Genomic DNA, 57,671 nt, shown 5'->3' on the forward strand with positions numbered 1-57,671 from the left:
TCCGCGCCCCGGACCCCTCGTGCAACCCGTACCTCGCGTTCGCCGCGCAGCTGATGGCCGGGCTGGACGGGATCCGCAACCGCATCGAGCCGGCGGACCCCATCGACAAGGACCTCTACGAGCTGCCCCCGGAGGAGGCCAAGGACATCAAGAAGGCCCCGGGCACCCTGTCGGAGGCGCTCGAGGCCCTCGAGGCGGACCACGAGTTCCTGCTCGCCGGTGACGTGTTCACCGAGGACCTGATCGAGACCTGGATCGAGTACAAGCGTGAGGTCGAGCTCAAGCCGCTCTCTGTGGTCCCCCACCCGCTGGAGTTCCAGATGTACTTCGGCGTCTGATTCCCCACTCCACACCAACGCGGCCCCGCTCCTCGTGAGCGGGGCCGCGTTCGCGTCACAGCACGGGCGACGTCGCCCGCTCGCCACGTGGGGGCCGCGCCACACGCCGGGTGGCCGGGTCCAGTAGCCACAGGTAGATGCCGTACGTCAGGGCCACGAGCGCGGCGATGACCCGCGCCGCGAAGAGGTTCAGGTCCAGGTAGGGGAACACGTCCAGCTGGTCCGCCACGGCGTAGACCATGAAGAACGCGGTCACGAAGAACAGCACGTCCACCTGCCAGTCGTCGCGGATCCCGGAGATCGCGAACAACGGGATGAGCCACACCACGTACCATGCCTGGATGATGGGGGCCAGCAGCACGAACGCGGCGAGCGCCCACGCGAGCCGGCGGAACAGTTTGGCATCCCGCCCCACGAACATCAGCACGACCACCACCGCGGCGGAGAGCACCGTCCCGGTCGTGTGCACGGCGTCCATCCACGCGGAGCCGTTGAACCCCCACGAGCTGCCCACGAGCTGCGCGAACAACCCCAGCAGTCCGATCGGCGCGTACCAGATGTACACGGTGCCCGGTGTAGAGACCGCGGAGACCCACCCGAAACCGAAGCCGTTGACGAATCCCATGAGCGCCAACAAGGCCACGGAGTAGGCCAGCGTGAGGGCCCAGATCGCGAACCGGCGCGGCCATGACGCACCGCGCCCGGCCCAGAGCAGGCCCACGAACGGCAGGAAGATCAGTGTGATGGGCTTGATCGCCACAGACAGGGTCACAAGGGTCGTGCCCGCGATCCCACCCTTCCAGTTGCGGTGCATTGCCGCCACGTAGGTCCCGATCAGGGCCAGGGCCAGCATGATCGCGTCGTTGTGGGCGGCCACCACGAAGTTCGTGAGGAACAGCGGATTGGCCACCGATAGCCACATGGCCCGCCGCGGATTGACGCCGTGCAGCCGGGCCAGGCGCGGGATGACCCACATGCACGCGATCACGGACACCACGCACAAGGCCCGAAACAGCAGCACGGAGGCGTCCGGGTCCGCACCGGTCACGAGGACCACGAGCTGTTCGAGCCACAGGAACACCGGGCCGTACGGGGGCGGGGATTCCGCCCATAACTGGTCCGCGCCCAGTTGGAAGAAGTTGTCGATCGTGGAGACCCCGGACTCGTACGGGTTCAACCCGTTCGCCATCACGCGGCCCTGCCCGATGTACGAGTACACATCCCGACTGAACAACGGGATGCTCACGAGCATGGGCGCCGCCCACGCCGCGATCGAGATCAGCACCCAGCGGGCGCTCTCCGGTCCCCACGGTCTGAGTTTCTGGCCCAGGCGCAGCCACTGCCGCACCAGGAGCATGGCTCCGAGGGCGAGCATCACGACCGAGACCACCACGCCCACGGTCTCGAAGCGCATCCACATGATCAGCGGGATGCGCCGCAGCGAGGACACGCTCGCGAGCCATCCCACGCCCAGGGAGCCGAACAGCAACATGAGCGAGCCCAGCGAGCCCATCACCACGGTGCGGGTCAATGACGCCGAGGCCGTCGCGTCCCGTCCCGGGGCTGCGTCCCGTCCGGTTCCGGGGAGCGTCGGGTGACGTTCCGTCCTGGACGTGATGCGCACTACGGTCCTCCCGGTGCTTCCGCGGTGGCCGCAGATGAGGGGTCTGGGAATCGTCCGCCGCGGCGCGCGGTGCGCGGGGGCGGCGTCGGGGTGATCCTACCGTGCGACGTCGTAAGCCAACCGGATGCCCGGGGCGAGGCGGCGTCGCGGGGGTGCCCGCACGACGCGATAGATTGGAGGGCGTGACGACTGCAAACCGGAGAATAGTGTGGATCGACTGCGAGATGACGGGGCTGTCCCTGTCCGATGACGCGTTGATCGAGGTGGCCGCGCTCGTGACCGACGACGAGCTCAACGTGCTGGGCAGTGGCGTGGACGTGGTCATCAAACCCCCGCAGGCCGCGCTGGATCAGATGTCTTCTTTCGTGCGGAACATGCACGAGACATCCGGGCTGCTGCCGGAGCTCGAGAACGGAATGGACATGGCGCAGGCGCAGGACGCGGTGCTGGACTACATCCGCAAATGGGTCCCCGAACCGGGCAAGGCGCCGCTGGGTGGTAACTCCGTGGGGACGGACAAGACGTTCCTCACGCGGGACATGCCGCAACTCGTGGATCACCTGCACTACCGGGTCATCGACGTCTCCACGATCAAGGAGCTCGCGCGGCGCTGGTACCCGCGCGCGTACTTCCAGGCGCCCGAGAAGACGGGCAATCACCGTGCGCTCGGCGACATCGAGGACTCGATCGACGAGCTGCGATACTACCGCCACATCCTCTTCCCCGGCGATCCCGGTCCCACCTCCGACGACGCCCGCAAGATCGCCGCGCTCATCAAGGCCTCCCCGACCCGCTCGGGTTCCTGACCGGGACCTGACGCGTTCAGGCGCTCGATGCGGAAATCCGCCCGGGCGTGCGCTATAGTGGTCGTCGTTGCCCGGAGGGATCGAACGGTTCTTCCACGGGTTCAATGGTGGGCGTAGCTCAGTCGGCAGAGCGCCTGGTTGTGGTCCAGGAGGTCGCGGGTTCAACCCCCGTCGCTCACCCCATGCACGAGGTGCGAACATCGATCGGTGTACCGGTCGGGGTTCGCACCTCGTTCTCGTTGCCGGGCCAGTCCTGCATGACCTCGACCGCCCGCTTCCCAGCGGCCCGTCCGGCCTGACCACTCCCACCGCTGCGGCCATCCCCGCCACCCCGACCGCCCGCGCCCGTCGTCCAAATGCACAGTGAAGGAAAAGCAGCCTGGCGCGCGAATATCTGTTCTAACTCAGTAAAAGCACAGCCGGGGGTGCTCCTATGTTCTGAGTCAAACCGCGAGGGTGGTTGGTTCGGGGCTGGGGGTAGGTGCCATTGCGGAGCATCACGTAGATGACGTTGCAGCGACGGCGGGCGAGGCAGATGACGGCGGCGTGGTGTCGGTTTCTCTCGGCGCGCTTCCGGTCGTAGTAGGCCTTGGAGATCGGATCTGAGTCCGAGGCGACCCACGCGGAGTGGAACAGCGCGTTCTTCAGGCGTTTGTTGCCGGCTCACGCGGGGAACTCGCTCCTGATCGAGGTCCCTGATCTTCGCGTGACCGGCGCGACGCCGGCGCAGGCTGCGAGATGGCCTGCGTCTCGAATGCGGAGCCATTGCCGATGGCCAGGAGGATCTGGGCGGCGGTCTTGATGCCGATCCCCGGCATGCTCATCAAGACCCCGGCGAGAGAGAAGTCCTCCAGCATAGCCTCGACCTCTCCGGCTACGGTCGCGCGTTGTTCCTTCAGCTCCTTGACCGGCCCGACCACCCTCGGGATCACCAACTCCACGGCCGCGGTCGCTGGAACGACCACGGTCTGCTCGCTGAGCGCCGTGAAGATCCGATCGACCAGCACCTCCGGGTCAGCGGGATGGATCTGTGTGAGCAGAGACCGGATCCGGTTCAGTGCCCGGGTGGTCTCGTGGGCGAGGTCCGCGGCCTTTCGCATCGTCAACCCGGGTAGGTAGGCCACCGCGCAGCCGACGTCGCGAGCGACTGCGATGGGCAGGGCTCCGATGGTGTTGGGCTGATCGACGACCATCAGCACGTCGCCGTGCTCCTGCAGGTGTGTGAAGAGGTCGCGCAGCTGGGCCTCGTCCTGCGGGAGGGGCTTGTCGAAGAGCCTGTTCCCCGTCGGGGTCCAGCGCGCAGGCATGATGCCCGGTCTTCCCCACGTCCAGGCCGATCACGGCCGCGAATCCGGCGTTCATGATGTCGTCCTCATTGAACGCATCACTGCTGGTCGCAGTCTTGAGACCCGATGCCGGCACCCACGTTACGAAGAGACCTCAGAGAAGCTGGGCCGTGTCCCTATGAGCGGTCAATGCGTGTCTCTCGACCGGGCGGCAACACCCCCGGACCATGGATGGCTGGGCAGACAAGCCATACCCCGTCGAGCACCAAACCCCCGGCGATCGGGGGTACTCACAACGTAACTGGCGGGCACCACGAAGCCCCTCCTACCTCCGAGCGCACCGCGAGGTGGGAGGGGCTTCCTCCATCTTTCTTAGAACCGGAACGGAATGGGGATGGGCCCGCAGCAGCAGACTCCGCTCACATCGCCGCGGCCCGCGGGGCCGAGCATGAGGGCCGCCCGGTAGCAGGCCACGAAACGGAGCATCGTGGGGATGATCCCTCGGATCACGCCGTACTGCGCAATGATGCCGCGCACCGCCGCGGAGCAGGACTGCCCGCCCCGTGCCACGAGGTGGGCGCACGTGAATCCTTTACGCGGTGAGAGGTGGCGCTGGTATCCGCGGATGAGACGATCGACCCCACGGCGGGGTGCACTGGCTACTCGAAGCAGTACGTCAGACAAGGGCGACCGGCTCCTCCTCCCATGAGCATGGCCGTGGTGTGCACAGGGTCATGGCTTGAGGACCACCTTGATGCAGCCGTCCTTCTTCTCCTGGAAGATCTTGTACATCTCCGGCGCGTCCTCCAAGGACACGTGGTGGGTGGCCAGTGACTCGAGGCCGAGGACGTCGTCCGGGCGGCTCGCGATCTCCAGCAGCTCATCGGTCCAGTGGCGCACGTGGCACTGGCCCATGCGCATGCTGATGCCCTTGTCGAACATCTCCATCATGGGCATGGGATCCGCCATTCCGCCGTACACGCCGGACACCGAGACTGTGCCCGCGCGGCGCACGCTGTGGATCGCGGTGTGCAACGCATCCAACCGGTCGATACCGGCCGTCTCGATGGCCTTGCGCCCGAGCGGCTTGGGCAGTCGCGCCGCGCCGGCGACGATCTTCTCCGCGATGGGGTTGCCGTGCGCTTCCATGCCCACGGCATCCAGGACGCCGTCGGGGCCGCGCCCGTCCGTCATGTCGACGAGCGTGTCGGAGACCTCGTCCACCTCCCGCATGTCCACGGTCTCGATCCCCCAGCTCTTGGCCAGGGCGAGGCGCTCGTCCACACGGTCTACGGCGATGATTCGCTTGACGCCCTGCAGCTTGGCCGAACGCACCGCGAGCTGGCCCACGGGTCCGAGGCCCAGCACCGCGAGGGTGTCCTCCTCCCCCACGTTCGCGTACTTCACGCCCTGCCACGCGGTGGGCAGGATGTCGCTGAGGTAGAGGAAACGCTCGTCGTCGAAGTCCTTGGGCAGTTTCACGGGGCCGAAGTCCGCGTGCGGGACGCGCACCATTTCCGCCTGGCCTCCGGGGACCGACCCGTAGAGGGAGGAAAAACCGAACAGCGCGGCGCCCGTTCCCATCTCGCGGACCTGGGTGGTCTCGCACGCGGCGTACAGCCCGCGGTCGCACATCCAGCAGTGACCGCACGCGATCACGAACGGGACGACCACGCGGTCACCGGGTGCGAGGTTGCTGACCTCCGGTCCCACTTCTTCCACGATGCCCATGAACTCGTGACCCATCACGTAGTCCTTCTGCAGGTACGGGCCCAGCACGCCGTAGAGGTGCAGGTCCGAACCGCAGATCGCGGTGGACGTGACCCGCACGATGGCGTCGGTGGGGTCCTGCAGAACGGGATCCGGGACGTTTTCGACCCGGACGTCGCCGAGTCCTTGCCATGTGAGTGCTCGCATTCACCCAGTAAAGCACGATCACTCCGCCCGGGCACCACCCCTACAGGGGGGGGTCGAACCTGGGCGGCGCACCGCGTAGCGTGTCCCGTATGACCGCATCGCATCAGGTTGCCCTCGTGGCCGGAGCCTCCCGTGGACTGGGGCTGCTCGTGGCCAAGGAACTTCTCTCGCGTGATTTCGACGTCGCCGTGTGCGCTCGCGACGCCGCCGAGCTGGCCCGCGCGCGCGAGATGCTGTCCCCGTTCGGCACGGTGCGCGACTACGTGTGCGACGTCGCCGAGGCGGACCAGGTCGAGGCCTTGGTGCGGGACGTGGAGCGTGATCTGGGACCGGTGGACGTGCTCATCACGGTCGCCGGGATCATCCAGGTGGGCTCGGTGGAGGGTGTCACGGTGGAGCAGTTTCGGGACGCCGTGACCACCATGACCATGGGTCCCGTGCACACCGCGCTCGCGGTGTTGCCCGGGATGCGCGAGCGTGGCCGTGGCCGGATCGGCACGATCGCGTCCGTGGGCGGACTGGTCTCCGTGCCGCACCTGTTGCCGTACTGCACGGCCAAGTTCGGCGCGGTGGGGTTCAGCGAGGGTCTCGCGGCGTCCCTGTCGGGGACCGGCGTCACCGCCACGAGCATCGACCCCGGCCTCATGCGCACGGGATCGCACGAGCGCGCCTACTTCACGGGCGAGTCGCAGAACGAGTACGCGTGGTTCGCGCCGTCCGCGTCCCTGCCGGTGTTGTCCATGAACGCCGACCGCGCGGCCCGCTCGATCGTGGACGGCGTTCTCGCGGGACGCCCGATCGTGCTGCTGGGGTGGTTGCCCAAGGTCGCCCAGCGGGTCCGGGGTATCGCCCCCGGGCTCACGATTCGCGCGTTGGGCGTGGTGAACCGGGTGCTCCCGTCCGCGTCCCCCCAGCAGACGGATCTCGTGGTGGGGGCCACCGCCAAGCAGCGCCTGGGATCCCGCGTGGTCAACGCCCTGAGCACGCTCGGCAGCAAGGCCGCACAGCGCAACAACGAGCGCTGAACGAACCGCGGTCGTCCGGCTCGCCGGTGCCGCCCCGTGCCGGACGACGGCGCGCGCGGTGGCAGCATGCAGCGGCAGCGCCCGGCGGCGTGGTTCGCGACGGCTGTGCAGCATGGCGTGACGCGCCCTCACCACCCGGGTCAGCGCCGTCGCACCCTCATCCCTCGGTACACGATGCCCAGCGCCAGCACGAGGACGCCGCCCGCCACGGACGCGATCGGGAGCGTGACCACGAGGACCACGCACAGCACCGTGCCCAGGACGGACACCGCGCGCGGGTAGCGGCGATGCGGCCCGGTCTGCGTGAGCGCACTGAGGTTGGCCACGAGGTAGTACAGCAGCACCCCGAACGACGAGAAGCCCACCACCCCGCGCACGTCCATGGTGAACACCGCGATCACGACCACCGCTGCCACCACGATTTCGATGCGGCGCGGGACGCCGTGGCGCTCGTCGAGCACGGCGAGGGGCGCGGGCAGATCCGCCGTGCGGGCCATGGCCAGGCCGGTCCGACCGATCCCCGCCGTGAGCCCCAGCAGCGCCCCGAGCGTGGCGGCAGCGGCCGCAATCGTGACCACAACCGTGGTCCACGGCCAGTCGGCGACCGCGGCGAGGTCCGCGAGCGGCGTCGTCGTACGGGACAGGGCCTCGGGACCGAGGACGTGCAGCGAGAGCACCGCGAGTACGCCGTAGATCACGAGGACCGCGCTCAGGGAGATGACGATGGCCCGAGGGATGATCCGGGCGGGATCGCGCACTTCCTCCCCCATGGTGGCGATGCGTGCGTACCCGGCGAAAGCGAAGAACAGGAGTCCCCCGGCTTGCAGGACGCCGTACGCCCCGCCCGGCGGTGCCGCACCGAAGGTTGATGCGGCGGGGCCGGACCCGGCGAAGAGCCCGGCCACGAGGACCACGGCCAGGCCCGCGAGCACGATACCCACGAGCACCTTGGTGGCCGAAGCAGTGCGCGTCACGCCGAAGCAGTTGACCGCGACCACACCGAGCACCGCGAGAGCAGCGACGGGCCGTTGCCAGGGCTCGGGGACCACATAGGCGGCGAACGTCATGGCCATGGCCGCGCAGCTCGCGGTCTTACCGGTGAGGAAACACCACCCGGCGAAGAACCCCGGCCAGGGGCCGAGGCGCTCGCGACCGTAGACGTAACTACCGCCGGCCACGGGGTACTGGGCGGCCAGCTGGGCCGAGGACAGTGCGTTGCACAGTGCGACGACCGCGGCCAGCACGAGGGCCAGCGGTAACCAGGCGCCCGCGGAGGCCGCAGCGGGGGCGAACACCACGAAAATGCCGGCGCCGATCATGGAACCGAGCCCGAGGGTCACGGCGTCCGTCAGGCCAAGTCTGCGGTGCATGGCGGAAGGATTCGTCACGAGGCTCCCGGGTTTCACATCACGTACCCGTGACACACCAATGGGCGGGCCGCCTATCGCGTCCCGCCCACGGTGGTGTCATGTGCACTTGTCTGTCGTGGCTCTCGAAGGTGGCCTAGAAGACGGGTTTGCCGCCGGTCACACCGATCACTGTGCCGGAGACGTAGGACGCCTCCGCCGGGCTGGCCAGGAACACGAACGCCCCGGCCATCTCGGAGGGCTGTCCCGCGCGGCCGAGCGGGGTGTCCGACCCGAACTGAGGCATGCTCTCGCCGGCCTTGGTCGCGGGCTGCAACGGGGTCCAGATGGGTCCGGGGGCCACGGCGTTGACGCGGATCCCCTTCTCCCCCAGCTCGCTGGCCAGGTTGACCGTGAAGTTGTTGATCGCAGCCTTGGTGGAGGCGTAGTCGATCAAGTTCTCGGACGGGTCGTAGGCCTGGATGGAGCTCACGTTGATGATCGAGGAACCACTCTCAAGGTACTGCAGCGCCTGCTGGGAGACCCAGAACAGGGCGTACAGGTTGGTCTTGAAGACGCGGTCCATCTCCTCGGTCTTCAGACCCTGCAGACCGCCGTCACGGCGGGCCCACTGGAAGCCCGCGTTATTGACGAGGATGTCCAGGCCGCCGAGCTGCTCGGCGGCGTCGTCCACGACCTGACGGGCGGTGGCTTCCTCGCGCAGGTCCGCGGGCAGCAGGACGGCCTTGCGACCGGCCTTCTCGATCCACTGCTTGGTGTCCTGCGCGTCCGATTCCTCGTCCGAGAGGTAGTTGATGGCCACGTCCGCGCCCTCACGGGCGAACGCGATGGCCACCGCGCGGCCGATGCCGGAGTCGCCACCGGTCACGAGGGCCTTGAGACCCTCGAGGCGACCGCGGCCCACCCAGTTCTCCTCACCGTGGTCCGGGAAGGGCTGCATGCCCGTGGACAGGCCGGGCGGGGTCTGTTCCTGCTTGGGGAAACCGCCCTCTTCACCGGCGAGTTCCCGTGCTTTCCTGGCTGCTGCGTACTTGTCTTCGGTCATGTGTCCATTGTGCCCCGCCGTGCCCCGGGCTGTCGCGCACCCGAAAGGATGAAACCGCTGGTCGGTCCCGGATGACGCTGCGGGTCAGACCGCGGTTGTGCGCTGCTGCTGACCCGTGGGATCCATCCCGTGCTGGACGCCCCACAACACGGCCTGACTGCGTCGCTCCACGCCCATTTTGCGGTAGGCGGAACGGATGTAGGACTTCACCGAGTTGATGCTGAGGTAGCAGTGCCGGGCGATTTCGTCATTGGTGAACCCCTGGGTGATCAGCGCGATCACCTCCGCCTCACGCGCGGAGAGCCCCTCGGGCCGGCCGGGCCAGTCCGGCAAGGTGATGTCCTCCCGCACTGGTTCGGGGGCCACCACGCGCTCCCCCTCGTGCACGCGCACGAGGGCGTCCGCGAGTTCGTCCCCGGTGAGCTCCTTGGAGAGATAACCGTGTATGCCCAGATCGAGTGCTTCGTCAACGTGCTCGGCGCTCACGTGCCACGTGTACATCACGACCTTGAGGCAGTGGGGGTCATCCAGTAGGCGCATCACGTCATGGGTGCCACGGTCCTTCGCGGCGAACGCGTCATAGAGCACCAGGTCCGCGTCCGTGTGCGGCAGACACCCGGAATCGAGTTCCACGACCCGCAGGCGCGGATGACCCTGCAGCATACTCGCCACACCCTGGAGGACCACGGGATAGTCGTTGATCAGGGCCAGGGTGATGACAGGGCGTTCGGAACTCACACCCCGAGCATAATCGTATGCTCACGCATCATCGGTCGAACCCTGTTCGAAGACGTGCCAGTCCTCCCCCGCGCGTGTCAAGACCCCCAAGTTGCGGAGTTCCCGCAGCCACCCCTCCATGGGGTCGAACCCCCACGTACGGCGGAAGAGGTTGGCGTTGCGGGCGATCGCCGCGGCGTGCTGGACGGGCGGTGACTGGGTCGGGTGGTACTGGTGGTACGCGGCGGCTCCGCCGAGCCACCACAGGCTCCCCCCGCTCGCGGCCAGGCGCTGACCGAAATCCGTGTCCTCGCCCCCGTAGCCCACGTAGCGCTCGTCGAATCCGGCCGCCGCGTGCCACGTCCGTACCGTGGTCGCCATCGTCAGCGACCACAGCATCCGGGGGTCGCCCTCGACCAGTTCCCCGGGCTCCGGCAGCACGCGGGCGGCGTGATCCCGTCCCGCGCGGGCGACGCCCTCGGGCGTGTAATCGGCCTCGGTCATCCCCTCCGGGAGGTACTGCACGCGCCCGCTCACCACGGCGCGCTGGTCTGCGACCCGCTCGAGGGCGCGCGTGTAATCGGCCATCAGGTCACGGTGGGGAAGGCAGTCCACGTCCAGTAGCACCACGGTGTCCGCGCCCAGCTGCTCCGCGCGTGCCACGCCGGCATTGCGCGCGGCGGCCAACGGCAGTTCGACGGCAGGCGGCAGTTCCACGAGGTCGGTGGGCAGTTCCGGCCGTTGCTCGAGCACTCCGCGGATCCCGGGATCGCCCATGCTCACGACCACATGGGTGATCGGGGGTTCGCTCTGCGCGGCCACCCAGTCCCGTTGCCGCCGCAGGTGGGTGTGCCGTCCGCTCACGATCGTGATCAGGGCAGCGGCCGTCACGACGGGACCCCGTGCAGCAGGTCCTCGAGCGCGCGCGCCGCACGGTATGCGCCGTCGCCATGGCGCCACGCGTCCCAGCGGGAGCCGCCGAGTTGCCGGGCACGTGCGAGCAACCGGGGCCACGCGGCGGCGTCGGGCCAGTGCTGCAGGCCCACGCAGATTCCCGCGCGCTCGAGCGCGGCGGCCGTGGCGGCTTGCTCGTCGTGCGGTCGCGGCTGGGCGACGACGACGGCGCGCGAGTGCGCCGCGGACAGCTCCGCCACGGCGTTGTTGCCCCCGTGGGAGACGACGACGTCCGCCTCGTGCAGTTCGCGCCACAGGTCCGGGGAGGGGTTCTCCGGCGAGCGCACGGTCCACGACCACCCGGGGGTCGCCGCGCGAGCCGCCTCGATCTCGGTGTCCCCCACGTCGGTCCCGCCGCGGCCCCACACCACCAGGACGCGTTGGCCGCCGACGTCGCTCGCGCCGCTCCCGCTCGCACCTCGCGTCGCGGTGCGCGCACCGGGAGCTGGCTCGCCGGAAGAGTACGCGCCCGGAACGTGCTCGGCGGAGGAGCCCGGCACCCGCACGGGGACGTCGAAGCGGGAGATGGCCCCCGTGAACGTGGTCTTACGGGTCCATTCCTCGGGCCAATAGGTCTCCGCGGTCTCCCGGGACCACGGCGCGATCAGAGCGGTCGCGGCGTCGTACGCCGCACGGTGGGTGCGATCGGTGCGATCCCCCCGCATGGCCATGACCACGGTGGGCACACCCATCAGACGCGCGAGCAGAGTGACCTCCGCGGAGGTGTCCGTGACCATGAGTTCCACATCCGAGCGCAGGCGCTGCGCCATAAGACCCATGCGTTCCCGGTACCCGGGATGCTCGAGAGGCGCCCAGTGCAGCACGTCGTTGGCGGTGGGGTCCACGGGGTCCTGGGCGACGTCCGGGGGCAGCTGGACCCACTCGCCGGGCCACGCCTCCGGGCGCTCCAGGGAACTGAACCCCGTCACGGGCACCGTGAGTTCCCGGGCGATCTGGGTGGCCCGGTTGCGGTGGCCCAGACCCTGGTGGTGGATGTAGTACCCAATCACGCGCTCACCAGTTCCCGGTAGAGCGCGGCGTAGGCGTCCACGGTGACGTTGAGGGAACAGTGCTCGAGCGCGTAGTGGCGCACCCTGGTGCGGTCCAGGGCCACGACGCGGGGCAGCTCCGCGACCGCGGACGCCACCGTCTCCACCTCGCTCGCCCCGGGCTGGGACGTGTGCCCACCGGGATCGCGCACGATCTCGCTCAGGCCGCCGCGGGCCACCGCGAGCACGGGCGTGCCGCACGCCATGGCCTCCGCGGCCACGAGGCCGTAGGGCTCCTCCCATGCGGGCGTCACGAGGCTCGCGGCGCTATTGCCCACCAGGGTGCGCAGCTGCTGCGTGTCCAGGTGACCCACGTAGGTGATGTCCTCGTTGAGCAACGGCTTCAGCCGCGCCTCGAAGTAGTGCCGATCCGCGATGGGCCCGGCGATCCGCAGTTTCCACCCGGCCATGCTCGCGATCAGCGCCGCGATGTGCGGGGCCTTCTCCGGGACCACGCGCCCGGACCACACGAGGGCATCCCCGCCGGGTCCCGGTCGCCACTCGTGCGGGTCCACGCCGTTGCGGATCACGCGGGCGGGCGTGACCTTGCTCCACATCTGGGCCACCGAATCGCTCACGGCCACCGTGGGTGCCGTGGGCGTGAGACGCAGCGCGGGTTCGAGCCACGGGGTGGCCGGGGTGTGAAGGGTGGTCAACAGGGGTTGCGGGATGGCCGGGGACATCACGATGGGCAGGAAGTGCAGCGAATTGTTGTGCACCACGTCGATGTCCGGGCGGCGTGCGAAGTCCCGCATGACCTGCAGGTACGAGAAGGTCTCCCGCACCTGCGCCTCCGGTGGCATGGCGACGTCGTTGCGCGCCTCGTCGCTGAGCACGAGCGGTTCCACGTCCAGTTCCTCGACCCCGAGCTCGGGGTCGGAACCCGGCGCAGCGAAGACCACCACCTCCATCCCGCGGCACTTGAGCCCGCGGGCCAGGTGCCATGTGAAGGACTCGAGACCCCCGGAGAACGGCGGGGCGATCGGGAACCGGTCATGCGCGAGCAGTGCCACCTTCATGCGGCGTCCCCTTTCCCGGCCTCCCGGACCACGACGGCGCGGCGGTAGACCTCGGCGTGGGCTGCGGCGATGCGACGTCGTTGTTGGGTGCGTTCCAAGGCGCTCGCCTGCCAGGGCGCGTTCCCGCGCAGACCCGCGAGCGCTTCCCGGATCTGATCGGCGTCCGGCTGACCGTCCCGGTCCCAGTCGAAGCGCAGCACACCCGGATGCTGCTCGTGGTAGAACCCCACGGACGGCGCCAGGACATGGGTGCCCAGGTCGTAGCACAGTTCGAGCCACCCGGAATGGGTGCCGAAGCGGTACGCGAGCACCGAGAGATCGAGCCCGCGCAGGTACTCCCACAACTGCTCGTCGGTGTAGAACTCGTGGACGTTGACCTGAACGTTGAGTGTCCGACGCGCGGTCTCCAGTAGGTGACTCACCACGGGGTCGTGGTGCGGGGCGCCCCGGGTGACCACGTCTGTGTGGACGTCGAGCTGCAACCGGATCTCCCCGCGGGACGCGCATTCGAGCAGCACGCGCGCCACCGGCAGGGGGTTCATGTTCGCCCGCATGCTCTTGAAGTTGAGTCCCACCACGGGTACGGATCCCACGGGCGCGTGATCGCGCCACCGGTCTAGCGGGAGCAGGTGCGGGTGCGGGATGACCGTGGCCCGGCGGCCCCAGCGCCGCTCGATCACGCGTGCGGCGCCGTCGGTCAGGGTAATCAGTTCGTCGGCGGCCGGAATCAGCACGTCCAGGGCGGCGTCCTGGGCGGCGGGGTCCGTCTGGTGGGGGTTGCGCAGATCGTGCACCGTATAGACGAACGGTTTGCCCAGCTCGTGCAGGGTGTCCACGATCCGTCGCAGCTCCGCGGGTGAGGTCTGGTCGAACCCGAAGTGCAGGTGGTAGATGTCGAACTCGTGTGCGTGCCGCCGGATCCAGGCCTCGCTCAGCATCACGAGGGGCCACCACGGAGCTCCGGGGACCGGGTGTGCGGGCGCGGGGTCCGGCAACCGGTGGACGGGCTGCACGGCGCCGGGGTCACTGAGGTGCTCGACGTACACGTGACCGTGGGGTAGGGACGCGACCCTCACTCGATGTGACCTCCTGCGCAGAACTGACGTGAACGGATGGGACGCCCGCTGGCTGTGCGGACCGGGAACGGCGCGGGATCCGGTGCCTGAGCCGATTGTGTGCACGGCCCCCGGCGACGATACACACATTACTGATGGTCAGGGACACGATATATTGTCCTCCGTCCGCCCGCCCTCCGCGCGGCCGCGCGGCGTGGGTCCAGGGACCACGCCCACAGATGACGTCCACCCGTGAATCCCGAGGTGCTCTCCGCATGACCGTCCGTCCCATTGTGATCTCCGGTAACCCCGTGCTGCATCGCCCCGCGGCCCGGGTGACCAACTTCGACGACGCCCTGCGCGAGCTCGTGGCGGACATGCATGAGACCATGGACGCGTCCCACGGCGTGGGTCTGGCGGCGCCGCAGATCGGGGTGGGGCTGCGGATCTTCACCTACATCTTCGAGAACGAGGACGGTGTGCCCCCGCGCGGCACGCTCGTGAACCCCGTCCTGAGCACCGGGCGGATCTCCGAGACCGCCCCGGACCCGGACGACGAGGCCGAGGGATGCCTCTCGGTTCCCGGCCAGTCCTGGCCCCTCAAGCGGGCGGACTGGGTGCGGATCGCCGGGCAGGACGAGAACGGGGACCCCGTGGCGTTCGAGGCCAACGGTTGGTTCGCCCGGGTCATGCAGCACGAGTACGACCACCTGGACGGGAAGCTGTACGTGGACCGGCTCAACCGCAAGTGGTCCAAGAAGGCCCGCAAGGCCATCTCCGCGGAACAGTGGGGCAAGGATTCGACGTGGCTGCCCGGTGTGGACGAGGACCCGTTCGGGCACTGACCCGCTGAGGGGATCCCGCATCACGGACGCGCCGTGGCGGCAGGCCCCGTCTCAGCGCCCTCGTCGGGCGAGTCGGTTGCTGCCCGTGGCTCAGTGCGGCTTGGTTACTGCGGATCCACCACGATCGTGAGCGTGCCCGCCTTGCGGGTCGTGGGTTCGGTCAGTTCCACCGTGAACCTCTCGGCCAGCGCCGCGCTCACCTGCTCCACGGTGTCCAGCGGACGCCCCACTCCCCCGATCTCGCACAGCGCACGGGCCACGAGTCCCCGCGTGTGTTTGGCGTGGTGTGACACCACGGACCGGCTCCCGTCCGGCTTGAGCTGCTCGACCCGTACCGTGACGGTCCGCGCGGCGGGAGGTTTCCACGCCGCGGCGTAGGCCGCCGAGCGACAGTCCACGATCACGCCGTCGGCGGCGAGCGCGTTCAGCACCGGGGTCAATCGCGGTTTCCACCACGCACCGAGCTTGCCGGTGTCCGGTAGCGCGGTCCCCATACTCAGGCGGTAGGCGGGGATGCGGTCGGTGGGTCGCACCGCGCCCCACAGTGCTGAGATCACGAGCAGCGACGCATCGGCGACCTCGCGGGCCTCGGGGGCGAGGGAGCTGACATCCAGCGCCTCGTAGAGCACCCCCGCATAGACGTCGGGGGCGGGCGCGGCAGGTGCAGTCGCGAGTTCACGGTTGCGGGCGACGTCGTCCGCGAGCGACGGCCCCACGCCCAGGATCTCTAGGGCGTCCGGGCGTTCGCTGACCTCGGCGAGGTGCTCTGCCAACATTGCACGATCACGTGAGAGCTCGGGGAAGCTGAGTTCGGCGGGCATGACGGGATTCCCGGTCGCGGGCGCGGTCTTGGACTCGGAGGGAGGCAGCAGAATCAGCACCCCACGAGTGTAGAGGGACAGGTGGGCCTGTGAGCCGGGTTCTGTGCCGCGGGCGGTTACCCGCACCGCGGTGACGACCATCCATCTAGACCGTGCGTTGCCGCACGGCTCGAGCAGCCTACCCGGACGCTCGGGCGAGCAGCCCTCGAACGCGCCCTGCATGGCCTTGCTCCGGACGGGGTTTACCGAGCCGCGCCGGTCACCCGGCGCGCTGGTGGTCTCTTACACCACCTTTTCACCCTGACCCGCTCGCGGCGGGCGGTCTGTTTTCTGTGGCACTGTCCTGCGGGTTACCCCGAGTGGGTGTTACCCACCGTCCTGCTCTGCGGAGCCCGGACTTTCCTCGAGACGCCGTCCTTCACGACGACGCCGCGCGGTCGCCCGGCCCACCTGTCCACCGTCGATCCTACCGCGCCGCCGGGCCACCCGACGCTCAACGCCTGGCACCCCTGGCGCGGGGCACCCGAGTCAATGCGAGCGGCCGATGAGGAGCGGGCCGCGCAGTTCAGGACCGGACGCATGCAAGCCCGGGCTCACACCAGGAGCAGCGCGGAACACTCGGGGCACTGGGGCACGGTCTGCGGCGGAATATTCGTCAGCGCCGCGGCGTCGGCGGGGCTCAACCGGGTGCCGCACGCCCCGCACGTTCCGTTCTCGAAGCGTGCGACGGCGATCCGGCCTCCCCCGCGGGCGGTGCGCAGACCGTCGTAGCGGCTCAGCAGGGCGGGAACAGTGAACTCCGATACACGCGTGGAGCGCTCCGCGGTCAGCCGCGCGTGCTCCTCCTTGAGCCGGGACAGCTCCGCGTCCCGCTCGGCCACCGCCGCGCGGGCCTCAGCGTCCGCGCGGCGCAACAGGGGCAGCTTCCGGTCCCGGTCCGCGGTGACCTCCTCGGCGTGGTTCATGGCCTGCAACTGCGCGTCCTCGGCCCGTCCGCGCTGCGCGGTGAGGGTGTCGATCTCGTGCTGGATGCCCATGAGGTCCTTGGCGGAGCCGCCGTGGTTGAGCCGCTCGGTGTCCTTGTCGATCCGGTCCTGGATCCGGGTGACCTCCCGCTCCGCCTCGGCCACCGCCCGCTCGGCCTCCTGCTGGGCGGTCTCGAGGGCGCGGGCCGCCGCGATCGCCTGCGTCCGCCGGGCCATGAGGGAAGCCACCCGCTCGGAGGTCTGTAACTCCTTGGCCCGGGCCATCACGGTGAGCAACCGGGAATCCACGGACTGGAGTTCCAACAGGGCGGGAAGGGCCGAGCGGGGTGAGGTCATGGCGTTCTCCTGGGGTGCGGCTGGTTGAGTGCGGTGGTGGGTCCGCGTGTGCTTCAGGTCCCGAGCGTGTCGATCCGGAAGTCCCACGGATCGGTGCGCAGCGAGCTGACGGAGGTCTCCACGGCGAATCCCCGCCGCTCGAGTTCGTGCCGCAGGTCCTCGGCGGCCCACGGCAACCACAGGGCCTCGCTCGCGGAGTGGGCGGCGTCGATCAGCGCAGGGGTGCCCGATCCCCCGGGGCCCAGGGCGGCTTCCCGCGCTTCGGAGGCCGGGTGGTGGCGCAGGTCCGCGGTCACGAACACGTCCGCCCCGTGGGCGCGGACCTCGTCGAAGAGGGAGTCCCCGGAGCCCCCGCACACCGCCACGGTGCTCACGGGTCGCTCGGGGTCGCCGGCCACGCGCAGGCCCTGCGCCGTGGGCGGGATCCGCTGCGCGAGTCGGTCCGCGAGTTCGAGCAGCGTCACCGGCGTGGCCAGGGTCCCCACCCGACCCAGCCCCACGCGGGGGTCCGTGTCGTGCGGGACGAGCGGAGCGGCGTGGTCGGGAGAGACACCGCACGCCGCGATCAGGGCGTCCGACACGCCCCGGCGCGCGGAGTCCGCGTTCGTGTGGCAACACAGCAGGGCGCAGCGGTTCTCGATGAGGTCGTGGATCACACGGCCCTTGAAGAGGTGCGCGGCCACCGACGTGACCCCGCGCAGCAACAGCGGGTGGTGGGTCAGCAACAGGTCCGCGCCCCTGGAGACGGCCTCGTCCACCACGGCAGCCACGGGATCCACCGCGAAGAGGATCCGCCGGATCGGCTGCTCCGCCCGCCCCGTGACGAGCCCGGACGCGTCCCAGTCCTCCTGCAACGGGAAGGGCCACAGAGTGTCCGCGGCGGCGAGCACGTCCTTGAGCGTGGGCGGGGCGTCGGACGGGCGTTCGGTGCTCATGGCCTCATCCTAGGAGTTCGCGCTGGGCGAGCGGCGGGAATCTTCTGGCGCGTCACGCGTTGTACTGGGCATGACTTCATCGACACCGCAGACGTTCGTGCTGGCCGGTGGCTGCTTCTGGTGCCTGGACGCCGTCTACCGCAGGGTGCGCGGCGTGCAGGGGGTGCGCAGTGTGTACACGGGAGGGCACACGGACCACCCCGACTACGAGTCCGTGTGCTCGGGCACCACGGGCCACGCCGAGGCCGTGGAGGTCACGTTCGATCCCTCCGTGGTTCCCGCCGACGTGATTCTGGACCTGTTCTTCACGGGCCACGACCCCACCACGCTCAACCGCCAGGGCTACGACGTGGGCACGCAGTACCGCTCCGCCATGTTCCCCGCCGACGACGAGCAACGGCACCTCTTCGAGGCCGCGATCTCCCGGGCGCAGCCCCTGTTCGACGATCCCGTGGTGACCACCATCGAGCCGCTCGGGCCCGTGCACGAGGCAGAGGACTTCCACCAGGACTTCTACGGGAACCAACCATTCAACGGCTACTGCCAAGTGATCATCAACCCCAAGCTCGCGAAGGTGCGCCAACATTACGCCGTGTGGCTGAACGACTGAGCCGCCACCCGGGCCACGGATACGCTGGAGAAGACTCTGTGCGGGGACCGGCACGTGTGCCATGCCCCGCGGACCGACTGAACAGGAGACATGTCATGGGCAAGATCTACAACGACGTCACCGAGGTCGTGGGAGGCACTCCCCTCGTCCGCCTGAACCACCTGGACAAGGACCTCCCCGGCAACGTGGCCGTAAAGCTCGAGTTCTACAACCCCGCCAACTCCGTGAAGGACCGGATCGGCAAGGCCATCGTGGATGCCGCCGAAGCCTCCGGCCAACTCAAGCCCGGTGGGACGATCGTGGAGGGCACCTCCGGTAACACGGGCATCGCCCTGGCCATGGTGGGTGCTGCCCGCGGGTACAAGGTCATCCTGACCATGCCCGAGACCATGTCCACCGAGCGCCGGGTCATGCTGCGCGCCTACGGTGCGGAGATCGTGCTGACCCCGGGTGCCGACGGCATGCGCGGCGCCGTGGACAAGGCCCAGGAGATCGTGGACTCCTCGGACAACGCGATCCTCGCGAGCCAGTTCGCCAACCCCGCCAACCCCCAGGTGCATTACGAGACCACAGGTCCCGAGATCTGGAACGACTCCGACGGCGCCGTGGACGTCTTCGTGGCCGGTATCGGCACGGGCGGGACCATCTCCGGCGCGGGCAAGTACCTGCGCGAGCAGAAGCCGGACATCCGGCTCGTGGCCGTGGAGCCCTCCGACTCCCCGCTGCTGACCGAGGGCAAGGCCGGCCCCCACAAGATCCAGGGTCTCGGCGCGAACTTCGTCCCGGACGTGCTCGACCGTGAGATCTACGACGACGTCTACGACGTCACCGTGGAGAACTCCGTGAAGTACGCCCGCGAGCTCGGCACCCAGGAAGGCATCCTGGGCGGCATCTCCTCGGGCGCCATCGTGTGGGCCGCCCTGCAAGAGGCCGCCAAGGAGGAGAACCGGGACAAGCTCATCGTCGCCGTGGTGTGCGATTTCGGTGAGCGCTACATCTCCACGATCCTGTACGAAGACATCCGGGGCTGATCCACTCGACCCGACCGTGCGGGTGTCCGGGATGCGCACCACAAGTGAGACGCACCCCGGGCACCCGTTCTTCACGGCGGGCGGCCCACCCCGGCACACCACGGAAGAGGAAACACACGTGAGCTTCTGGCGCAGACTCAACGAGGACCTCGACACGGCTCGGACGCACGACCCCGCGGCGCGGTCCAACCTGGAGATCGCTCTGAACTACTCGGGGCTGCACGCCATTTGGGCCCACAGGTTGTCCCACCGGTTGTGGCGTAACCCGGACCGTCGGTTGCTGGCGCGCACCGTGTCCCAGCTCGCCCGCTGGGCCACGGGCGTGGAGATCCACCCGGGCGCCACGATCGGGCGGCGCTTCTTCATCGACCATGGCATGGGTGTGGTGATCGGTGAGACCGCGGAGATCGGTGACGACGTGATGATCTACCACGGCGTGACCCTCGGTGGTCGCTCCTTGGAACCCGTCAAGCGTCACCCCACGATCCAGGACCGCGTGACCATCGGTGCCGGTGCCAAGATCCTGGGTCCCCTGACCGTGGGCCATGATTCCTCCGTGGGCGCCAACGCCGTGGTGGTCAAGGACGTCCCCGAGGACTCGATCGTGACCGGCATCCCCGGCAAGGTGCGCCAGCGCACCCCGGAGAAGCAGGAACCGCTCGTGGACCCCGCAACCTACATCGATCCCGCGATGTGGATCTGAAGCTGACTACCTGACGGGTTCGACGAGAACGGGCCGGGTCCCCACGTGGGGGCCCGGCCCGTTCTCGCTACCACCCCCCTGTCTCGGGAGCGGTCGACGGTTCACGTGCTCAGGACACGACCTCGGAGCGGTCCCCGCTCCACAGCACGTGGAAGCTGGAGTCCGGGTCGTCGATGCGCTTGTACGTGTGGGCACCGAAGTAGTCCCGCAGGCCCTGGGTCAGGGCGGCGTTCAGCCGCGGGCGGCGCAGAGCGTCGTAGTACGCGAGCGCGGAGGAGAACACCGGGGCGGGGATGCCGCGTTCGACGGCGCGTGCCACCACGCGGCGCCACGACGGCAGTGCGTCCTCGATGGACGTGATGAATTCGGGCGCGAACAGCAGGTTCAACGGGGCCTTGTCCCCCTGGTAGGCGGCCATGATCACGTTGAGCAGTTCGGCGCGGATGATGCAGCCGTTGCGCCATAGGCTCGCGATGGTCGCGAGGTCCAGCTGCCAACCGTACTCCCGCCCGGCCATGGTGAGCATGTCCAGGCCCTGCGCGTAGGACACGAGCTTGGACGCGTACAGCGCCTTGCGCACGTCCTCCACGAACCCGGGGTCCTTCACGACGTCCTCGGTGGTGTCCCCGATGCCGGCGGGCAGCACCTCTTGGGCCTCCTTGCGCATCACGGGCTCGGAAGATGACAGGGCGCGGGCGAACACCGACTCGGCGATCGCGGTGACCGGGGAGCCCAGTTCCAGGGCTTCCTGCACGGTCCAGCGGCCGGTGCCCTTCTGACCCGCGGCGTCCGCGACGACGTCGATGAAGGGCTTGCCCGTCCGGGAGTCCACCTGACGCAGCACTTGCGCGGTGATCTCGATGAGGTAGGAGGACAGCTCGGTGGTGTTCCATTCCTCGAACACGTCCGCCTGCTCGGCGGGCTCCAGTCCGGCCACGGAACGCAGCAGCTCGTGCGCCTCACCGATGACCTGCATGTCCGCGTACTCGATGCCGTTGTGCACCATCTTCACGAAGTGACCCGCGCCGTCAGTGCCGATCCACGCGCAGCACGGAGCGCCGTCGTCCGCCCTGGCGGAGATGTCTTCGAGCATGGGGCCCAGGCTCTTGTAGGACTCCTCGGAACCACCCGGCATGATGGACGGGCCGTTGAGGGCGCCCTCCTCACCGCCGGAGACACCCACGCCCACGAAGTGCAGGCCCTTCTCTGCGCACTCGCGCTCACGACGCCGCGTGTCCTGGAAGTAGGAGTTGCCGCCGTCGATGATGATGTCGCCCTCGTCCAGCAGCGGGGTCAGCTGCTCGATCACGGAATCCACGGGCGCGCCCGCCTTGACCATGATCAGCACGCGGCGCGGCTTCTCGAGGGAATCGACGAGCTCCTCCATGGTCTCGGTGGGGATGAAGTTCCCCTCGGAACCGTGCTCCTCCATGAGGGCCGTGGTCTTGCCCTCGGAACGGTTGTGCAGGGCCACGGTGTACCCGTGGTGCGCGAAGTTGCGGGCCAGGTTGGCGCCCATCACGGCCAGGCCGGTGACGCCGATGTGAGCTTTCTTTTCTGCTGCCATGGTCCCTAGCCTACGCATCTGCCCTGCGGGGTTGCAGCGATTGCCGCATGTTCCCCCGGACACGCTCGGACATGCAGAAATCCCCGGGACTTGAGTCCCGGGGATTTCTCGAAGTGGTGGAGACCGACGGAATCGAACCGCCGTATCTGTCACGCCCGAAAGCGATCTAGCGCACCAGCGTCCCCTCAAGCAAGACACGTCACCGAGCGCGTTTGCATCATTAGCTTAACGCATCGTGACCGCGCGGTGTCAAACGCGACGCCGAACGGGGAACCTCTCGTGGTCAACATCACACACGGACTCGTGCATCGTGTTGGGTCCCGCCGTGACCTGCGGGTAGGCTGATCCGCAATCGGGTGCTGGCAGCTGGTCCAGTCGTGCCCACCCGATCCCGGGCCTTTAGCTCAGCTGGTAGAGCGCCACGTTTACACCGTGGATGTCATCGGTTCGATCCCGGTAGGGCCCACCACACGTACGACGAACGGACGTCAAGCCCGTCGCGCCGGGGTCGCGGCATGGCCCCGGCCTATCTCCTAGGTCGAGCGATGCAGGTCTACTGAGACGGCGGGGACTCTCCAAGCGCATCGTGGACGGCGTCGTCGACACGAGTATTAACGGCACGTTCCTGGGCCCCGTGGCCGCATTGATCGCTGGCAGCATCGAACTCGCACAGGTGCGCAAGGCGCATCTCAGGGCGATCTCCGCGGGACCCGGAGGGAACCTTCCGGTCCCTCACGCCACGGGCGGGCGCCACATCCCGATCGCGGGGACCGTCCCGCGGGACGGCACCGGTCCCCGGGAGATGAACCCGAAACGCGAGTAGAAGGGCACGAGGTCCAGCGTGGAGGCCTCCAGGTACGCCCCAGTGTGCTCGCGGTCGATGTGGGCGAGCCGTTCGTTGAGCAGCATGCTCCCCACGCCCGTCCGCTGCAGATCGGGCAGGGTGCCCACGGCCTTGAGGTACCAGTGCGGAGTGGCTGGATGCTGGCGATGGGCCAGGAACTCGGTCGCAAAGGCATCCGGGAGGCGATCACGGAACACCCGCGCGTAGGCCAGCAGACCCGGAAGCATCCGAGGGATCGAGACCTTGCTCCCGGGGGCCTCCCACAGGGCCACACCCAACGGTCGCTCCTCACCCCGCCGCTCGGCGAGATACGCGTGGCCGCCCGCCTGCAGGGTCTCCCGCACGATGCGTTCCCACAGGACGGTCAGGGACCCGATCACGTCACCGGGCGGGAGCAGACCCACCACGTGGGGGTCCACCGAGAATGCCCGGGCCAGGGTCGCGGCGGCGCGCTGTGTGTCCGCGGCGGCCGCGGGGAGGATGTCGATCTGCTGCGCGGCGTCGTGGTCGGCGCCCTGAGTCGTATGCACAACCAGAGAGTAACAGCACGCCCCTAAGAGCGGGCCGGGTGCCGAACCCGTCCATGACGTGCTCGTTCACCCGGCGGGCAAAGGACGTGCGACGCTCAGAGAAGTCGCGGCTGCGTGGGCGTCTCCGCCGGTTTCTTGGCCCGACGACGCCGCGTCGGAGCGGCCTTCTTCGGTGCCGTGTCGTCCTCGGGGGCCTCCGCGGCAGTGTCCTCCGACGCCGCGTCCGTGCCCTGGGCGGGGCGCCGGCCCGAGCGACGTCGTACGCCACCGTTGGTTCCCGGACCCGCAGCGGGAGGAACGAGGGTCTGCTGACCCGCGAGCTCCGCCTGCTGATCGCGCAGCACGTTGATCGCGCGCTCAAAGTCCTCGAGGTCGTCGAACGCCTGGTACACGGACGCGAACCGCAGGTAGGCCACGACGTCCAGGCGGCGCAGGGGCGGGAGGATGGACAGGCCCACGTCGTGCGCCTCGACCTCCGCACTGCCCGAGGCGCGGATGGATTCCTCGACCTCCTGGGCGAGCATCGCGAGGTCGTCCTCGCTGACGGGGCGACCCTGACACGCCTTGCGCACGCCGTTGACGATCTTCTGGCGGTCGAACGGTTCGGTCACCCCCGAGCGCTTGATCACCGAGATGGTCGTGGTCTCGAGCGTGGAGAAGCGTCGGCCGCACTCGGTGCACCGGCGGCGTCGGCGGATGGATGTGCCGTCGTCCGAGGTGCGCGAATCCACCACCTTGGAGTCGTTGTGCCGGCAGAACGGGCAGTGCACGGCTCAGCCTTCCCGGCCCGGTGCGGCGGCCTCGGAGCGGATCGTGACGGCGCGACCGTGCGCGGGCAGGTCCTCGGTGTCCGCGAGCGCCACGATGTCGTCCTCGAGCTGCGCGAGCGCCTTCTTGCTGTACTCGATGACCTGCACGGCCTTCATGAACGACGCCGCCTGCAGTCCCGAGTTGAACACCGCGGTCCCGCCCGTGGGCAGCACGTGGTTGGAACCGGCGGCGTAGTCCCCGAGGGGCACGGGACTGTACGGGCCCACGAAGATCGCACCGGCGTTGCGCACTCGCGCGGCCACCGCGGCGGCGTCCCGCGTGTGGATTTCGAGGTGTTCGGCGGCGTACGCGTCCGCAACCGCCACGGACTGGTCGAGGTCGTTCGTGAGCACGACCCCGGACTGGGGTCCGCCCAGTGCCGTGGCGATCCGCTCACGGTGTTTGGCGGCGGGCACCTGGACCGCGAGCTGTTCCTCGACCGCCCGGGCCAGGTCCTCGGAATCGGTGATCAGCACGGACCCCGCAGCGGGATCGTGTTCGGCCTGCGAGATGAGGTCCGCGGCCACGAACCTCGGATCCGCGGAGTCGTCGGCGAGCACCGCGATCTCGGTGGTGCCGGCCTCGGCGTCCACGCCCACCACGGAGCGCAACTGCCGCTTGGCCATGGCCACGAAGATGTTGCCCGGGCCGGTCACGGTGTTGACGGGTTCCAGGACGTCCTCACCATCGGTGATCCCGTAGGCCAAGGCGGCGAGCGACTGCGCGCCGCCCACGGCCCACACCTCGTCCACACCGAGCAGACCGGCCGCGGCCAGGATCACGGGGTGGGGCAGTCCGTCGAAGTCCTTCTGGGGCGGCGAGCACAGCACCACGGATTCCACGCCCGCGGCCTGGGCCGGCACGACGTTCATGACGACCGAGGACGGGTACACGGCCAACCCACCGGGGATGTAGAGCCCTGCGCGACGCACCGGGGTCCACCGGTGGCGCAGGACGGCACCGGGGGCGACCTCCACGCTCACGTCCTGCGGTCGCTGCGCCCGGGCGAAGGCGCGCGTGCGCTCGATCGCGGACTCCAGTCCGTGGCGCACCGCGGGGTCGAGTTCGGCCACCGCGCGCTCGATCTGCTCGGGCGCCACCCTGATCCGATGCTGGTCCACGCCGTCGAACGTGAGGGCGAGATCCCGCAGCGCCTGCGCGCCACGGGAGCGGACGTCCTCGATGATCGAGCGGACGCTGTCCTCCGCCTCGGCGACCGACGACGCCGCTTGGCGCGGCACCGCGGCACGCAGCTCGTTCCAGTCCAGGTGCCGTCCCCGCAGGTCGATGACCCGCAGGTGGGAACCGGTGGTCGCCGGGGATGCGGATTCAAGGCTGTACTCACTCACCCGCCCAGTCTACAATCGCGCCCCGCGCGGACCGCTCGGGCAACACCCGCACACGGCTAGAACCCACGCACCGTGCATGCCGAGGTCACGCAGCGTCACGTCCGACGCCGCGCGGCGGCCCGGGCAGCGTGGCGCAACTACCCGTGCGGCGTCGAACCGCGGCCCGTTCGACGCCGCCCGTTCACGAGCGCCCGGTGACGCGCCCGGCGCCGCGTCGTCACGCCTCGAGGCAGGCCGGGCCCAGGAGGACCTTGAGGTCACCGAACAGGGCCGGCGACGGGTTGACCCGGTACTCGGGGCCCAGGCGCATGACCTGGACGCTGCGATGCGTGTCCAAGTGGATCCGCACCTCCGAGTCCCCCTTGTGATTGCGCAGCACCTCCCCGATCCGGCGGATCACGGCCTCCGTGGCCCGGTGCTCGGGCAGGGCCACGCACACGGGTCCCGAGGAACCATCCACGCTCAGCTCGGGCACCGTGAGTTCCTGGGCGGAGATGGAGATGGAACCGTCGTCGCGGCGCTGCATACGGCCCTTGATCACGCAGATCAGGTCCTCGGCAAGGACCCCGGCGATGGGCGCATATGCCTTGCCGAAGAACATGATCTCGATGGATCCCGAGCGGTCCTCCAGCTCGACGCGCGCGTACGCGTTGCCGGACGACTTCGCGATCCTGCGGGACAGGGAGGTGATCATCCCACCCACGGTAATCACCGCACCGTCGGGACGGGTGTTCTCCTCGGTGAGCAGCGAGGCGATCGCGGTGTCCGTGTATTGGCCCAGGGCGTCGTCGAGCCCGCGCAGGGGATGGTCGGAGACGTAGAGACCGAGCATCTCGCGCTCGAACGCCAGCAGGTCCTTGCGCTCCCACTCGGGGACCTCCGGGACCTCCACGGAGAACGTCTCCTGCTCGGCGTCGTCGGCGCCGCCCATCGCGAAGATGTCGAACGTGAACTCGCCGTTGTCCTCCTTCTTCTTCTGCGCGACGACGTCCTCCACGGCTTGCTCGTGGCACATCACCAAGCTGCGGCGCGTGTGACCCAGCTGGTCGAACGCACCGGCCTTGATCATGGACTCGATGGTGCGCTTGTTGCACACCACGGCCGGGACCTTGGCCAAGAAATCGGTGAAGGACGTGAACTTGCCCTGCTCGGTGCGCGCGTCCACCATGGCCTGCACCACGTTGGACCCCACGTTGCGCACCGCGCCCATGCCGAAGCGGATGTCGGTGCCCACCGGGGTGAAGTTCAGTTCGGACTCGTTGACGTCCGGGGGCAGCACCGTGATCCCCATGTGGCGGCACTCGGTCAGGTACATGGCGAGCTTGTCCTTGTCGTCACCGACCGAGGTGAGCAGCGCGGCCATGTACTCGGCCGGGTAGTGCGCCTTGAGGTACGCCGTCCAGTAGGACACGAGCCCGTAGGCCGCGGAGTGCGCCTTGTTGAACGCGTAGTCCGAGAACGGCAGCAGGATGTCCCACAGCGCCTTGATCGCGTCCTCGGAGTACCCGCGGTCGATCATCCCCTGGTGGAAGCCCTGGTACTGCTTGTCCAGCTCCGCCTTCTTCTTCTTGCCCATGGCGCGGCGTAGGATGTCCGCCTGACCCAGGGAGTAGCCGGCCACCTTCTGGGCGATCGCCATGACCTGCTCCTGGTACACGATCAACCCGTACGTGGTGCCCAGGATCTCCGACAGCGGTTCCGCGAGCTCCGGGTGGATCGGCGTGATCTCCTGCGCGCCGTTCTTGCGCAGCGCGTAGTTGGTGTGCGAGTTCGCACCCATGGGCCCGGGGCGGTACAGCGCGATGGTCGCGGAGATGTCCTCGAAGTTGTCGGGGCGCATCAGTTTGAGCAGCTGACGCATGGGCCCGCCGTCCAACTGGAACACCCCGAGGGTGTCACCGCGCGCGAGCAAGTCGTAGGAACCAGCGTCGTCGATCGGCAGGTGCTCGAGGTCCAGGACGAACCCGTCCCGGTTGAGCGTGATGTTCTCGAGGGCATCCGAGATGATCGTGAGGTTGCGCAACCCCAGGAAGTCCATCTTGATCAGCCCCAGCCCCTCGCACGTGGGGTAGTCGAACTGGGTGATGACCTGCCCGTCCTGCTCGCGGCGCATCAACGGGATGATGTCGATCAGCGGGTCCGAGGACATGATCACACCGGCCGCGTGCACACCCCACTGGCGCTTGAGCCCCTCGAGGCCCTGGGCGGTCTCGAAGACCTTCATGGACTCGGGGTCGTCCGCGAGGATCTCGCGCAGCTCCCCCGCCTCGTCGTAGCGCTTGGCCTCCTGGTCGTAGACGTCCTGCAGGGAAATGCCCTTGCCCATGACGTCCGGCGGCATGGCCTTGGTCAACCGCTCCCCCATGGAGAACGGGTAGCCCAGCACGCGGGAGGAGTCCTTGAGCGCCTGCTTGGCCTTGATGGTGCCGTACGTGACGATCATGGCCACGCGCTCGTCGCCGTACTTCTCGGTCACGTAGTGGATGACCTCGGAGCGGCGGCGATCATCGAAGTCGACGTCGAAGTCGGGCATGGACACGCGGTCCGGGTTGAGGAAGCGCTCGAAGATCAGCCCGTGCTGCAGCGGGTTGAGCTCGGTGATGCGCATGGCGTACGCGACCATGGACCCCGCACCGGAACCACGGCCCGGACCCACGCGGATCCCGTTGTCCTTGGACCAGTTGATGAAGTCCGCGACCACCAGGAAGTAACCGGGGAAGCCCATCTGGATGATGATCTTCTTCTCGTACTCGGCCTGCTCGCGGACGTCGTCCGGGATGCCCCCGGGGAAGCGGTAGTGCAGCCCTTTCTCGACCTCCTTGATGAACCACGAGGTCTCGTCCTCGCCCTCCGGGGTGGGGAAACGCGGCATGTAGTTCGCGGAGGTGTCGAAATCCACCTCGCAGCGCTCGGCGATCTCCAGGGTGTTGTCGCACGCCTCCGGGAAGTCCCGGAAGAGCTCGCGCATCTGTTCCGGGGATTTGAGGTAGAACTCGTCCGCGTCGAACTTGAACCGCTTGGGGTCCTGCAACGTGGAACCGGACTGCACGCACAGCAACGCGGCATGGGATTTGGCGTCCTCCGCGTGCGTGTAGTGCAGGTCGTTGGTGGCCACGAGCGGCAGGTTGAGCTCTTTGGCGAGCTTGAGCAGGTCCTGCGTGACCCGCTTCTCGATCCCGAGCCCGTGGTCCATGAGTTCGCAGTAGAAGTTCTCTGCGCCGAAGATGTCCCGGAACTCGGCGGCCGCCTGCACGGCCTGGTCGTACTGACCCAACCGCAAGCGGGTCTGCACCTCACCGGACGGGCAGCCCGTGGTGGCGATCAGACCCTTGCCGTACTGGTTGAGCAGTTCCCGGTCCATACGCGGCTTGTACAGCTGACCCTCGAGCGACGCCTTGGTGGACGCGCGGAACAGGTTCTGCATGCCCTCGCTCGTCTGCGCGAGCAGGGTCATGTGGGTGTAGGCACCGGCGCCCGAGACGTCGTCGCGCCCGCCGTCCGCGAACTTCACGCGGGAACGGTCCTGCCGCGCGGTGCCCGGGGTCAGATAGGCCTCCACACCGATGATCGGCTTGATCCCCGCGGCGCGCGCCTTGTTCCAGAAGTCGAACGCCCCGAAGACAAAGCCGTGGTCCGTGGTGGCCAGGGAGTCCATGCCCAACCGGTGGCATTCCTCGAAGAGGTCGGTCAGGCGCGCGGCACCGTCCAACATGGAGTACTCGGTGTGCACGTGGAGATGGGTGAAGCCTTTTTTGCCGGTCGCCGAAGTCACCGCCCCAGTCTAGGACCCCGCACCGACCCGCTGAGGGTGGACGCGGTGGAGATCCGTCACAGCTGCGGGCCGCCCTCCCGCAGCGTCTCCACGGCATAGGCGAGATCCGCGGGATAGGGGCTCGTGTACTCCACGTCCTCCCCCGTGTCGGGGCTCGTGAACCCGAGCCGCGTGGCGTGCAACCACTGCCGCGTGAGCCCCAGCCCCGCGGACAGCGCGGGATCCGCCCCGTACGTGAGATCCCCGCAGCACGGGTGCTGCAGGGCGTTGAAGTGCACGCGGATCTGGTGGGTGCGCCCGGTCTCCAGGTGCACCTCCACGAGGGACGCCCGCCCGAAGGCCTCGAGCACCTCGTAATGGGTCACGGAACGGCGACCGTCCTGCAGCACCGCGAAGCGCCACTCGTGTCCCGGGTGCCGCCCGATTGGGGCGTCGATGGTTCCCTTGAGCGGATCCGGGATGCCCTGGACCACCGTGTGGTAGACCTTGGTGACCGTGCGCTCCTTGAAGGCGCGCTTGAGCACCGTGTAGGCGTTCTCGTCGCGGGCGACGACCATGAGCCCGGAGGTCCCCACGTCCAGGCGGTGCACGATCCCCTGTCGCTCGGGAGCCCCCGAGGTCGCAATCGTGATCCCAGCCCCGGCCAGCGCCCCGGCCACGGTGGGTCCCTTCCACCCGGGCGAGGGGTGCGCGGCAACCCCTGCGGGTTTGTCGATCACCACGTAGCCCGGGTTCACGTGCACCAAGCGTAGATCCGGAACGTGCTGCGCGGCGATGCGGTGGGGGTCCTCGGGCACCGGGACCTGGACCGTGTAGGTCTCGGCCGCACCCACCCTGTGGGACTTGGGCGCGGGCCGCCCCCGGAAGCTCACCCGCTCCTCGGCGCACAACTGTGCCGCCGCCGAACGGGACAAACCCGTCCAGGCGGCCACGGCGGCGTCGAGCCGGGAACCTTCCTGGTCGGCCGTGGCCGTGAACCGCTCGCTCACGTACTCGGGTTCGGAACCGGTGGGGCGAGTGTGCTCAACGGCCACGGGGCACCTCCATCTGGCGATTGGTCATGATCAGCACGAGGATCAGCACCACGCCCACGACCACCCCGCAATCGGCCACGTTGAAGATCGCGAAGCGGGGCACCGCGATGAAGTCCACCACGTGTCCGTGCGCGAAGGAGGGCTCCCGGAACAACCGGTCGGTGAGGTTGCCCGCGGCACCGCCCAGGACCAGTCCCAGGGCGAGCGCCCACAGCGGGTCCCGCACCCGGCGCAGGTTCCACAGGATCGCAACGATTACCACGGCCATCACGATCGTGAAGACCCACGTGAAGTTGGAACCGAGGGAGAACGCCGCGCCGCTGTTGCGGATGTGTTCCCACCACAGCAGGCCGGGGATCACGGGGTACTGCCGGCCGATCGGGAGGTTCTCCACGACCCACAGTTTGCTTAGCTGGTCCGCCGCGTACCACGCTGCGGCCACGAGCAGGGAGATGACGAGGCAGCGGCGGCCCACCCGGGAGGTCCCGGGGGCCGCCGCCGCGTCAGGGGTGTGTTCCGTCACCGGCGCTTACTTGGCGCCCGTGCGCTTGGTGGTCGCGGAGACGGGAGCGTCAGCGGGCTCGAGCGATCCGGTGTTGGCGAGATCGTTCAGCTGGGCGTTGAGGAAGCTCTTGAGGTTGCCGCGGTAGTCCTCCTCAAAGCTGCGCAGCTGCGCCACGGAGGCCTCGAGGTCCACCTTCTCGCGCTCGAGCGAGGACAGGGTCTCCTCCTTGGTGCGCTTGCCGTCCGCCACGAGCTGGTCCGCTTGGGTGCGGCCCTCGGTGATCAGGCGCTCACGCTCGGCCTGGCCCTGCGAGACGTAGTCGTCGTGCAGCTTCTGCGCCATGGCGAGCACCGCAGCCGCGGACTCGGCGGACTCGGTGGTCGGGACGTTCTGCGTCGCAGCAGGCTGGGCGGCGGTCGACGACGTCGTGCCCGCGCTCGGAGCGACCGTCGCGGCGGTGCTCGAGGACTGCTCGTCCGTCACGCGCACGGGCTGGGACACCGTGGTCGTCTCGGAGGTCTCGGTCACCGAGGCGGCCGGAGTCGCCGTGGTCTCCTGGACGTCCTCGGTGGACTGCGAGACCGCGGAGGTCTCCACGGCGGACTCCTCGGGGCGCCCACCCAGGGTCTCGACCTGCTTGCGCAGGGCGTCGTTCTCCTGGTTGAGGCGACGCAGCTCCACGACGATCTCGTCGAGGAAGTCGTCCACCTCGTCCTGGTCGTAGCCCTCACGGAACTTGGTGGGTTGGAAGCGCTTGTTGATGACGTCTTCGGGTGTCAAAGCCATGAGATGTCCTCACTCCTCTAGATGAATTGAACCGCTCGGATGGTGACCGTGCCCGGTGGTGACTGCCGCCGTTGCGCGGTGAATTCTGGCCCAGGATACAGCCGCGTGGCCGCGCCCGGGGCACGGACCGCTCAGCCGCGCAGCAGGAAACCGGCCAGGACGGCCTGCAGGATGCTGACGGCGAAGACCAGGATCAGGAACCCCAGGTCCAGCGCCACCCCGCCGAAGCGCAGCGGCGGCACGAGCCGGCGCAGCGCCTTCATAGGGGGATCGGTCAACGAGTAGATCGTGGACGCCGCCACGAGCGCCATACCCTTGGGACGCCAACCGCGCGCGAACATCTGTACCCAGTCCAGCACGAGGCGGCCCAGCAGGGCGATGTAGAGCACGTGGACCACGAGGTAGACGATCGACAGCACCAGGCCCATGCTCAGCCCTCGACCCGCTGGACCGCACCGGTATCCTCGTCGATCTCGTCCGAGTGGCCCTGGTCCAGGACCTCCACGAAGGACGGGGTCAGCAGGAACACCTTGGCGGTGACCCGTTCGATGGACCCGTGCAGGGCGAAGACCAGCCCCGCGGCGAAGTCCACGAGACGCTTGGCCTCGGCCTCACCCATGTCGGAGAGGTTCATGATCACCGGTGTGCCGTCCCGGAACGCCTCACCGATGGATTTGGCGTCGTTGTACGACCGGGGGTGCACAGTGGTGATGGTGCGCAATTCGTTGTCGTCCTCTCGGGAACTGGGAGCCCGCTTGATGGGGGTCACGGGGGCTCGGTACTCGGGGGACCGGCGGGCCATGGAGGTGCTGCCGGTCTCGCTCACCGCAGTCGTGGAACCGCTCGAGGCGTGCTGGGGGGTCTCCCGAGGGCGGGGGGTTTCTTCGGAGTGGTACTCGTCGTCGCTCTCGGCCAGCCCGAGATAGACCATGGTGCGACGCAGCGCTCCGGCCATATTCTCTCCTCAATCACAGAACAGACCGACTCAGGTCGGCCCGCATGTCGTCCGTCCTTACGCTACCGCACGGCGGGCCGCGGCCCGAGAACATCCGAACCGATCCGCACGTGCGTGGCCCCCGCGGCCACGGCTGCTTCGAGGTCCGCGCTCATGCCCGCGGAGATCGCCCGCGCGTCCGGGAATTCCCGCTGCACATCCTGGGAAAGCTTCCACAATGTCTCGAAGGCCTCACGGGGTTCGGCGCCCAACGGGGCCACCGCCATTACACCGCCCACGCGCAACCCCTCGGTCCCCTCGAGCGTCCGCGCGAGCTCCAGGACGGTGTCCGGGTGCGCTCCCCCGCGGTGGCCGTCCGGCTCGGCAACCGGGTCCAGGTTGACCTGCACGAGACACGGCAGATCGACGTCGTCGCACGGGGCGGGCCGCGCGTCCCCCGCGAGGGCCGCGTTGCGGTGCGAACGCACCGCCTTGCCGAGCGCGGTGACGAGCGAGGGTCGGTCCACGGAATGCACCCAGGACGCGTACTTGACCACGTGCTTGGCCTTGTTGGACTGCAACTGCCCCACGAAGTGCCACGCGGGAGGACTCACGGGAGGCTCCTGCCGGGCGAGGGTCTCGGCGACCTCCGCGGCCTTGGGCCCGGCCTCCTGGTCCTTGTTCTCCCCCACCGCGCGCACGCCCAGTTCCCGCAGGCGCAGGACGTCCTGCGCGGGGAAGAACTTGGTCACGACCACGAGCGAGGGCAGCTCGCCCCCGTGGGCGCGCTCGGGTGCGCGGCCCTCGGCCGCGTGCAGGATCCGTTGGCGCACCGCGGACAACCGTTGTGCGAGTTCCGCGGTACGGCCCGCGTCCTGCGGATCAGTGGTGTCCATTATGCGGTGTCCCTCCCGTTGCGGGCCCACACGAGCCCCGCCAATCGCTGCGGTGTGGTGTCCCGGCGGTACGAGTACAGCGCGCGGTGCTCGAGCGTGCACCAGGCCTTGCGATCCGTGCCTGCGGTCGCGACGCTCACGCCCCGCTCACGCAGCAGCGCGTCCGCGGCACTCGGCAGGTCCAGGCCGGGGGTGCCCCACGCCGTGGTGGTCGCGATTCCGGGCAGCGCGGCCTCGGCCGCCTCGGCCATCTCCGCGGGTACCTCGTAGCAGTCCCCGCACACCGCGGGGCCGATCCACGCGGTGATCCCGGTGGCACCGCGGTCCTCGAGCGCGCCGACGGTATGCTGCAGGACCCCGTCCAACAGACCCTTGCGGCCCGCGTGGGCCACCGCGAGGACCGGCGCCGCGGCGTCGTCGTCCGTGCGGCCCACGAAGACCACGGGAAGGCAGTCCGCCGTGAGGATCCCCAGGGGCGTGCCGTCCGTACTCACGGCCGCGTCCGCCTCGGGGGCCTGTTCGGGGGCGTCGGTGCCCGTGGCGTCGTGCACGGTGGTGCCGTGCACCTGGTGTACGAACCGCACGCCGCGCGCCCCGGTGCCCAGCTCGCACTCCACCGTACGACGCCGCTGCCGCACCACCGCGGGATCGTCGCCCGTGTGCGTGGCCAGGTTGCCCTCGGTCGCGTCCGTGAACGCGATGCCCACGCCGTGGTGTTCACTGCGGAACCACATGCCGTTCTCCTTCCACTGCCGTGCCCCGCGCGGGCGCGGGACGTCGACGGGGTGGTCACCTCAGTGGTGACCACCCCGTACTGCACCCCGATCGGTGTTTGCGCTGCAGGGCGTTCACACTGCAGGGTGCTCGCGCGAACCCGTGCCGCCCGTGGGGGCACCGACCCCGATATCAGTCCCCCGGAACGATGCACACCAGTGAACTCACCTGGTGCGCATCGCTGGACTCACTTCAGGAAGTCCGGGAAGTCCAGGGAGTCCTTGCGGCCCGAGGAGTTCGTGGAGGACGGCGCGTCCGACTCGGCGGGCAGGTCCACGTCGAAGCCCGCGTCATCGGGGATGTCGTCGTCCTGGTTCTGCCGGGACGCGAACCCCGCGGCGGGTGCGCCGTAGGAGGAACCGCCGCGCTGAGGAGAGCGGCCCAGACCCGAGGGCCGGGACGCGTCCCCGCCGAAGGTCGCGCGGGTGTTCTCCGCCTGGCGCTGCGCGGGCGAGGAGTTGTTCGCGTTGGTCTCCTGCGAGACCGAGTCGAAGCCGGCGGCGATGACGGTCACGCGGGCCTGGTCCCCCAGGGCGTCGTCGATCACGGCACCGAAGATGATGTTTGCCTCCGGGTGGGCGACCTCCTGCACGAGGCGCGCGGCCTCGTTGATCTCGAACAGACCGAGGTCCGAACCGCCCTGGATGGACAGCAGCACACCGTGGGCGCCGTCGATCGAGGCCTCGAGCAGCGGGGACGCGATCGCGAGCTCCGCGGCCTTCACGGCACGGTCCTCACCCTGGGCGGAGCCGATGCCCATGAGCGCGGAACCGGCACCCTGCATCACGGACTTGACGTCCGCGAAGTCCAGGTTGATCAGGCCCGGGGTGGTGATCAGGTCGGTGATGCCGGAGACACCGGACAGCAGCACCTGGTCCGCGGACTTGAAGGCGTCCAGCATGGACACGTTGCGGTCCGAGATGGACAGCAGGCGGTCGTTGGGGATCACGATGAGCGTGTCCACCTCGTCCCGCAGGGTCTCGATGCCGTTCTCGGCCTGGTTGGACCGGCGCCGACCCTCGAAGGTGAACGGGCGGGTGACCACACCGATGGTCAGCGCGCCGAGCGAGCGGGCGATGCGGGCCACGACGGGCGCGCCACCGGTACCGGTTCCGCCACCCTCGCCGGCGGTCACAAAGACCATGTCCGCGCCCTTGAGGACCTCCTGGATCTCTTCCTCGTGGTCCTCGGCGGCCTGGCGTCCCACGTCCGGGTTGGCGCCGGCGCCGAGACCGCGGGTCAGTTCGCGGCCAACGTCCAGCTTGACGTCCGCGTCCGACATCAACAGTGCCTGGGCGTCCGTGTTGATGGCAATGAACTCGACGCCGCGCAGACCTTCTTCGATCATGCGGTTGACGGCGTTGACACCGCCGCCGCCGATGCCGACCACCTTGATGACGGCCAAGTAGTTCTGGGGGGTTGAGGAGTCCATATGCACCTAACTCGCGTGGGCTTGCGGGAACGTGGGATGTTCGGTTGAGGTAAAGTTTCAACCCTGAGGTGAAACTCCCGGGATATTGGCACCCGCGGGTGCAATATCCTGATCAGGGTAAGGATAACAACCCCGCTCTGTTCTCCGTATCATGCTCCCACGTGTTACCGGAGTTTGCCATACATCCCCTGGTCGCGCCCAACTTTAAAGTCTCAGGCATGGGTTGAGAAAATGCGCTGGATTCTCACCGGACCACGGGGTGCAACGGTGCGGAGACGTCGATGAGCGAGGCGTCCTTCGAGGCGTCCGAGTTCACCAGGGCGGCCACGACCTGCGACTTCAGTTCGCTCTCCCCCGCATCCCCCCATAGGACCTTCTTGCCGTCCTTGAGAGTGAGCTCCACGGCCGAGCCGGACGGGGCGTCGGCCGCGTCCAAACGGGACAGCACGTCCGCCGGCAGGGCGGCCAGGACCTCGGAAATGTCGGTGAACTTCTGGGTGCTCAACACGCCCCGGCCACCGGCCACGAGGGGCACGTCCGGGCGCTGGGCACGGGGCACGGTGCTGAGGGACTTGCCCTCGGAGTCCACGAGCACCAGGTCGGACCCGTCCTCGACCACGGCCACGCCCACGCGTTCGTGCAGGTGCACCGTGATGGTGTGCGGGGGCCGCAGCACCACGTCCACGGACTTCACCTGGGGGACGTCACCGACCGAGTTCATGATCTCCTGCTTGGAGATCCGGGGCATGGGGACTCCCTCGTACCCGGCCAGGGCCTGCTCCACCGTGCGGGGGTCCGTGAGGGTCGCACCCTGCACGTCGATCGTGCGGATCGCGAACAACGGCGAGAAGAAGACCACGAGCGCCAGCGCCGCGAGCACCACGAGGCTCAGCAGCAGTGCGAGCAGACGGCGGCGCCGGGTGCGCCGGTGCTGGCTCGGCGGGAACGGCACGACGGTCGTGGAGTCGTCGTCGGCCTCGGCGGCGGTGTCCTCGGGCGCGTCCTCGGCGGCACGCGCCGCCCGGCGCTGGGCCCGCCACGTGGAGAACCGTCCCCCGGCGCTCGGCACGGCCTCGAGTTCGTCCGTGGCCACACGCGTGACCTTGGCACCGCCGTGCACGCGGACGGGGGTCTGTTCGTCCGGGGCGACGCCCATCGCGTCCTCGGGCGCGCTGCCGCGGCCGCGCGCGGACCTCGACCCACCCGAGGACGCACCGGGCGTGCGTCCCCGCGATCCCCGGCCCACGGCCGACGACCCCATTCCGGTGGGGCTCGACGTCGGGAACGGGAGGTCCGCGTCCCACGGGGTCGAGGCGTCCGTCCCGGTCCCGGAGGTGTCAGAGATGCCGGACGTGTCAGAGATGCCGGACGTGTCGGTGGTTCCGGACGGGTCGGCGGTCCCGGTGTCAGGCTCGGCACCGGACGGATCGGCGGTGTCGCGCGCGGCGGCGTCGTCCGCGTCGAACGGAGCGCCGCCCACACGGGGCTGGTGCGGAGGGACGGAGCGTGCCATCAGCGCTGCGCCAACGCGGAGAGGATCCGCGGCCCGAGAGCGGTCACGTCACCGGCGCCGATCGTCATGATCACGTCCCCGGGACGCGCGCGGGCCACCACGGTCTCGATCGCCTCCTCGGCGCTCGGGGTGGAGACCACCCGGTCGTCGGAGGCGTGCCCGGTGATCGCGGCGCCGGTGATCCCCGGCTGGGGTTCCTCGCGCGCGCCGAAGACGTCCGTGACGCACGCGAGGTCTGCGATCTCGAGGGCGCGGCAGAACGCCTCCGCGAACTCCCGGGTGCGCGAGTACAGGTGGGGTTGGAACACGGCGAGCACGCGGTGACCCTGGGCGACGTCGCGCGCGGCCGTGAGCGCGGCGGCGACCTCCGTGGGGTGGTGAGCGTAGTCGTCGAAGACCCGCACCCCGCCGTCCTCGCCCTTGGGGTCGAAGCGCCGTGACGAACCGTGGAACGAGCCCAGGCCCTCGGCGAGCAGGTCCGGGTCCGCGCCCGCGGCGAGGCCCGCGGTGAACGCCGCCGCGGCGTCGGCCACGTTGTGCGCTCCGGGAACGGCGAGCGTGAGCTCCACGGTGCGCCGGGCGCCGTCGCGGTCGAACGTGAGCGTGCAGGACGAGCCCGTGCCGTGCGGCGTGGCGTCCGGGACGACGACGTCCGCGGCCGGGTCCTGCCCGTACGTGAACACGGCCTCCCCGCGGTCCCGACGACGCCGCGCGAGCCGGTCCGCGCCCGGATCGTCCGCGCACGCCACGAGGGTCCCACCGGGGCGGATGGTGTCGCAGAACGCCTCGAACGCGGCGTAGAACGCTTCCGCGCTGCCGTAGTGGTCCAGGTGGTCCGGTTCCACGTTGGTGATGATTGCGATCCGCGGGTGGTAGGTCAGGAAGGAGCCGTCCGACTCGTCGGCCTCAGCCACGAACCAGTCGCCGGAACCGAAGCCCGCATTGGCGCCGAGATCCGGGACGTGGGCGCCCACGGCCCAGGACGGGTCCATACCGGCCGCCTGCAGGGCCACGGCGGCCATCGAACTCGTGGTCGTCTTCCCGTGCGTCCCCGCGACCGCGATCACGTTCCTGCCGTGCATCGCCGCAGCGAGTGCCTGCGAGCGGTGCAGGATCCGCGCACCCGCGGCACGTGCGGCGGCCAGTTCCAGGTTCGTCTCCTTGATTGCCGTGGAGACGACCACCGTGGCGGCGTCGGCCACGTTGGCCGCGGACTGCCCCACGAACACCGTGGCTCCCAGCGCCTCGAGCTGCCGCAACCCGGCCGAGTCCTTCGCGTCCGAACCGCTCACCGCCACACCGCGCGCGAGCAGCAACCGCGCGACCGCGGACATGCCCGCCCCGCCCATGCCGATGAAGTGCACGCGGCCCAGGCCGTGGGGATCGAGGGGTTGCTGGGTGTTCACTGGTTCTCCTGGGGACGTGGGGGGGGAAGGTTTTCAGCGGCGGGCGTGGTCGAGGGTGAGCCGGGCCATCACCTGCGCGGCGTCGCGGACACCGTGGGCAGCGGAGGCCTGGGCCATGCGATCGAGCCGGGGAGCGTCGGTCACGAGCGGGACCACGGTCTCGCGGTAGAACGCGGCGGTGAACTCGGCGTCCCGCACGATCTCGGCACCACCCGCGGCTACGATGGAGCGGGCATTGAGTGCCTGCTCACCGTTACCGATGGGCAGGGGCACGAAAACGGCGGGCAGACCCACGGCGGCGACCTCGCACACCGTGGCCGCGCCTGCGCGGGCCACGAGCAGGTCCGCGGCCGCGTAGACCTTCTCCATCCCGTCCACGTACTCGGTCTGGACGTAGTTCGGCGCGCGCAGCAGCTCGCCGTCCGGGGTGCGCACTTCCTTGGCGCGCCCCGTCACGTGCAGCAGCTGGTACCCGTGCCGCGCGACCTCCCCCGCAATCGCGGCCACGGTCCGGTTCAGGGACTGGGCACCGGAGGAACCACCCGTGACCACCACGGTGGGCAGGTCCGGGTCCAGCCCAAGCGCCGCGCGGGCCTGCGCGCGTTCCGCGGTCCGGTCCAACGTGGCGATCTCACGCCGCATGGGCATGCCCACGGTGCGCGCACCACGCAGCGGGGTGTCCGGGAAGGCGGTCGCCACGACGGACGCGAACCGGGCGCCCACCCGGTTCGCCATCCCGGGCTTGGCGTTGGCCTCGTGGATCACCACGGGGATCCGACGCCTCGCGGCCGCGAGGTACACGGGCGTGCACACGTACCCGCCCACGCCCACGACCACCGTGGCCTGTTGCGCGTCCAAGATCCGGCCGGCCTGGCGCACCGCGGCGGACAGCCGACGCGGCAGGCGCGCGAGGTCCAGGGACGGCTTGCGGGGCAGGGGCACGCGGTCGATCAGTTCGAGGGGTACACCGGCCTGCGGGACGAGCCGCGTCTCCATGCCGGAGGCAGTGCCCACGGCGCACACCGTGGCGTCCGCGCGCAACTGCTGCACGGCGTCGGCGATGGCCAGCAGGGGGCTGATGTGCCCCGCGGTGCCGCCACCGGCGAGCACCACGCGGGCGGATCCGGCCCGCTTTTGCTGGTGGTCGATGTCGTGCGTGGTTGTCATTCTCGTCCCTTTCCGAACCGCTGGGTCACGCGCTGCGCCCACGACGTCCGGGGGCGTTCCGGTTGCGTGGCCAGCCCGCGCTCGTAGGCCTCCTGGTCGTCCAGGATCTGGGTGCCCGATGCCGCCCCGGACCGTCCGGGACCCACACGCACCGAGCGCGGGACCCGGGCGAAAGACATGACCACGCCCACGGCCGCCATGGTCATCAGCAGCGCGGATCCACCGTAGCTGATGAAGGGCAGCGGGATACCGATCACCGGGAGCAGGCCAGTGACCATGCCCAGGTTCACGAAGGCCTGGCCCACGAGCCACGTGGCCACGCACGCGGTGGTGATCCGCACGAACGTGCTGCGGGTGCGCAACAGGATCCGGGCCATGGCCACGACCATCACGATGAACAGCGCCAGGATGATCACGGTGCCCACGAGGCCGAGTTCCTCGCCGATGATCGAGAAGATGTAGTCGTTGTGGGCCTCGGGCACGTAGTTGTATTTGAGCCGGGACTGGCCGAGCCCCACGCCCCACCAGCCGCCAGTGGCCAGGGCGTTGAGTCCTTGCTGTGCCTGCCAGCACGCGTCCGTGGCGCCGCACTCCCCGAACAGCCACCCGGTGATCCGGTCCAGACGGTGCGGCGCAGTGATCACGAGGAACAACCCGCCCAGGACGAGGCCGGCCGCGCCCACGAGGAAGATCTTCAGGGGTGCGCGCGCGAACCACAGTGCCGCGGCGTAGATGAGGCAGAACACGATGGCCGTACCGGCGTCCCCGCCGGCCAGCGTGAGGAGGGTGGGGACCAGGAATCCCACGACGGAGGGCCACAGGGCCGGCTTCCAGTGCTGCGCGACCGCATCTCCCTGGCGCGCGAACATCGCCGCGAGCCAGATGCACAGCGCGAGCTTGGCGAACTCCGAGGGCTGGAACGACTGACCGCCCAGCACGAGCCAGTTGCGGTTGCCGTTGACCTCCCGCCCCAGGGGTGTGAACACGAGCAGGGACACGAGCACGCTGAGACCCCACAGCGCCCACGCGATCCGCGTGTAGAAGTGGGGTGGCACCATGGACAGCGCGAACATCGCGATCAACCCCACGACCCCGAACAGCGCCTGGCGCGCGAACAGGGCGTACGCCGAGCGACTGTCGGAGATCGATTCCACCGCGGACGCGGAGAGCACCATCATCACGCCGATGCCGGTGAGCAACACCACGCACCCGGCCAGGGCGTAGTAGGAGTGGAAGAGCGGGCCGTCGGTGAGCTGGTGCCACCAGCCGCGCATCCTGGTGCTCAGGGCGGTCGATCGGGTGCCCGGCTCCGCGGGCTCGGCTACCCGGGGACGTTCGGGGGTGCGGGTGGCCATCAGAACCCCAATTCTTCGTGCACGACGTGCATGAACGCGTTGCCGCGGTCCGCGTAGTCGGCGAACTGGTCCATGGACGCGGCCGCCGGTGCCATCAGCACGGTGTCCTTGGGCTCGGCGTGTTCACGGGCCAACCGCACGGCCCGGCGCATCACGGCGTGCCCGTCGGTCGGGTCGATGCCGGAGTCGTCCGGTGCGGTGCCGCCCTGGCCCGGGGTCGCCGCGAGGACGGGCACGTCCGGGGCCAGGCGGGAGAGCGCGTCCAGCAGGGCGGCGTCGTCCGTGCCGATCACGACGACCGCGCGCAGCCGGCCTGCGTTGCGCTCCACGAGGGTGTCGTACGTGACGCCCTTGGAGAGCCCGCCGGCGATCCAGACCACGGAGTCGAACGCGGACAGGGACGCCTGCGCGGCGTGTGGGTTGGTGGCCTTGGAGTCGTTGATCCAGCGCACCCCGTCCGATTCGGCCACGAGCTGGATCCTGTGTTCACCGGGGCGGTGGGCGCGCAGTCCGTCCCGCACGGCCTCGGGGCTCACCCCGGCGGCGCGCGCGAGCGCCGCGGCGGCGAGCGCGTTGGCCACGATGTGACGCGTGGGGATGGAGCCGGTGTCCTCGATCGATCCGATCTCGGCGGCGGTCGTGATGCGCTCTGCGACGAACGCGCGGTCCACGAGCAGGTCGTCCACCACGCCCACCATGGACAGCCCCGGGGTCTGCGTGGTGAAGCCCACCGCGCGGCAGCCCTCGAGCACGTCCGCTTCCTCCACGAGTTCCTCCGCGCCGTCCTGTTCGGCGTTGTACACGCACGCGACCCGCGTGTTCTCGTACACACGGGACTTGTCCGCGCGGTAGTTCTCGAAATTGCCGTGCCAGTCCACGTGGTCCTGGGCCACGTTGAGCACCACGGAGGCCAGGGGCGAGACGGAGTGCGTCCAGTGCAGTTGGAAGCTGGACAATTCCACAGCCAGGACGTCGTACTCCACAGGATCGCGCAGTGCGTCCAGGATGGGCGTGCCCACGTTGCCCACGGCCACGGCCTTGAGCCCGGCGGCCTGCAGGATGGAGGCGGTCATGCCCACGGTCGTCGTCTTGCCGTTCGTGCCCGTGATGCACACCCATTCGGGGGTCTTGCGCCCCGCGCGGCGGTTCACGCGCCACGCGAGTTCCACGTCACCCCAGATCTGGATGCCCTCCTCGCGCGCCGCGGCGAGCAGCGGGTGGGTGGGCGGGAAGCCCGGGGACGTGATCACGACGTCCGGGCGGGCCCCGGCCACGTCCGGGACGCTCGTCATGGCGGCCGGCCCCAGGACGACGTCGCTCGCGCCCACGATCTTCAGGGTGTCCGCGCTCTGCCGATTGCGTTCGGTGTCCCGGGAGTCCAGGACGGTGACGAGCGCACCGAGTTCGATCAGGGTGTCCGCCGCGGCGAAACCCGAGACCCCGATCCCGGCGACCACGGCGCGCAGACCGGACCAGGGCGCGTCCCAGCTGGTCAGCTCCGCGAGGCGGGGGTTGTCCAGGACGGGGTTGTCGTTGCTCGCGTGCATCATGTCTGGTCCGTGCCTCATCCTCGTGTCGGTCGTGGGTGGTCTCGCGGGTGACCGGCGCGCTCCGCCGCCCGAGAGCGGGGTGCGCGCCGCGCGGTCAGTGCAGCGCTTCCGCGCCGGGGAACGCGCCGCCGTTGTGCAGCAACCAGTCGCCGTAGAACACACCGAGCGCGGCGGCCACGAACAGACCGGCGATGATCCAGAATCGGACCACGATCGTGACCTCCTGCCAGCCCTTGAGCTCGAAGTGGTGTTGCAACGGGGCCATCTTGAAGATGCGTTTGCCATGGGAGAGCTTGAAGTAGCCCACCTGCAGGATCACGGACAGGGTGATGATCACGAACAGGCCGGCGATCAGGATCAGCAACAGTTCGGTGCGGGAGAGCACCGCGAACGCCGCGAGCGCGCCGCCCAGGCCGAGCGAGCCCGTGTCCCCCATGAAGATCTTCGCCGGGGACGTGTTCCACCACAGGAACCCGATGAGCGCACCCACCAGGGCCGCGGCCACGATCGAGAGGTCCATGGGATCCCGAACCTCGTAGCACGCCGCCTGTGCCACGTTCTCGCACAGGTGCCCGGCCTGCCACAGTGTGATGAGCATGTACCCGCTGAACACCAGGATGGACGCGCCCGTGGCGAGCCCGTCCAGACCGTCCGTGAGGTTCACGGCGTTGGTGGTTCCGGTGGCGATCAGATTCACCCAGATCACGAACAGGATGGCCCCCACGATCGGCCCGGCGAATGCGAGGTCCACGCCGGTGTCCCGGGTCCAGGAGATCGCCGTGGAGGCCGGGGTGTGACCGGCCTCGTCCGGGAAGAACAGCACGAGCAGCGCGAACGCGATCCCGGTGGCCCCCTGCAGGGCCATCTTCCCGGCAGCGGTCAACCCGAGGTTCTGTTTCTTGGAGATCTTCTTGAAGTCGTCCAGGAACCCCACCAGCCCCATGCCGAGCATCAAGCCGAGCGCCAGGACGCCCGAGAGGGTGATCCCACCGTTCTCAGGCCACGCGATCACGCTGATCAGGTGGGTCACCAGATAGGCGGCCACGACCGAGAGCAGGATGGCCACGCCACCCATGGTGGGGGTGCCGCGCTTGGTCTGATGAGACGTGGGTCCGTCGTCCCGGATGTACTGACCGTACCCGCGCCGGGCGAGCACCCGGATCAGGGCGGGCGTACCGAAGATCGAGAACACGAGGCCGAGCCCCGCTGCCACGAGCAATTGGATCACGGGCTCAACCCTCCTGGTGGTTCGTGTCGGTGGTGGCCTGGGCCACCCGGTCCCCCAGGTGCTGCAACCCCGCAGCGTTGGACGCCTTGAACAACACGATGTCCCCCGGGCGCAGCGTGTCATTCAGGTACTGCTCGGCGTGCTCGGTGTCCGGGACCCAGGCCGCTTCCTCACCCCACGAGCCCTCCAGGGTCGCAGCGGTGTAGACCGGCCGGGCGACCTCCCCCACGGCCACGACATGCGAGACGTTCAACCGCACGAGCAACTGCCCGAGGTCCGCGTGGGCGGTGATGGACTCGTCACCGAGTTCGAACATGCCACCCAGCACGGCGATCGTGCGCCGCGCGGGGTGCTCCTCGTCCCCGCGGCCCAATTGGGCGAGGGTCTGCAGGGCGGCCCGCATGGACTGCGGGTTAGCGTTGTAGGCGTCGTTGATCACGGTCACGCCGTCCGGGCGCTCCGTGCGTTCCATCCGCCACCGCGAGCGGGGGCCGCGGCCCGTCAGACCCGCTGCGATCTCGGCCGCGGGGACCCCGGCGCCGAAGGCCACGGCGGCCGCGGCCAGCAGGTTGGTCACATGGTGCGCACCGATCAGCTGCGAGTGCACCGGGTGGGCGGAGCCGTCCGGGAAGTGCAGCGTGAAGGCGGGGCACCCGTCGGTACCGACGGTCACGTCCTCGGCCCACACGCGCGGGTCCTCGTGGGCCGGGTCGTGGGCGTCGGGTCCCTGCCCGAAGGAGATGATGCGCGCGTCGGTGCGCTCGCGCATGGCACGCACGCGGGCGTCGTCGTCGTTGAGCACCGCGGTGCCGTGCGCGGAGAGGCCCTCGACCATCTCGCCCTTGGCGCGCGCGATGTTCTCCACGCCACCGAACTCGCCCGCGTGGGCCGAACCCACGCACAGTACGGCGCCCACGTCCGGGCGGACGGTGTCGCACAGGTAGCGGATGTTGCCGATGTGCGTGGCGCCCATCTCGATCACGAAGTACTCGGTGTCCTCGGTGGCCGTGAACACCGTGAGCGGGACACCCACCTCGCCGTTGTACGAGTTGCGCGGCGCGACCGTGGGGCCCTGCGCGGCGAAGATCCCGTGCAGCAGGTCCTTGGTGGTCGTCTTGCCCACCGAACCCGTCACGGCCACCACGGTGACCGGGTGCGCGGCACGCAACTGCTCGAGCACGTGGCTCGCGAGCGCGCCCATCGCGAGCACCACGTCCGCCACGACGACGCACGGGTACGGAGCCCCCGCGTCGTCGGTCACCACGCGTTCGGTCAGGTGCAGCACCGCGCCGGAGTCCGCGGCGGCCGGCACGAAGCGGTGCCCGTCCGTGGTCTCGCCCGGCTTGGCGACGAACAACGCGCCGTCCGTGACTTCCCGGGAATCGGTCGTGACGGAGGTGACGGTCACGGACTCGGGGTCCGGGACCCCCGCGAGCTCACCGTTCACGGCCCGCGCGAGCTGCGCGGCGGAAATGGCAATCATTGCTGCTCCTTCGTGTCCGCGTGCAACGCCGCCAGGGCGTCCCGCAGCTCTTCGCGGTCGTCCAGGTGCACGACCACGCCGTTGAAATCCATGGCGGTCTCGTGACCGCGGCCCGCCACGATGATGGCGTCGTCCGGGTGGGCCATGCGCACTGCAGTGCGGATCGCGGTCGCGCGCGGTTCGATGACCAGCACGTCCGTGGCGCGAGCATGGTTCGCGACGGCCTCACGAGCGCCCTGCGCGACCTGCTCCCGGATGGGAGCGGGTTCCTCGGCGTGGGGATCGTCGTCCGTGATGATCACGACATCCGCCTCCTCCGCCGCGACCCGGCCCATGATGGGGCGCTTGGTGGTGTCGCGCTCGCCGGTGGCGCCGAAGACCACGATCACGCGACCGCGCCCGTCCTCGGGGGTCACGGCGCGCAGCGAGCGCGCGAGCGCGTCCGGGTTGTGCGCGAAGTCCACGAGGGACGTGGGCCGCGTGCCCACAAGTTCCATGCGTCCGGGCACGCCCGCGCTCAGGGGGTCGTGCTCGTCCAGGACGCGTTGCAGGGTGTTCAGTGCCACGCCGGAGTCCAGGACCATGAGCACGGCCAGCGCCGCGTTGGCCACGTTGAACTCACCGGGCAGTCCCGTGTGCATGTCCAGCGCGCGCCCGTCCGTGTGCTGCAGCGTGAACGCGTGACCGATGCCCCGGCGGGTCAGCGAGCGCAGGGTCCAGTCCGCGGCGTCCGCCCCGCCGGTCCCGACGGGGGCGGTGCCTTCCGCATCGCTCGCGTCCTGACGCGTTCCGTCCGAGCCGCGCAGGGCAACGGTCGTGACGTTCTCCGCACCCAGGTTCTCGCGGGCCCGCTGCGCCATCGCGGCGCTCCACGGGTCCCCGTCCCCCAGCACGACGACGCCGCGGCTCGTGCGCTCGCGCGTGAACAACTGCGCCTTGGCCTCGAAATACTCGGCCATGGACCCGTGCAGGTCCAGGTGGTCCTGGGTGAGATTGGTGAACCCAGCGACGTCGTAGTGCACCCCGTCCACCCGGTGGAACTCGAGGGCGTGGGACGAGACCTCCATGGCGGTGGCGGTGATCCCGCGTTCACGGGTCAGGGCCAGCAGGGAATGCACGTGCGGAGCCTCTGGCGTGGTCATGCGTGACGGGATGGGTGTGTCCCCCGCGAGGATCTCGATGGTGCCGATCAACCCGGTCATGTGGCCCAGGGCGCGCAGGATCGAGGTGATGAAGTAGGTCGTGGTGGTCTTGCCGTTGGTGCCGGTCACCGCGAAAAGCTCCTGGCCGGTGCCGTCCGCCGGTTGGGAATCGTAGACCGCGCGGGCCACCGGACCCACCCATGAACGGGGTTCAGGGCTCACGAGCACCGGCAGGCCCACGCCCGCCTCGACCACGGACCGCGCGCCGTCCGGATCGGTGAGGATCGCCACGGCACCGGATGCGGCGGCGTCGGCGGCGAATCGCGCCCCGTGCACCTTGGCGCCGGGCAGCGCGGCATAGAGATCACCCGGCTGCACCTCCCGCGAGTTCAGGACCACTCCCGTGACGGGAACGGTGGTCCCCGTGGGGGCGGGGACCACCCGCGCGCCCGTGAGCCGCGCGAGCTCCTCGAGCGAGTGGGCCACGGGCCGGGACGGACGCAGACTCTGCGCGTCGGTCCCTTCTTGGGCAGATGCCACCATAGAAATCCTCTTCGAACCTGTCTGTGGACGTACCCCGTCCACCCGGGCCGGTGTCTCACCGGTCGTTGCTGCCGCCATGTGCTTCTGTGTGGGAAGTTTAGTCCTGGGACTCGTCCCTCCCCGGCTGCGGCCACGTTTGCTCGAGCGCGTTCGTGGGTGTCACGTCCCGGTCCACGTTCTGCGGCACCTGCATGTCGAACGTGGGCCCCGTGGTGGTGGAGGGCGCCACGTTGAAGTGGTGCAGCACCTGAGACATGATCGTGGAGAACGTGCTCGTCACGCCCAAGGTGCGCACGTCCCCCTGGGGGCGCTGCATGGTAACCGCCACGAGGTACTGAGGGTCCTCCATGGGGGCCACACCCACGAAGGACGTGGTGTAGCCCTCGTACCCGCCGCCCTCGCTCGGCGCCTCGGCCGTACCCGTCTTACCACCCACGCGGTATCCCGGCACGGCCGCTTCCTTGGCGCCGCCCTGCGTGACCACGTTCTCCATGATGTCCAGCGTCTGCTGCGCGGCGGACTCGGAGAGCACCTGTTTGGGTTCAGGACGTTCGGGGTGCGTGACCGTCCCGTCCGGCGCGGTCACGGAGTCCACGAGGCGCGGTTCGATCTGACGGCCCTTGTTCGCGACCGCCTGGAAGATCGACGCCGTGCGCAACGGGGTCTGGGACACGCCCTGACCGAACAACACCGTGTACTCCTGACGCGGGTCCCACTGATCCGCGGGCGCCAGGATGCCCGTGGACTCCCCCGGCAGTTCGATGCCCGTGGCGGAACCCACCCCGAAGTTCGCGAGGTTGTCGTGGCGGGCCTGCTTGTCCATCTTGGAACCCATGATCACGGTGCCCGTGTTCATGGAGTCCGCGATGATCCCCGCGACCGTGCGGTTCTGGGTGCCGTGGTCGAACGCGTCGGTGATCTTCTCGGAACCGATCTGCAGGTACGGCGGGACCGTGATCTCCGTGGTGGGGGACACGATCCCCCGGTCCAGGGCGCCGGCCACCGTGGCGATCTTCTCCGTGGAACCGGGCTCCACGGCCTGGGACACGGCGCGCGAACCGAGGTCGGCGGCGTCGGCCTTGCCCGGGACGTTGGGGTCCACCGAGGAGGTGTCCGCGAGCGCCAGGACCTTGCCGGTCTTGACGTCCATGACCACGGCCGTGCCCCATTCGGCCTTGAGCTGCTTGGCCCGTTCGCGCACGGCCTGCTCCGCGAAGAACTGGACGTCGCTGTCGAGCGAGAGCTTGACGTTCGAACCGTTCTCGGCGGCCTTCTGTTCCTGCGGGGCCACGGGGATGCGCACGCCGTCGCCGGAGATCTCGAAGCGGCGCTCGCCGTCGGTGCCGCGCAACAGGGAGTCCTGGGTCTGTTCGATCCCGCCGAGGGCCTGGTTGTCCCCGCCCAGGAACCCGACCACGGAACCGCCCAGGGAACCGTCCGGATAGCTGCGCTGGAACGTGGGCTGGCCGTAGATGTACGGCAGGTTCAACTCCCGCAGGGCGTTGTACTGCTCGGGGGTTACGCCCCGCGCTACGTAGTTGAAGCTCTTGTCCCCGTCCAGCGCGGCCTTCACGTCCGTGTCCTTCATGCCCAGGGCGTCCGCGATCTTGTACACGGCCTGCGTGGGGGTCACGGTCTCGGTGGAACCGTCCTTGTGGGGCACGGTCACGGCGGCGACGGCGCTCTGGTCCACGGTGATGTCGTAGCGCTGCAGTGTGCGGGCCAGCACCGTGCCACGGTTGTCGGTGATCTCCCCGCGCACCGCGGGGATGGACTCCACGAGCGTGCGCTGGGCGGCCGCGGCCTCGGCCCGGCCCCCGGGGTCCAGCCCCTGGACCCAGAACAGGCGGCCCACCACGAGAAGCAACAGGACCAGCAGGAAGGCGATGCCCACGTGCATGCGCGAATAGGGCCGGAACACTCGGTTCTTGCGCGCTGACGATGCTGACACGGTCTTCCTCGATTCCTGGACTTCAGCGTGGTGGGGCCACCTCCGACGGGTTCTACACCCGGTCCGCGGCGCGGACCGGCGCGTTCACTGGCCAGGCGCGCGCTGCGACGGCGCGGGGATGGAGCCCCCGTTGAGATCCCGGGACTCGTCGGCCTTCTGGGCCGCTTTACGCTGGGCGGTCTTCTTGTCCGCTTCTTCCTTGGCGCGCTTCTCTGCGCGTTCCTCGGCGGCGATCCGGTTCGCCTCCGCGGCGTCGGAACCCTTCATCTGCGCGGGCGGCACGAGGATGTTCTGCGCGTCCGTCTTCTCCGCGGGGGCGCTCGGGGCCGTGACGGCACCCGTGCCGAGCTGGATGCTCCCCACATCCTTGGCCGGGACCATGCCCAGGTCGTTGGCGCGGGCGGCCAGGTTCTGCGGCGCGGAATTGGCCTCGATATCCTGCGTGAGCGCCTCGTTCTCCTGGGAGAGAGCGCGCTGCTGACCCGTGAGCTCGGTCAACTGGTACTGCCCCTGGGTGATCTGGATGTTGAGCACCAGGATGCCCACGAGAGCTGCGGCCAGGGCGAGGGTGCACATGACCACGGTGGAGACCCGGCTGCGGCGGGCCGCGCGGCGCGGCACCACGGAGAGCGGCCTACGCCCGTCCGCCCCCCGGCCCGAGGGGTCACCCGACGACGGGTGCGAGGCCGACGTCGCACTGCTCATCGCGCACTCCCTGGTCTCGTGGTCTCCCGGAGCCGCTCGACGGCACGCAACCTGGCCGAGGCGGCCCGGGGGTTGTCCCGGACCTCCTGCTCGCCGGCGCGTTCCGCCCCGCGGGTGAGAACCTTCAGCGTGGGCTGGTGTTCCGGCAGTTCCACGGGAAAACCTCTGGGGGCCGTGGAACGTGCACCGCGAGTGAACTCCTGCTTGACAATTCTGTCCTCCAGGGAGTGGTAACTCATGGCGAGGACACGCCCTCCCACCCTGACAGTTTCCACGGCGGCGGGCACGGCACGCTCCAGGACGTCGAGTTCCTCGTTGACCTCGATCCGCAACGCCTGGAAGGTCTGTTTGGCCGGGTGGCCCTTCTTGTGCTGGGCCGCGGCGGGGACCGCGGAGCGGACCACGTCCACGAGCTGGGCGGTCGTGCGCAGCGGGGCCTCGGTACGGGCGGCGACGATGGCGCGCGCGATCCGCGGCGCGAAGCGGTCTTCGCCCCAGCGGTAGATGATGTCCTTGAGCTGGGCCTCCGAGTACTCGTTGACCACGGTGTACGCGGACAGTTCCGCCCGGGAGTTCATGCGCATGTCCAGGGGGGCGTCGAACGAGTACGCGAAGCCGCGCTCGCGTTCGTCCAGCTGCAGTGAGGACACCCCGAGGTCGAACAGGATGCCGTCCACCCGGTCCACACCGGCGGCTGCGGCGGCCTGATCGATGTGGTCGTACGTGGTGTGGATGCCCGTGAACCGCTCCCCGAAGTGCGCAAGGCGTTCCCCGGCGAGTTCGAGGGCCTGGGGGTCCCGGTCGATCCCGACCACGCGCAACCCCGGGAAGCGTTCGAGCATGGCGTGGGTGTGCCCGCCCATGCCCAGGGTCGCGTCCACGACCACGGGGTGTTCGGTGTCCAACGCCGGCGCGAGCAGGTCCAGACAGTGCTCCAGCATCACGGGGATGTGTCGTTGCTCGGCGGGGGCGTGGTCCATGCCGGGCTCCTGGTCTGTCGCGGATCGTGCGGGTACTACGGGTCGCAGGTCTCGGTGCGCACGGCACCGATGTCCTCCGGGGGCATCCTACGGTGCGCCCGGACACCAGATCCCCATCCGCCGCTCGCCCCTCGAATCCGGCCTGACTCGGGGGAAGTCGAGTCAGGACGGTGACGTGGGCGGCTGGAGATCTCATGTCCGGGGACGGCACCGGCGGGGGTCCGCGCGGTGGTCCTCGGGTGATCAGAACAGCCCGGGTATGACCTCGTCCTCCGTGGCGGAGAAAGCCGCTTCCTTCTCCGCCAGGTACTGCTGCCACGAGGCCGCATCCCAGATCTCGGCGCGGCTGCCCGCCCCGATCACCGCCAGTTCCCGGTCCAGGCCCGCGTACGAGCGCAGGGACGCCGGAATGGTGATGCGACCTTGCTTGTCCGGGACCTCGTCCGATGCCCCGGAGAGAAAAACGCGGATGTAATCCCTGGCCTGCTTGGACGACAACGGGGCCGCCCGCATCTGTTCGTGGACCCTGGCGAACTCCTGCGCGCTGAACACGTACAGGCAGCGTTCCTGCCCTCGGGTCAGCACGAGTCCGTCCGCCAGTTCGGCCCGGAACTTGGCCGGGAGAATCAGCCTGGCCTTGTCGTCCAAACGCGGTTCGTATGTTCCGAGAAACACAGCCACCGCCTTCGAACCAGGGTCAGCCCAACCCTCGCTTCTCTACCACCCTCCACTTTACTCCACTGCCCTCCCCCGTCAACGCGGATCCCCTCCACGGCACGCCACGACGGCGCTGCCCCGGGGCGTCGTCGACACACCTTTCCCGGCGTGGTCTGCGGGCACGCCGGAGACGATGGGTCCGGGCATGAAAGAACTCCCCGGCGCGGTGCCGGGGAGTTCTCGGAAGTTTTACGGGCTGGACGGCCTGCGGGGAGGCTCAGCGCTAACCCTGATTGCGTTTGTCCCACTTCTCCTCGAGGTTCTGGAGGAAAGTGGAGGACTTGCGTGGACCGGAGGGACCGCGGCCGAACGGCCCGCCATTGGACGGCCCGCTCCCGGGGCCTCCGGGATTGGCCGCGCCCTTGTCCGGGGTGGCCCGGCCCCGCACGGTGGCCACGTACGCGCCGGCGGCCATCACGATGAAGCCCAACACGCCCACGATGATCAGGTGCATGGCGACCCCGGCGAGCAGGACGCCCAGGCCAACCACTGCGATCACGACCCCCAGCACGACGTTGCGCATGGACCCGCGCCCCCGAACCGCTTCGGTGTGCATGGTCGACGCGAAGCGGGGGTCGTCGTCGTGCAACTGCTTCTCGAGCTGGGCGAGAAGCTGTTGTTCGTGCTCGGAGAGAGGCACGATTCCTCCTGTGGTGTTGAGGGAGCGAGGCGGGGGCGGTACGGCTGCCTTCCTCACGTACCGTCCAGAATATCCCGTGCGGGACGGATTGGCATCGTCGTTTCCATGAGTTTGGCTGGGCGCACAATTCCGGGGCCGAATCGGTGGTGCACGCGGTCCATGGCTTCCTCCGCGGCACCCCATTCCTCCTCCCGTCCGTCCAGGCTCAACTGGAACGCGCGATCGGCCCCGGTGAGCTTCTCCGCCCTGATGCCCACGAGCCGCACGGCCTGCGCTCGCGGGCCCAGACCGTCCAGTAGCGCGCACGCTTCGGTGTAGAGATCGTGGGCCGCGGTGACGGGGTGACTCAGCGTCCTGGAGCGGGTGATGGTCGAAAAATCGGCGTAGCGCAGCTTGAGTCCCACGCGCCCGGCGCGCAGTCCGTGCCTGCGCAACCGGACCGCGGTGTCGTGGGCCAGGCCCAGCAGCACACGTTTCAGAGCCGCACTGTCGGCGACGTCGCGCTGGAACGTCCGTTCGGCCCCGATGCTCTTCTCCTCGCGCGCGGGCGTCACGGGACGGGGGTCGTGGCCGGTGGCCAATTGTTTCAAATGTGTCCCGGAAGCGGTGCCCACGAGCGCGTGCAACCGGGGCAACGGCGTGGCGGCGATGTCCCCGACCGTGGACAGCCCGGCGGACTGCAGGATCTCGGAGGTGCGCTTGCCCACCCCCCACAATTTGCCCACCGGCAGCTGTGCCAGGAACGCGAGGGTGTGCTCGGGCGTCACCACGAGCAGCCCGTCCGGTTTGCAGTACGCGGAGGCGATCTTGGCGACCGTCTTGTTCTCCGCGACCCCCACGGAGGCGGTGAGTCCCGTGCGTTCGTGGATCACGCGCCGCAGGGTCCGGGCGATCTCGACGGGCGGTCCGCTGCGCCGGATCGCCCCGGACACGTCCACGAACGCTTCGTCCACGCTCAGCTGCTCCACGCGGTCCGTGACCGAGCGGAAGATGTCCATCACGATCCGTGAGTAATGGGTGTACGCCTCGCGATGCGGTTCGAGCACCACCGCGGAGGGGCAGCGAGCGCGGGCCTGGGACACGGGCATCGCGGAGTTCACGCCGTACCGGCGGGCCTCGTAGGACGCGGAGAGCACCACCGAGCGCGGACCGGAACCGGCCACGATCACGGGGCGGCCGCGGTACTGGGGGGCGTTGAGCAGCTCCACACCCACGTAGAACATGTCCATGTCCACGTGCAGGATGGCGCAGCGCCGGTACTCGGCCAGTTGCTGCGGACTGGGCCCGCCCATGGCGCCTCCTTCCACGACCCTCCGGCATCGGGAACCCATCGCCACGCGGGACCCGTCCGGATCGAGACCCGTTGATGACGGACATGCCACCCGCGCGGGATCTGGTTCGTCTTTCGTAAGCCTAGGAAGGGGCTCCGACACGCACACGGGCCACGGCGCCACGAACTTGTCCGGCCCCGGGCCGCTCGACGGGGCGGCACCGATACGCATCCGCGGCGCCGCGTCCGGTTAGGCTGGTCGGGCGCCCGCGGGGCGGCCCGGCGTCGTGGAGCCCGTGCCCGTGACGCCCGCCGCGACCCGCGGTACCGCGCAGCGCGGCCGACAGCATCCCCTCGATCAAAGGTGCCCTGGCATGACCCTTTCCGACGCGTCCGTCACCGCGACGCAACAGGACCGTGACTTCTCCGCGCTCCTGGACGAGCGGATCACCGAGTTCTTCGCGCGGGAACGCGAACGGGTCACCGGGATCTCCCCGCACGCGACCGTGCTCGTGGACGCGATCGAGGACCTCACGCGCGGCGGCAAGCGCCTGCGCGCACGGCTGTGCTACTGGGGCTGGCGCGCGGCGGGCGGGGCCGTGGCGGACGAGGTCGCCGTGGCCGCCGCGGCGTCCTTGGAACTTTTCCAGACCGCGGCGCTGATCCACGACGACATCCTGGACCGCTCGGACACGCGCCGCGGCAAGCCCAGTGTGCACCGCGTTTTCGAGGCTCTGCACCGCGATTCCGGGTGGTCCGCGGACGCTGCCCACTTCGGGGTCAGCGCGGCCGTCCTCACCGGGGACATGAGCCTGTCCTTCGCGGAACAACTCTTCGCCGACGCCACCGCGCGCGTCGCCGGGGACGCGGCCGCGACCGCACGGGAGATCTTCTCCACGATGCGCACCGAGGTCATGGCCGGGCAGTACCTGGACATCCACGCGGAGGTCGCTCCCGCCGTGGGCGACCCCGAGGAGCAACTCGAGCGTGCCATGACCGTGCTGCGCTACAAGTCCGCCAAGTACTCGGTGGAGCACCCCGTGGAGATCGGCGCGGCACTCGCCGGCGCGGACCGCGCGTTCCTCGCGGACTGCTCCGCGTTCGCGCTGCCGGTCGGCGAGGCTTTCCAATTGCGCGATGACGTCCTGGGGGTCTTCGGCGACCCGGAGACCACGGGCAAGCCCGCCGGGGACGACATCCGCGAGGGCAAGCGCACCGCGCTGATCGCACTGTGCGCGGCATCGAGTTCGGCCGAGGACATCGCGTGGCTCGAATCGGTGCTCGGCCGCGCGGAACTCACCGAGCAGGAGGTGCACCGCGCGCGGGACCTCATGCGGGACAGCGGCGCCCACGCGCGCTCGGAGGAACTCATCACGTCCCTCGTGCGCACCGCGGACACGCAGCTGGCGCGCTTGCGCACCGACGACGTCGCCCGGGCCGGACTGCAGGCGCTCGCCGACGCCGCCGTGCGCCGCGCCAAGTAGGCCGCCTCAGCGGGCGGGTGTCACCAGCCCAGGGCCTGTGCCCTGCGGCGCACCTCGGTCTTCTGGCCACGGCGCAGCGCGTCGATGGGCCGCCCGGGCAGGGACTCGTCCTCGGTGAACAGCCAGCGGATCGCCTGGGCGTCCGTGTAGGCGGCATCCCGCAGGACGGCCACGGTCCCCTTGAGGGAGTCCACGGGGCGGTCGCCGTCCATGAATTCGGCGGGGACCACACGCACGCGGTCTTCGGGTCGGCGCACCTCGAGCAGGGCGCCGTCGTCCACGAGCCGGTGCACCCGGGTGATCTGGATGTCCATGGCCTCGGCGATGTCGGGAAGGTAGGTCCACTCACCCACCAACGAGTCGAGTTCGGCGAATTCCTGGGCGGAGAGATCGGTTGAGTAGTTCACGAACCCTACTGTGCCACGGCGCACCGACCGGCTCACACACCGGTCGCGACCGGTGGTCGGGTAATCTGGGGGCACCGTGCTGTACCGGAGGGTGCCGCCGGATCTTCCCCCGCTCCCCCGTCCAGAGGTAGGAATCGCGAACATGCCGGTTGACCCGCCCCACGACCGCCGGTCCCCCCGTTCCACATGGTCCCGCCGCGCCGCGCAGGGCTCCGCCGCCGCGCTGGCCGCCCTCACCGCCCTGGGCACCGTGGGTTCCGCGCACGCCGCGCCGGCGCCCGCCCCGAACGTCCACGTGGCGCATCATGCCCAGTCCACGCACGTGACCGTGGCCCCCGGGGACTCCCTGTGGTCCCTGGCGACCGCCCACGGGGTGCGAGTCCAAGACCTGATGAGCGTCAACAAGCTCCCGGCCCACGGCATGATCCGTCCCGGCCAGCGGCTCGTGATCCCGGGATCGGACCGCGCTCCCGCCTCCTCCTCCGCGGCCGCATCGCGCGCCGACGACGCAGACCCGGCCGGCTCCGACCGCGGCGGCTCCCGGCGCCACACCGTGGCCGCCGGTGACACCCTGTGGGACCTCGCGCAGCGCTACGGCGTGAGCGTGGCCGAGCTCATGCGGGCCAACGGGGTCTCCGCTGCCTCCGTGTTGCGCCCGGGCCAGGGACTCACGATCCCGGGCGGGGCGGCGGGACCCGCCCGAGCGGCGTCGTCGTCCGAACCCGCCGCGACGGTGCGTGACGCTGGCACGGCCGCGGCCCCGAAGCACAAGGCCGCCGTGGGTGACACGTTCGCGGGCCGCACGTACCCCCGCGAGGTCGTGGAGTCCGCGAACCGACACCACGCCCAGTTGCAGCAGCGCCAACTGCCGGCCCCGGAGCAGATCCGCGAGATGGTGCGAGCGACCGCCCAGGAGTTGGGGGTGGACCCGGCGCTCGCGCTCGCTCACGCCTCGCAGGAATCCGGGTTCCGCCACGGGGTGGTCTCCCCCGCGGACGCCGTGGGCACCATGCAGGTGATCCCGTCCGCCGGTGAGTGGGCGTCCGCGATGGTGGGTCGGGACCTGGACCTGCTGGACCCCCAGGACAACATCACCGCGGGGGTCGCGCTGATCCGGGAGCTGCAGGCCAAGGCCCCCAACAAGGCCGCGGGGATCGGCGCCTACTATCAGGGACTGCACGGCGTGAAGACGTACGGTATGTACCCCGACACCAAGGCGTACGTGAAAGCCGTGAGCGCACAGGAACGAGAATTTGCCCAGTAGCAGCATGAACGACCACCGCGTGGGATCCCTGCTGGAGGGCCGGTACCAGGTCCGCCGCCTGATCGCCCGCGGTGGTACGGCCACGGTCTACGAGGGGCTCGACGAACGGCTCGAACGTCCCGTGGCCCTGAAGATCATGCACCCCCACGTCGCGGACGACCCGTCCTTCCTGGCCAGGGCACGGCGTGAGGCCAAGTCCGCCGCGCGCCTGCACCACCCCAACGTGGTGGCCGTCCTGGACCAGGGTCACACCGCGGATGGCGTGCTCTACCTGGTCCTGGAATACGTGGACGGGCCCACTCTGCGCGACGTCGTGGCCCATGAGGCGCCCATGACACCGCGCCGCACGCTCGACCTGCTGATCCCCGTGCTGCGCGGCCTCACCCAGGCGCACCGGATCGGCCTGGTCCACCGGGACGTGAAGCCCGAGAACGTCCTGCTGACCCGGGGCGGGCAGGTCAAGGTTGCCGACTTCGGACTGACCCGCGCCGTGGACGAGCACACCACGAGCACCACGGTCATGGGCACGGTGGGCTACGCCGCCCCCGAACTCGTGGGGGACGGCCCCGTGGACCAGCGCAGCGACGTCTACGCCGTGGGGATCATGGCGTACGAGATGCTCACGGGCTCACGCCCGTACACCGGTACCGCCCTGCAGGTCGCGACCGCCCACGTGAGCCGGGACGTCCCCGCCCCCAGTGGGCTCGCGCAGGGCGTCCCCGCCGCGCTCGACGAGTTCGTGCTGCGCGCGACGTCCCGCGACGCTGCCCAGCGCCCCGCCGACGCCGCGGCGCTGCTGGACCTCGCGCTGGCCATCCGACGCTCGCTGCCCGAGCAGATCGACCCGCCCTCACTGCGGGACACGGACACGGTCGTCCTGGGAGGCGGGTCCCACGCCTCGACGGCTGCGGCGGCGGTCGCCGGAGGGGCACTGGCCGGCGCTGCGGGAGCGTCCGCCGCTGCCGGCGCGGCCACCGTTCCCACCGCAGGAGGCGACGCCGCCGAGGCGCCGACGCAGGCACTCGGCGGAGTACCCACGGAGGCCCTCGGCGATACGGGAGCGGATCCCACCGGGGAGAACGCCACCACCCCGCTCGGTAGTCAGCACACGCATGGAATGGGCCGTCCCGGCGAGCGCGGGGCCGGTGCGCCGATCCTGCCCGC

At 69.6% G+C, this 57,671-nt stretch carries 51 protein-coding genes, 3 tRNA genes, 1 other RNA gene and 1 pseudogene (2 of these 56 cut by a window edge); 12 read left to right on the top strand and 44 right to left on the bottom strand.

The features are described from left to right. Nucleotides 1–338 carry the 3' portion of a type I glutamate--ammonia ligase gene (glnA, locus tag Q9R22_RS09735; protein WP_131333068.1) on the top strand. 1,087 nt of this gene lie to the left of the window's left edge, so the window shows 338 of its 1,425 coding nt (coding positions 1,088–1,425); the start codon falls outside the window, past its left edge; it ends in the stop codon at nt 336–338. A gap of 55 nt (nt 339–393) precedes the next feature. Here glnA and mptB read toward each other — a convergent pair whose 3' ends face one another. Next, a complete protein-coding gene (mptB, locus tag Q9R22_RS09740) occupies nt 394–1,869 on the bottom strand; it encodes a polyprenol phosphomannose-dependent alpha 1,6 mannosyltransferase MptB (RefSeq protein WP_311254183.1) in 1,476 nt (491 codons plus the stop codon). A gap of 275 nt (nt 1,870–2,144) precedes the next feature. On the opposite strand from mptB, the gene orn reads away from it, so the two are divergent. Next, on the top strand, nt 2,145–2,768 hold the full coding sequence (gene orn / locus Q9R22_RS09745) for an oligoribonuclease (protein WP_098054541.1): 624 nt from the start codon (nt 2,145–2,147) through the stop codon (nt 2,766–2,768). A 107-nt stretch (nt 2,769–2,875) separates the two neighbouring features. Continuing rightward, nucleotides 2,876–2,951: transfer RNA gene (locus Q9R22_RS09750), tRNA-His, on the top strand. Between the two features lie 216 nt (nt 2,952–3,167). Here Q9R22_RS09750 and Q9R22_RS09755 read toward each other — a convergent pair. The 3 genes and pseudogenes from Q9R22_RS09755 to Q9R22_RS09765 form a co-directional block, all read right to left on the bottom strand. Then, nucleotides 3,168–4,130: pseudogene (locus Q9R22_RS09755) on the bottom strand (transposase). A 296-nt stretch (nt 4,131–4,426) separates the two neighbouring features. Continuing rightward, nucleotides 4,427–4,738 carry a membrane protein insertion efficiency factor YidD gene (gene yidD / locus Q9R22_RS09760; protein WP_242670432.1) on the bottom strand — a complete coding sequence of 104 codons (312 nt, stop codon included), beginning with the start codon at nt 4,736–4,738 and terminating at the stop codon, nt 4,427–4,429. Nucleotides 4,739–4,786: 48 nt separating this feature from the next. Then, complete coding sequence (locus Q9R22_RS09765) at nt 4,787–5,971, bottom strand: zinc-dependent alcohol dehydrogenase (RefSeq protein ID WP_098054543.1); 1,185 nt, start codon at nt 5,969–5,971, stop codon at nt 4,787–4,789. Between the two features lie 89 nt (nt 5,972–6,060). Between Q9R22_RS09765 and Q9R22_RS09770 the strand changes: the two genes are divergently transcribed. Beyond that, nucleotides 6,061–6,996 (top strand): SDR family oxidoreductase, encoded by a 936-nt coding sequence (locus Q9R22_RS09770; RefSeq protein WP_131333070.1) that lies wholly within the window; start codon nt 6,061–6,063, stop codon nt 6,994–6,996. 140 nt (nt 6,997–7,136) lie between these two features. On the opposite strand, the gene Q9R22_RS09775 is transcribed toward Q9R22_RS09770, so the two are convergent. The 7 genes from Q9R22_RS09775 to Q9R22_RS09805 all read right to left on the bottom strand — a co-directional run bounded on the left by Q9R22_RS09775 (nt 7,137) and on the right by Q9R22_RS09805 (nt 14,352). Then, nucleotides 7,137–8,384, bottom strand: coding sequence for an APC family permease (locus tag Q9R22_RS09775; RefSeq protein WP_131333071.1), 1,248 nt, complete (start codon nt 8,382–8,384; stop codon nt 7,137–7,139). Between the two features lie 115 nt (nt 8,385–8,499). Next, nucleotides 8,500–9,408: an SDR family oxidoreductase gene (locus Q9R22_RS09780; RefSeq protein ID WP_131333072.1), complete on the bottom strand. Its 909-nt coding sequence runs from the start codon at nt 9,406–9,408 to the stop codon at nt 8,500–8,502. Nucleotides 9,409–9,492: 84 nt separating this feature from the next. Then, nucleotides 9,493–10,146, bottom strand: coding sequence for a response regulator transcription factor (locus Q9R22_RS09785; RefSeq protein ID WP_131333073.1), 654 nt, complete (start codon nt 10,144–10,146; stop codon nt 9,493–9,495). A 21-nt stretch (nt 10,147–10,167) separates the two neighbouring features. After that, a complete protein-coding gene (locus Q9R22_RS09790) occupies nt 10,168–11,016 on the bottom strand; it encodes a glycosyltransferase family 2 protein (RefSeq protein ID WP_131333074.1) in 849 nt (282 codons plus the stop codon). Next, nucleotides 11,013–12,089, bottom strand: coding sequence for a glycosyltransferase (locus Q9R22_RS09795; RefSeq protein WP_131333075.1), 1,077 nt, complete (start codon nt 12,087–12,089; stop codon nt 11,013–11,015). The genes Q9R22_RS09790 and Q9R22_RS09795 overlap by 4 nt, the downstream gene beginning before the upstream one ends. Continuing rightward, nucleotides 12,086–13,147, bottom strand: coding sequence for a glycosyltransferase (locus Q9R22_RS09800; protein ID WP_131333076.1), 1,062 nt, complete (start codon nt 13,145–13,147; stop codon nt 12,086–12,088). Before Q9R22_RS09800 ends, Q9R22_RS09795 begins: the two co-directional genes overlap by 4 nt. Next, entirely contained in the window at nt 13,144–14,352 is a 1,209-nt protein-coding gene (locus tag Q9R22_RS09805) for a glycosyltransferase (RefSeq protein ID WP_131333077.1), read from the bottom strand. The genes Q9R22_RS09800 and Q9R22_RS09805 overlap by 4 nt, the downstream gene beginning before the upstream one ends. Nucleotides 14,353–14,477: 125 nt before the next feature. On the opposite strand from Q9R22_RS09805, the gene def reads away from it, so the two are divergent. Beyond that, complete coding sequence (def, locus tag Q9R22_RS09810) at nt 14,478–15,047, top strand: peptide deformylase (protein WP_131333078.1); 570 nt, start codon at nt 14,478–14,480, stop codon at nt 15,045–15,047. Nucleotides 15,048–15,151: 104 nt separating this feature from the next. Here def and Q9R22_RS09815 read toward each other — a convergent pair whose 3' ends face one another. The 4 genes from Q9R22_RS09815 to Q9R22_RS09830 all read right to left on the bottom strand — a co-directional run bounded on the left by Q9R22_RS09815 (nt 15,152) and on the right by Q9R22_RS09830 (nt 18,125). Then, nucleotides 15,152–15,928: a YaaA family protein gene (locus Q9R22_RS09815; protein ID WP_131333079.1), complete on the bottom strand. Its 777-nt coding sequence runs from the start codon at nt 15,926–15,928 to the stop codon at nt 15,152–15,154. Nucleotides 15,929–15,942: 14 nt separating this feature from the next. Next, nucleotides 15,943–16,321: RNase P RNA component class A (gene rnpB / locus Q9R22_RS09820), an RNA gene on the bottom strand. 140 nt (nt 16,322–16,461) lie between these two features. Further along, nucleotides 16,462–17,190, bottom strand: coding sequence for a zinc ribbon domain-containing protein (locus tag Q9R22_RS09825; protein ID WP_131333080.1), 729 nt, complete (start codon nt 17,188–17,190; stop codon nt 16,462–16,464). 53 nt (nt 17,191–17,243) lie between these two features. Continuing rightward, on the bottom strand, nt 17,244–18,125 hold the full coding sequence (locus Q9R22_RS09830) for a Nif3-like dinuclear metal center hexameric protein (protein ID WP_131333081.1): 882 nt from the start codon (nt 18,123–18,125) through the stop codon (nt 17,244–17,246). Nucleotides 18,126–18,195: 70 nt separating this feature from the next. Here Q9R22_RS09830 and msrA point away from each other — a divergent pair, with 70 nt between their 5' ends. The 3 genes from msrA to epsC all read left to right on the top strand — a co-directional run bounded on the left by msrA (nt 18,196) and on the right by epsC (nt 20,469). After that, entirely contained in the window at nt 18,196–18,735 is a 540-nt protein-coding gene (msrA, locus tag Q9R22_RS09835) for a peptide-methionine (S)-S-oxide reductase MsrA (protein ID WP_131333082.1), read from the top strand. Nucleotides 18,736–18,830: 95 nt separating this feature from the next. Beyond that, nucleotides 18,831–19,766, top strand: coding sequence for a cysteine synthase A (cysK, locus tag Q9R22_RS09840; protein WP_035961305.1), 936 nt, complete (start codon nt 18,831–18,833; stop codon nt 19,764–19,766). Between the two features lie 118 nt (nt 19,767–19,884). Beyond that, a complete protein-coding gene (epsC, locus tag Q9R22_RS09845; protein ID WP_131333083.1) occupies nt 19,885–20,469 on the top strand; it encodes a serine O-acetyltransferase EpsC in 585 nt (194 codons plus the stop codon). Nucleotides 20,470–20,578: 109 nt separating this feature from the next. Here the strand turns inward: epsC and gndA are convergent, their stop codons facing one another. Then, nucleotides 20,579–22,036: an NADP-dependent phosphogluconate dehydrogenase gene (gndA, locus tag Q9R22_RS09850; RefSeq protein WP_131333084.1), complete on the bottom strand. Its 1,458-nt coding sequence runs from the start codon at nt 22,034–22,036 to the stop codon at nt 20,579–20,581. Nucleotides 22,037–22,150: 114 nt separating this feature from the next. Further along, a tRNA-OTHER gene (locus tag Q9R22_RS09855) sits at nt 22,151–22,221 on the bottom strand. 208 nt (nt 22,222–22,429) lie between these two features. Here Q9R22_RS09855 and Q9R22_RS09860 point away from each other — a divergent pair. Continuing rightward, nucleotides 22,430–22,505 (top strand) — tRNA-Val (locus Q9R22_RS09860). A 263-nt stretch (nt 22,506–22,768) separates the two neighbouring features. On the opposite strand, the gene Q9R22_RS09865 is transcribed toward Q9R22_RS09860, so the two are convergent. The 26 genes from Q9R22_RS09865 to dinB all read right to left on the bottom strand — a co-directional run bounded on the left by Q9R22_RS09865 (nt 22,769) and on the right by dinB (nt 53,374). Further along, a complete protein-coding gene (locus Q9R22_RS09865) occupies nt 22,769–23,410 on the bottom strand; it encodes a GNAT family N-acetyltransferase (protein WP_131333085.1) in 642 nt (213 codons plus the stop codon). 95 nt (nt 23,411–23,505) lie between these two features. Next, complete coding sequence (nrdR, locus tag Q9R22_RS09870) at nt 23,506–24,180, bottom strand: transcriptional regulator NrdR (protein WP_064845143.1); 675 nt, start codon at nt 24,178–24,180, stop codon at nt 23,506–23,508. Between the two features lie 3 nt (nt 24,181–24,183). Further along, nucleotides 24,184–25,569 carry a histidinol dehydrogenase gene (gene hisD / locus Q9R22_RS09875; protein ID WP_131333086.1) on the bottom strand — a complete coding sequence of 462 codons (1,386 nt, stop codon included), beginning with the start codon at nt 25,567–25,569 and terminating at the stop codon, nt 24,184–24,186. Between the two features lie 217 nt (nt 25,570–25,786). Next, nucleotides 25,787–29,281, bottom strand: coding sequence for a DNA polymerase III subunit alpha (gene dnaE, locus Q9R22_RS09880; protein WP_241246733.1), 3,495 nt, complete (start codon nt 29,279–29,281; stop codon nt 25,787–25,789). Between the two features lie 116 nt (nt 29,282–29,397). After that, the gene (locus tag Q9R22_RS09885; RefSeq protein ID WP_131333088.1) at nt 29,398–30,375 is read right to left on the bottom strand and encodes an RluA family pseudouridine synthase; all 978 of its coding nucleotides are present in this window, start codon (nt 30,373–30,375) and stop codon (nt 29,398–29,400) included. Beyond that, entirely contained in the window at nt 30,365–30,898 is a 534-nt protein-coding gene (gene lspA / locus Q9R22_RS09890; RefSeq protein WP_098054566.1) for a signal peptidase II, read from the bottom strand. The genes Q9R22_RS09885 and lspA overlap by 11 nt, the downstream gene beginning before the upstream one ends. 6 nt (nt 30,899–30,904) lie before the next feature. Next, nucleotides 30,905–31,666 carry a DivIVA domain-containing protein gene (locus tag Q9R22_RS09895; protein WP_131333089.1) on the bottom strand — a complete coding sequence of 254 codons (762 nt, stop codon included), beginning with the start codon at nt 31,664–31,666 and terminating at the stop codon, nt 30,905–30,907. A gap of 131 nt (nt 31,667–31,797) precedes the next feature. Continuing rightward, nucleotides 31,798–32,094 (bottom strand): YggT family protein, encoded by a 297-nt coding sequence (locus Q9R22_RS09900; protein WP_064845731.1) that lies wholly within the window; start codon nt 32,092–32,094, stop codon nt 31,798–31,800. A 2-nt stretch (nt 32,095–32,096) separates the two neighbouring features. Beyond that, entirely contained in the window at nt 32,097–32,621 is a 525-nt protein-coding gene (locus tag Q9R22_RS09905) for a cell division protein SepF (RefSeq protein ID WP_131333090.1), read from the bottom strand. A 62-nt stretch (nt 32,622–32,683) separates the two neighbouring features. Next, complete coding sequence (locus tag Q9R22_RS09910) at nt 32,684–33,496, bottom strand: YggS family pyridoxal phosphate-dependent enzyme (RefSeq protein WP_131333091.1); 813 nt, start codon at nt 33,494–33,496, stop codon at nt 32,684–32,686. Next, entirely contained in the window at nt 33,496–34,230 is a 735-nt protein-coding gene (locus tag Q9R22_RS09915) for a polyphenol oxidase family protein (protein WP_131333092.1), read from the bottom strand. The genes Q9R22_RS09910 and Q9R22_RS09915 overlap by 1 nt, the downstream gene beginning before the upstream one ends. A 227-nt stretch (nt 34,231–34,457) precedes the next feature. After that, entirely contained in the window at nt 34,458–35,702 is a 1,245-nt protein-coding gene (ftsZ, locus tag Q9R22_RS09920; RefSeq protein WP_085105916.1) for a cell division protein FtsZ, read from the bottom strand. Nucleotides 35,703–35,946: 244 nt separating this feature from the next. After that, the gene (locus Q9R22_RS09925) at nt 35,947–37,215 is read right to left on the bottom strand and encodes an FtsQ-type POTRA domain-containing protein (protein WP_311254184.1); all 1,269 of its coding nucleotides are present in this window, start codon (nt 37,213–37,215) and stop codon (nt 35,947–35,949) included. Further along, on the bottom strand, nt 37,215–38,621 hold the full coding sequence (murC, locus tag Q9R22_RS09930) for a UDP-N-acetylmuramate--L-alanine ligase (RefSeq protein WP_131333093.1): 1,407 nt from the start codon (nt 38,619–38,621) through the stop codon (nt 37,215–37,217). The genes Q9R22_RS09925 and murC overlap by 1 nt, the downstream gene beginning before the upstream one ends. Nucleotides 38,622–38,654: 33 nt before the next feature. After that, the gene (gene murG / locus Q9R22_RS09935) at nt 38,655–39,788 is read right to left on the bottom strand and encodes an undecaprenyldiphospho-muramoylpentapeptide beta-N-acetylglucosaminyltransferase (RefSeq protein ID WP_052160655.1); all 1,134 of its coding nucleotides are present in this window, start codon (nt 39,786–39,788) and stop codon (nt 38,655–38,657) included. Continuing rightward, a complete protein-coding gene (ftsW, locus tag Q9R22_RS09940) occupies nt 39,785–41,143 on the bottom strand; it encodes a putative lipid II flippase FtsW (protein WP_131333094.1) in 1,359 nt (452 codons plus the stop codon). The genes murG and ftsW overlap by 4 nt, the downstream gene beginning before the upstream one ends. After that, on the bottom strand, nt 41,143–42,693 hold the full coding sequence (gene murD, locus Q9R22_RS09945) for a UDP-N-acetylmuramoyl-L-alanine--D-glutamate ligase (RefSeq protein ID WP_131333095.1): 1,551 nt from the start codon (nt 42,691–42,693) through the stop codon (nt 41,143–41,145). The genes ftsW and murD overlap by 1 nt, the downstream gene beginning before the upstream one ends. A 94-nt stretch (nt 42,694–42,787) precedes the next feature. Continuing rightward, nucleotides 42,788–43,921, bottom strand: a complete 1,134-nt coding sequence (mraY, locus tag Q9R22_RS09950; RefSeq protein ID WP_131333096.1) for a phospho-N-acetylmuramoyl-pentapeptide-transferase — start codon at nt 43,919–43,921, stop codon at nt 42,788–42,790. Between the two features lie 4 nt (nt 43,922–43,925). Continuing rightward, entirely contained in the window at nt 43,926–45,404 is a 1,479-nt protein-coding gene (gene murF / locus Q9R22_RS09955) for a UDP-N-acetylmuramoyl-tripeptide--D-alanyl-D-alanine ligase (RefSeq protein ID WP_131333097.1), read from the bottom strand. Beyond that, nucleotides 45,401–47,089 (bottom strand): UDP-N-acetylmuramoyl-L-alanyl-D-glutamate--2,6-diaminopimelate ligase, encoded by a 1,689-nt coding sequence (locus Q9R22_RS09960; RefSeq protein WP_131333098.1) that lies wholly within the window; start codon nt 47,087–47,089, stop codon nt 45,401–45,403. Before Q9R22_RS09960 ends, murF begins: the two co-directional genes overlap by 4 nt. A 97-nt stretch (nt 47,090–47,186) precedes the next feature. After that, nucleotides 47,187–49,040, bottom strand: a complete 1,854-nt coding sequence (locus Q9R22_RS09965; RefSeq protein WP_242670435.1) for a penicillin-binding protein 2 — start codon at nt 49,038–49,040, stop codon at nt 47,187–47,189. Nucleotides 49,041–49,124: 84 nt separating this feature from the next. Continuing rightward, complete coding sequence (locus tag Q9R22_RS09970) at nt 49,125–49,745, bottom strand: hypothetical protein (protein ID WP_131333099.1); 621 nt, start codon at nt 49,743–49,745, stop codon at nt 49,125–49,127. Then, on the bottom strand, nt 49,742–50,725 hold the full coding sequence (rsmH, locus tag Q9R22_RS09975; protein WP_131333100.1) for a 16S rRNA (cytosine(1402)-N(4))-methyltransferase RsmH: 984 nt from the start codon (nt 50,723–50,725) through the stop codon (nt 49,742–49,744). The genes Q9R22_RS09970 and rsmH overlap by 4 nt, the downstream gene beginning before the upstream one ends. 243 nt (nt 50,726–50,968) lie before the next feature. Further along, nucleotides 50,969–51,400, bottom strand: a complete 432-nt coding sequence (gene mraZ / locus Q9R22_RS09980) for a division/cell wall cluster transcriptional repressor MraZ (protein ID WP_035961210.1) — start codon at nt 51,398–51,400, stop codon at nt 50,969–50,971. 265 nt (nt 51,401–51,665) lie between these two features. Beyond that, the gene (locus tag Q9R22_RS09985) at nt 51,666–52,082 is read right to left on the bottom strand and encodes a DUF3040 domain-containing protein (RefSeq protein ID WP_131333101.1); all 417 of its coding nucleotides are present in this window, start codon (nt 52,080–52,082) and stop codon (nt 51,666–51,668) included. A gap of 53 nt (nt 52,083–52,135) precedes the next feature. Beyond that, nucleotides 52,136–53,374 carry a DNA polymerase IV gene (dinB, locus tag Q9R22_RS09990; protein WP_131333102.1) on the bottom strand — a complete coding sequence of 413 codons (1,239 nt, stop codon included), beginning with the start codon at nt 53,372–53,374 and terminating at the stop codon, nt 52,136–52,138. A gap of 352 nt (nt 53,375–53,726) precedes the next feature. Here dinB and Q9R22_RS09995 point away from each other — a divergent pair, with 352 nt between their 5' ends. Beyond that, complete coding sequence (locus Q9R22_RS09995; protein ID WP_131333103.1) at nt 53,727–54,836, top strand: polyprenyl synthetase family protein; 1,110 nt, start codon at nt 53,727–53,729, stop codon at nt 54,834–54,836. 20 nt (nt 54,837–54,856) lie between these two features. On the opposite strand, the gene Q9R22_RS10000 is transcribed toward Q9R22_RS09995, so the two are convergent. Beyond that, nucleotides 54,857–55,243, bottom strand: a complete 387-nt coding sequence (locus Q9R22_RS10000) for an Rv2175c family DNA-binding protein (RefSeq protein WP_131333104.1) — start codon at nt 55,241–55,243, stop codon at nt 54,857–54,859. Nucleotides 55,244–55,385: 142 nt separating this feature from the next. Here Q9R22_RS10000 and Q9R22_RS10005 point away from each other — a divergent pair, with 142 nt between their 5' ends. Continuing rightward, nucleotides 55,386–56,507: a LysM peptidoglycan-binding domain-containing protein gene (locus Q9R22_RS10005; RefSeq protein ID WP_131333105.1), complete on the top strand. Its 1,122-nt coding sequence runs from the start codon at nt 55,386–55,388 to the stop codon at nt 56,505–56,507. 4 nt (nt 56,508–56,511) lie between these two features. Continuing rightward, on the top strand, nt 56,512–57,671 hold the 5' portion of the coding sequence (locus Q9R22_RS10010) for a protein kinase domain-containing protein (RefSeq protein ID WP_131333106.1). 769 nt of this gene lie beyond the right edge of the window; 1,160 of the gene's 1,929 nt are visible here — the first part of the coding sequence; it begins with the start codon at nt 56,512–56,514; its stop codon lies off the right edge, out of view.

The sequence above is a fragment of the Kocuria sp. PD6 genome (genome assembly GCF_031844145.1).
GTDB classification, from domain to species: Bacteria; Actinomycetota; Actinomycetes; order Actinomycetales; family Micrococcaceae; genus Kocuria; species Kocuria marina.

Excerpts from the sequence above, each read along its gene's own strand:
- Q9R22_RS09765 (WP_098054543.1), bottom strand. The coding sequence starts at position 5,971 with ATGCGAGCACTCACATGGCAAGGACTCGGCGACGTCCGGGTCGAAAAC.
- Q9R22_RS09770 (WP_131333070.1), top strand. The coding sequence starts at position 6,061 with ATGACCGCATCGCATCAGGTTGCCCTCGTGGCCGGAGCCTCCCGTGGA.
- Q9R22_RS09780 (WP_131333072.1), bottom strand. The coding sequence starts at position 9,408 with ATGACCGAAGACAAGTACGCAGCAGCCAGGAAAGCACGGGAACTCGCC.
- Q9R22_RS09800 (WP_131333076.1), bottom strand. The coding sequence starts at position 13,147 with ATGAAGGTGGCACTGCTCGCGCATGACCGGTTCCCGATCGCCCCGCCG.
- Q9R22_RS09805 (WP_131333077.1), bottom strand. The coding sequence starts at position 14,352 with ATGTGTGTATCGTCGCCGGGGGCCGTGCACACAATCGGCTCAGGCACC.
- def (WP_131333078.1), top strand. The coding sequence starts at position 14,478 with ATGACCGTCCGTCCCATTGTGATCTCCGGTAACCCCGTGCTGCATCGC.
- Q9R22_RS09825 (WP_131333080.1), bottom strand. The coding sequence starts at position 17,190 with ATGACCTCACCCCGCTCGGCCCTTCCCGCCCTGTTGGAACTCCAGTCC.
- Q9R22_RS09830 (WP_131333081.1), bottom strand. The coding sequence starts at position 18,125 with ATGAGCACCGAACGCCCGTCCGACGCCCCGCCCACGCTCAAGGACGTG.
- msrA (WP_131333082.1), top strand. The coding sequence starts at position 18,196 with ATGACTTCATCGACACCGCAGACGTTCGTGCTGGCCGGTGGCTGCTTC.
- cysK (WP_035961305.1), top strand. The coding sequence starts at position 18,831 with ATGGGCAAGATCTACAACGACGTCACCGAGGTCGTGGGAGGCACTCCC.
- gndA (WP_131333084.1), bottom strand. The coding sequence starts at position 22,036 with ATGGCAGCAGAAAAGAAAGCTCACATCGGCGTCACCGGCCTGGCCGTG.
- dnaE (WP_241246733.1), bottom strand. The coding sequence starts at position 29,281 with ATGTTGGACGGTGCCGCGCGCCTGACCGACCTCTTCGAGGAATGCCAC.
- Q9R22_RS09895 (WP_131333089.1), bottom strand. The coding sequence starts at position 31,666 with ATGGCTTTGACACCCGAAGACGTCATCAACAAGCGCTTCCAACCCACC.
- Q9R22_RS09900 (WP_064845731.1), bottom strand. The coding sequence starts at position 32,094 with ATGGGCCTGGTGCTGTCGATCGTCTACCTCGTGGTCCACGTGCTCTAC.
- Q9R22_RS09905 (WP_131333090.1), bottom strand. The coding sequence starts at position 32,621 with ATGGCCGGAGCGCTGCGTCGCACCATGGTCTATCTCGGGCTGGCCGAG.
- Q9R22_RS09910 (WP_131333091.1), bottom strand. The coding sequence starts at position 33,496 with ATGGACACCACTGATCCGCAGGACGCGGGCCGTACCGCGGAACTCGCA.
- Q9R22_RS09915 (WP_131333092.1), bottom strand. The coding sequence starts at position 34,230 with ATGTGGTTCCGCAGTGAACACCACGGCGTGGGCATCGCGTTCACGGAC.
- ftsZ (WP_085105916.1), bottom strand. The coding sequence starts at position 35,702 with ATGGACTCCTCAACCCCCCAGAACTACTTGGCCGTCATCAAGGTGGTC.
- Q9R22_RS09925 (WP_311254184.1), bottom strand. The coding sequence starts at position 37,215 with ATGGCACGCTCCGTCCCTCCGCACCAGCCCCGTGTGGGCGGCGCTCCG.
- murG (WP_052160655.1), bottom strand. The coding sequence starts at position 39,788 with ATGACAACCACGCACGACATCGACCACCAGCAAAAGCGGGCCGGATCC.
- ftsW (WP_131333094.1), bottom strand. The coding sequence starts at position 41,143 with ATGGCCACCCGCACCCCCGAACGTCCCCGGGTAGCCGAGCCCGCGGAG.
- murD (WP_131333095.1), bottom strand. The coding sequence starts at position 42,693 with ATGATGCACGCGAGCAACGACAACCCCGTCCTGGACAACCCCCGCCTC.
- murF (WP_131333097.1), bottom strand. The coding sequence starts at position 45,404 with ATGATTGCCATTTCCGCCGCGCAGCTCGCGCGGGCCGTGAACGGTGAG.
- Q9R22_RS09960 (WP_131333098.1), bottom strand. The coding sequence starts at position 47,089 with ATGGTGGCATCTGCCCAAGAAGGGACCGACGCGCAGAGTCTGCGTCCG.
- Q9R22_RS09970 (WP_131333099.1), bottom strand. The coding sequence starts at position 49,745 with ATGAGCAGTGCGACGTCGGCCTCGCACCCGTCGTCGGGTGACCCCTCG.
- rsmH (WP_131333100.1), bottom strand. The coding sequence starts at position 50,725 with ATGGACCACGCCCCCGCCGAGCAACGACACATCCCCGTGATGCTGGAG.
- dinB (WP_131333102.1), bottom strand. The coding sequence starts at position 53,374 with ATGGGCGGGCCCAGTCCGCAGCAACTGGCCGAGTACCGGCGCTGCGCC.
- Q9R22_RS09995 (WP_131333103.1), top strand. The coding sequence starts at position 53,727 with ATGACCCTTTCCGACGCGTCCGTCACCGCGACGCAACAGGACCGTGAC.
- Q9R22_RS10005 (WP_131333105.1), top strand. The coding sequence starts at position 55,386 with ATGCCGGTTGACCCGCCCCACGACCGCCGGTCCCCCCGTTCCACATGG.